The sequence below is a fragment of the Micromonospora sp. NPDC005173 genome (assembly GCF_040608515.1).
In the GTDB taxonomy this organism is placed as follows: domain Bacteria; phylum Actinomycetota; class Actinomycetes; order Mycobacteriales; family Micromonosporaceae; genus Micromonospora.
Window position 1 is genome coordinate 1 of sequence record NZ_JBEXIK010000046.1, and the last position, 51,551, is coordinate 51,551.

Below are 51,551 nucleotides of genomic sequence, written 5' to 3' on the forward strand. Positions count from 1 at the left end.
CAATCCAAAAGGATCACCAGTCCGGGGTATAAATCATAATTGGCACTGGCTTTTCAAGCACCCTGTTGAGTTCTCAAAGAACAACCACACACCGACCAGAAGCCCCACTCAGTGGAGCACCCTCTCGGGGCTTTCCGTCCTTGTCCCCGCCGCTCACTGGCGCCGGGCACTTTTACTACGTTACCTCACCGTCTTCGCCGTGTCAAACCGTGTGTCCCGGTCTGTCGTGCTTCGTACGGGTTGGTCCCGGCGCACTCACGCAGCAGCGGACCGCTGCGTCAGGTCGTCGGATTTGGCAGGCCGGCCGCTGCGGTTTCCCGCAGACTTGCCCGGTTCCCTGCCGGTCGTGAACCTTACCCGGTCAGTTGCGCTGCACCAAATCCGCCTCCCGGCCAATTCGGCGAGCCCCGCCCGGACCGTGTCCCGCAGGAGCGAACCCCTGCCTGACCCGGCTGCCTGCCCGATTCGGTGCTCCAGGACTTTCGTCCCGTTTGCCCCGTTCCGCGCTGGCAGAGAGAAAGTTACGCGTCCGTGGGTTTGATCGTCAAATCCGGGGGTAGCGTCCCACGTCACACTCGCTGCCGGGGGCCGTATCCCCAGTTCAGAGGGTTTGGCGTTTTCGCAAAAGGCGCGTGGACACCGCCATAGAGGGCTCTCAGCTGACCGAGAGTGACCAGCCGAGCCGGATCTGGGGCCTTGGGCCGTCAGGCGGAAGGGCGGTTCAGACGCCGACGGGCGGCGAACCAGGCGCGGATGCCGAGGACGCCGACGGTGCTGCCGATGGCCAGCGACGCCCCGATCAGCAGGGCGTGCACCCACAGGAAGCTGGTGGCCGCGCCGTCCCCCACCGTGCCGGACGCCCAGGAGCGCGGGTCCTGCCAGATGGCGACGGCGAACCTCGGCCAGATCACCCAGGTCCAGACCCCGACTCCGACCAGGAAGACAGCCCACGCACGCGACAGCACCATGGCAGCCGAGTATGCCAGCGGAGCTGGTCACCGGCCCGGACGCCGGGATTGGCTCGGCACGAGGATCGCGTCCTCGCGGCTGGATCTGACTCAGAAGCAGGTCCCGATGCCGCCGATCGCCGGGTTGGCCCGATCGTGGTGGCTGATGGCACCGGTCGGGTCGGCCATCAGCCCACCCCAGATCGCGCAGCCGCCCCGGACGTACGCCCGGGCGGGGCCGGCGGCGTAGAGCCTGGCGGCATCGTCGACCTGGGTCGGCAGGTCCTGGGCGGAGAGGTAGGTCTGTGTGCGGGTGAGCATGCCGAGGTGAGCGGCCTTGATGGTGACTGTGCAGCCGAATCCGGTGATCGGGTCGTACAACAGGTGGACGGTGCCGAGTCGGTTGCCGGTCCGCGCGTCCCGGATCGGGTCCTGGTCGACCGAGGCGTAGCCGAGCCCGCAGAGCGCCCGCGGGGAGTACGGATTGAGCGTTCGCGCCTGCGCCGCGCTCCCGCTCGCCGCGACGAGGCTCAGCGCGAGCGCCAGCACGGCGCCGAACCGTCGAATTGTGCTGTACATCTGCGTCCCCCTTCTCCGGCAATGCTTGGATGCGGGACCAGAATGGTGGCGCCGGACCTGCCCTCGAATGTGCGGGAGGGACACAGCGCCCCGACGGTGGATGTGCGGATGAGCGGCCCGGACCGCGCTGAGCTGGGCGGTGGCCCTGCTCGTCATCGACGTTCGACAGCTATGACGTATTTCGCAGCGCGCATTTCGATGAACTCAGAACTGCCGAATTGTTTCCGGCGGGAGCGGGGTGGGCACAGCGGAACGGGACAGCCGAAGACCGTCACCGGAGGTGTCCCGTGCAACCCTCGATCTTCAATCCCTGGGACTGGCGCGACCCGTCGGCCCTCGCCGGCGGGTACGCGCAGACCACCCCCTCGGCCTCCCCTCCGGAAGGCCCGGACGGCGCGCACGACGGGCCGGACGCACCCGGCCCCGGCACGCCAATCGACCTGGTCGGCTACCGGGTGCAGGCGACCGACGGGCGGATCGGCACCATCGACGAGGCGAGCCACGACGCGGACGCGCGGTACCTGGTGGTGGACACCGGGCCATGGATCCTCGGCCACAAGGTGCTGCTGCCGGCCGGCACGGTGGCCCGGGTGGACCACCGGGACCGCAGCGTGCACGTCGACCGGACCCGACAGGAGATCAAGGACGCACCGCCCTTCGATCCGGAGTCGTCCGACCCGGAGTACCGGGAACGCGTCGGCAGCTACTACGCGGAGAGCTATCGGCCGCGCCAAGCCGGGAGCCCCGAGCCACAGCGCTGAGCGGCGGACCCGTGCCGGAGATACCGGGCCACTCCGGAGCGGGCGGTACGGGCGGGGCTTCACGGGTACCGTGATTCCGTGGTCCGGACGAGCAGTTGCGCGTCGGAGGCGGTCGAGATGGTCGACTGCCTCCCCCTCTGCGCGGTGCCCGGGTTCCCGATCAGCTCCGGCGATGGCCGTGAGCAACTCCTGGACGTACTCCGTGCTGGTGGTTTGCGGTACCGCGCCGGCGCGCGATGGCGGACGGCTCGCTGAGTCGAACCCGCTGACCGACGGGGCGAATTTCGCCCCGCTCGGCGCGCGCCCACGCGTTACCCACTTCCCGCACGAAAGGCACACCGCCATGTCCGTCGCACGAATGCTCACCGGCGACCGGCCCACCGGCCGCCTGCACCTTGGCCACTACGTCGGCAGCATCGCCAACCGGGTGCGGCTGCACCAGCGCTACGAGAGCTTCTTCATCATCGCCGACCTGCACATGCTGACCACCAGGAACCGCCGCGAGGACATCGACCAGGTCTCCGGCAACGCCCGCGAGATGGTGACCGACATCCTCGCCGCCGGCATCGACCCGACGCGGGCGACCTTCTACCTCCAGTCAGCAATCCCGGAGGTCGGCGACCTCAACACACTCCTGCAGAACCTGGTGAGCGTGCCCCGGCTGGAACGGGTGCCGTCGCTGAAGGACATGGCCCGGGACGCGGGCAAGGAGGAGATGCCGTACGGCCTGCTGGGCTACCCGGTGCTCCAGGCCGCGGACATCCTCTGCGTGAAGGGGCAGGTCGTCCCGGTCGGCCGGGACAACGCCGCGCACGTCGAGGTGACCCGGGAGATCGCCCGCCGGTTCAACCACCTGTACGGCCCGGTCTTCCCGGTGCCCGAGCTGATCCCGGCGGATACGCCGAGCCTGGTGGGCACCGACGGCGCGGCCAAGATGAGCAAGAGCCGGGGCAACACGATCGCCCTCTCCGACGACCCCGCCACGGTGCGTCGCAAGGTGCTCGGCATGTACACCGACCCGAACCGGGTCCGGGCCGACGTGCCGGGCACGGTGGAGGGCAATCCGGTCTTCGCGTACCACGAGGTGTTCAACCCGGACCGTGACGAGGTGGCCGAACTGGCCGCGCGCTACCGGGCCGGACGGGTCGGTGACGTGGAGGTCAAGGAGCGGCTGGTCGTCGCGCTGGAGCGGTTCCTGGCACCGATCAGGGAGCGGCGGGCCCGGATCGAAGCGGACCGGGGGCTGGTCGACCGGCTGATCGTCGAGGGCACCGAACGGACCCGCCAGGAGGTACGGCAGACGCTGGTCGAGGTCCGCCGGGCGATGGGGCTGACCGGCGCGTACCAGCAGGTGCGGCGGCGAGCGGAGCGGAGCCGTAGGCGGACGGACGCCCCGGCCTGAAGCCTCGGCGGCGCCGAACGGTGGACCGGCTGAGCTGCGGAAAGAAGAATTCTGGACGCCGTGTCGATATCCCCGGTCCCCGTTCGTCGTCATGCTGTACGGCGACCCGCCGCACCGAGAGGAGCGAAGCGTGAAGTACATGCTGCTGTTCATGAGCCCCGCGACCGACGGGGACGAGCCCGTCGACGGGTGCAGCTTCGAGGACTGGATCAGCTACGACCGGGAGATGAAGGACGCGGGGATCTGGGTCTCCGGGCACCCGTTGCAGGACCTGACCACGTGCACGACGGTGCAGGTCGGCCCGGAAGGCGAACGCACGATCACCGACGGGCCGTTCGCGGAGACCCGTGAGGTGCTCGGCGGGTACGACATCATCGACGTGCCGGATCTCGATGTCGCGCTGGAATGGGCGGCCCGCAGCCCTGGCGCACTCGGCGGTGGGTCGGTCCAGGTGCGCCCGGTCGCCGAGATCGAGGTCGGGGTCTGACGATGCCGAGCGAGGGGGCAGCGGGGGCGGAGCCGGTCGGGTCGTCCGTGGAGGCGGTGTTCCGGGAGGAACGCGGCCGGCTGCTCGCCTCGCTCGTGCATCGCTTCGGCGACCTCGACCTGGCCGAGGAGGTTGCCTCCGAGGCCATCGAGGCGGCGCTGGTGCATTGGCCCACCGACGGCGTCCCGAGTCGGCCGGGCGCCTGGCTGCTCACCACGGCCCGCCGCCGCGCGGTGGACCGGCTGCGCCGCGACCGGGTGCTGGCCACCCGACTCGCCGTGCTCCAGGCGGAGGCTGAGCGGGCCGACGCCGCCCCACCCGCCGACGCGGACCGCGACCTGCCCGACGATCGGCTGGCGCTCTTCTTCACCTGCGCGCACCCGGCCCTACCCGCCCAGGACCGCGGAGCGCTCACCCTGCGCTTCCTCGCCGGGCTCACCACGGTCGAGGTCGCGCGGGCCTTCCTGGTGCCGCCCGCGACCATGGCTCAGCGACTCGTCCGGGCCAAGCGGAAGATCCGCGACGCACGCATCCCATTCCGGGTACCCGGGGCCGACGAGCTGCCCGAACGCCTGCCCACGGTGCTGCAGGCGGTCTACTCGATCTTCACCGAGGGCTACGCCGCCAGCTCCGGCCCGGATCTCCAGCGGACCGACCTCGCCGAGGAGGCCATCCGGCTGGCCCGAATCCTGCGTCGGTTGCTGCCGGCCGAGCGGGAGGTCGCCGGGCTGCTCGGATTGATGCTGCTGGTCCACGCCCGGCGCGCCGCGCGGACCGGGTCGGACGGCCGGGTGGTCCTGCTCGACGACCAGGACCGTGGGCGCTGGGACCACCGCATGATCGACGAGGGGCGCGGCCTGGTGGTGGTCGCGCTGACCGGCCGACCACCCGGGCCGTACGGGGTGCAGGCCGCCATCGCCGCGCTGCACGACGAGGCCGCCGATGTGGCCAGCACCGACTGGCCCCAGGTGGTGGCGCTGTACGACGTGCTGCTCGGCCTGGTCCCCTCGCCGGTCGTCGCACTCAACCGGGCCGCCGCGGTGGCCATGCGGGACGGGCCGGAGGCCGGGCTCGCCCTGCTGGACGAGTTGGCCGACGATCCCCGGCTGCGCGGCTACCACCTCTATTCGGCGACCCGGGCCGACCTGCTGCGCCGGCTCAACCGGTACGACGAGGCCGCGGCGGCGTACCGGAGCGCGCTGACGCTGGTCGGCACCGAGCCGGAACGGGCGCACCTGCTCCGCCGGCTCGAATCCGTCACCAGCGACGAGCCGGCCGACTGACCGGGTGCCCCGGCCGCCGCGCACCGGGCCGGTCGGCGCACCCGCTGTAACCTGCACCGGTGAGTCTGACCGTGCCACCCGGCGAGTTCGAGGCGTACCTGTTCGACTGCGACGGCACCATCGTCGACTCGATGCCGCTGCACTATCTGGCCTGGCAGCGGGCACTGGACGAGTGGGGCTGCGAGTTCCCGGAGGAGCTGTTCTACGCCTGGGGTGGCCGGCCGGTGGCCGACATCATCGCCACCCTGAACGAGCGGCACGGTCTGGCCATGCCGGTGGCGACCGTCACCGAGCGCCGGGAGAGCTTCTACCAGGAGCTGCTGCCGCAGCTCGCCGCCGTGCCCGAGGTGCTGGCGCACATCCACGACGCGCACCAGCGGGTCCCGTTCGCCGTCGTCTCCGGCAGCACCCGGGCCTCGGTCACCGCATCCCTCGACGCGCTCGGCCTGCTCGACCGGTTTGACGTGCTGGTGTGCGCCGACGACTACACGCGGGCCAAGCCGGACCCGGAAGCCTTCCTGCTCGCGGCGTCACACCTCGGCGTACCCCCGGGGTCCTGCCTGGTCTTCGAGGACACCGACCTGGGCATTCAGGCCGCCACCGCGGCCGGCATGGCGTCGGTACGCGTGCCGCAACCCCGCGATCGCTGAGGCCCGACCAGGTGGTCGACGCCACGACCGGTGGCGCCGATCCGCTCAGTCCGGGCGGTGCTGCCGGTCCAGCGAGCGTTGGTGCCGCCGCAGCGCCCGGTGATGCGCGTGCGCGAGCAACCGGTCGACCTCGCTCAGGCTGCGCGGGCCCGGGTTGAGCACGCACGCCCACCCGTGGGTGCCGTAGGCGGGATGGGGAACGACCTGGTCGAGGGCGGTGAAGTCGACCGCGGAACGGTGCTCGGCGACCTGCGCCGGTGGGTAGCCGAACCGGCGCTCGAACTCCTCGCGGCCGAGGTCCAGGTTGAGCCGGAAGACGCCCGGCCGGTCGAGCTTCGAGTCCTCGTCGAAGCCGGCGGTGTCCTGCCCGACCAGGGTGGCGAACGGCCGGCGGTGGTCCGGGCCGACGAAGAAGAACCGGTCGCCCCAACTGGACTGCGGGGCACCGGACGCCTCGTCGGCCCGTACGACGGTCACCTCGGGCAGGGCGAGGATGAGGTCGGCGATGTCGTCGGCACCGAGGTCGAACGACCAGGCGGCGGGCATTGATGAAGAAGCCATGACCTTCACCGTATCGTTGAACCACCCGTTGAGACTTTCTCCATCGACGACCTCCTGGAGACGGCCCTGAACCCTCAAACCGCAGGACACGCCCACCGGCCGGTGGACCTGGCCCGGGAGCACGGCATCTCCAGCCAGGCGGTCCGCAACTACGAGCGCGACGGCGTCATCCCCGCCGCCCGGCGCACGCCGAGCGGCTACCGCACGTACACCGAGGTGCACGCCGCGGCGTTGCGCGCCTACCTGGCGCTCGTCGCGGGGCACGGGTACGCGACCGCCGGCGAGATCATGCGGGCGGCGGTCCGCGGTGACCTGGACGCCGCCCTGCGCGCCGTCGACAGCAGTCACGCGCAACTGCTACGGGACCGCGAGACGCTCGACGCCGTCGAGGCGACGATCGGGGTGCTCACCGCGGCACCGACCCCCAGCCCGCCCGGCCGGCCGCTGACCGTCGGCGACCTCGCCCACCGGCTCGGCGTGACACCCGCGACCCTGCGGAAGTGGGAGAGGGCCGGCATCCTGTGCCCGGCGCGCGACCGCGCCGCCGGGCAGCGGCTGTACGGCCCCGACGACGTCCGCGACGCCGAACTGACCCACCTTCTGCGCCGGGGCGGTTACCTGCTGGAGCACATCGCGACCGTGATGCGGCAGGTACGCGCCGCCGACGGTCCCGGCCCACTGGCGGCCTCCCTGCACACCTGGCGGCAGCGGCTGGCCACCCGCGGCCACGCGATGCTGGTGGCCGCCGGCCACCTTGCCGGCTACCTGGCGGCGACCGGACCGTGATCGCCCCGGCCGCTGGGCCTAGCTGACCTTCAGCAGCAGCTTGCCCTGGTAGGAGGTCTGCAGCCGGCGGTGTGCCTCCACCACCTTGCCCAGCGGAAACGTCTCGGCGACGTGCACCTCGAACGGTGCCGCCTCGATGAGCTCGTTGAGGCGCTGCAACTGCCGGAGGTTGGCCGCACCGTCGTACGCCCGGACGGGCACGCCGGGCCGTTCGCTCGGCTCGGGCTGCACACCATGGGGGTACGCGACCACACCGCCGTCGGACAGCGCCTCGGTGAGCCGGTCCAGCGTCTTGCCGCCAGCCATCGCCAGGATGCCGTCCGCTCCACCCGGGGCCGCTTCCCGGATCCGCGCCAGCACCTGGGTCAGGTCCCCATGGCCGTCGAGAGACACGTCGGCGCCGAGCCGGGTCACCAACGCCACCCCGTCCGACCCGGAGGCCACCGCGATCACGTTGAGCCCCTGCCGCTTGGCCAACTGCACGGCCAGGTGGCCCTGCCCGCCGCTCGCGCCGAAGATCAGCAGCCAGGCACCGGCCGACAGACTCAGGGCGTCCAGCCCCGCCAGCGCGGTCAACGCGTCGGTGGGCATGGCGCCGGCGTGCTCCACCGACACACCTTCGGGCAGCTTCGCGACGTACTGCGCCTTCGCCACCGCGTACTCGGCGTAGAAGCCGCCCTTCGGCCGGCTGTTGGCGGACACGTAGACCAGGTCACCCACCGCGACGTTGGTCACCTGGCTGCCGGCGGCGGCCACCGTTCCGGCACCGTCCGGACCGGGCACGATCGGGAACGCGGCGCCCTCGGGCACCAGCGTGCCCTGGCGCTCGTAGGCGTCCCACACCCCCACGCCGGCGCTCCACACCTTGATCAGCACCTCGTCATCGGCGATCTCCGGCACCGGCAGGATCCGGAGGGTGATCACCTCCGGCCCGCCGAACTCGTCGAAGGCCGCGGCCTGCATCCGCTCGGGCACATCCCCGTCAACCATGTGGATTCCCTCTCCGCGCCAGCGTCACCGTCGCAGCATGCCGGCTCCGGGACGGGCCCGGTCCGGGGCTGTGCACCGTTCACCCACAAGGGCGACCGCCCGTGCTCGATCGCCTCGGGGCACCGGTGCGCCCCGAGGCGGTGGCGTAGTCGGAGCCAACGCGGGAATGGCTGCCTCGTGCACGCTCCGTCGAGGCAGACCACGGCCGGGCTCCTGGTGGTGCTGGCCGCGGCCTCCGGTTGCCTCGACGTGATCTGCCTGACCCGGCTCAACGGGTACTTCGCCAGCGTGATCACCGGCAATCTGGTGCAGTTCGGCCACGCGATCGCCACGGCGAATGCCCGCTCGCTCGCCGGTGCCGTGGCGGCGGTGGGCGGTTACGCGCTCGGCGTGGCCGGCGCCACGCTGCCGTTACGCCACGGCGGACCGGGGTGGAACCGCCGTACCGCAGTGGTCGCGGCGGCCGAGGCGGTGCTGCTGCTCGGATTCACGGCGGGCTGGCTGGGCTGCGCGGCGCGTCCCGGATACGCCGCCGGGCTCGTGCTGCTCGGGGTGGCGTCCGTGGCGAGTGGCATGCAGAGCGTGATCACCATCGGCGCCGGCATCCGGGGTGCCTCGACCACCTATCTGACCGGCTCGCTGACCAACATGGTCCGGCGTCGCGTCCTCGACCCACACCGGTTCGCGGACGTGGGTGGCCTCGGCCGGTTGGCGGGACTGGTCGGCGGCGCCGTACTCGGCACGGTGGTGCTGCGCCTGGCACCGACCTGGGCACCCGCGCTGGCGGCGGCCCTGGCGGTCGCGGTCGTCGCGGTCGCCGTCGGCCTGACCCGCCGGGCGGTGGCCGCCGTCCCGCAATCGCCGGACCGGGACCGCCCCTCGTCCAGGCCGTGACCCCACCTCGATCATGCGGTCAGGACGTCTGCGCCTCCTGACCCCGGAGCGCCTGCTCGACGGCGTCGCGCACCCGAGCGTCCTCGCGCTCCGTGCGCCGGACGCGGTTGCGACGCCGGTACAGGAGTGCCCCGACGAGAACGGCGATCAGTACGACGAGCACCAGCACCAGCATCCACGGCAGCGCCCAGCCGTGCGCCGTGACCTGGACCGGCTTGAGCGAGGTGGTGGAGCCTGACGCGTCGGTGAGCAGCGGTGTGAGGGTTGCGGTCGCCGCCAGCCGGACCGCGGGAGCCATGCCGTGCACGGGCACGCTCACGTTCCAGCTCTCACCCGGAAGCAACTCCGGCGGGGCTGCGACCCCGCCCGCCTTGACCCGCAGCGACCCGAACGGGCCCGAGATCGATACTGCCTGCTGGCCGGACAGGGCGGCGTTGCCGGTGTTGTGGATCTTGTAGGTGACGGTGGCGTCGCCCTTGCTGAACGGGTTGACCGTGCCGGCGTACTTCACGTGCAGGTCCTCGATGGCGAGGCTCGGCTTCAGCTCACCGCCGACCCGCAGCTTGATCCGGATACCGAGGCGCCGGTCCACGTTGATGCCCTCAGCCTGGTCGGCCTGCGTCAGCGAGGTGAGGATGCCGCCGACGTAGTCACCGGGCGTGGCGTTGTCCGGAACGCTGATCTTGAAGGGGACCTGGGCGGTCTTCCCGGGCTGGATCGCGACACTGCCGGTGCCGGCGTGCGACCACGCCCCGATCGCGACGGACTTCTTGTCCCGGGTGAGCAGGTCGAGCTGACCGGCGCCGGTCGTGAAGCCGTCGGCGGCGTACACGGAAAGGTTCAGCGGCACCGGGCCGCGGTTGGCGACGACCATCGCATCCTCAACCACTCCACCGGGGTTGACGTTGTAGCTGTAGCTGGACCGGGCGGCGCCGTAGCTGTTGGAGGCCGTCCGGACCGTCCAGGCGACGTCACCTTCCGCTGCCAGGGCGGGGCCTGCGGCCAGGCCGGCGACGGCGGAGGTGGCGAGCAGGGCGAGAGCGGTCGTACGAAGGAGTGTTGCGGTCCTGGTCTTCCAGCGCGTTACGGACGCGTGCATTTCGGGTCCTTGAGGTGATCTTGGAAGGTTTGCAACGGGTGGCGGGGTAGGCCCCCGAAGGTGCCTACCCCGCCCGATGGAGCAGGTTCGATCAGCTGCTCAGCGCAGTGATCGTGAGGGTGGCGCGGTAGCTACCCTTCGCGATGCTGTCCGGGATCTTCAGGTCCAGGTCAGCGCCGAGCTTGGCGCCGCCCCGGGGGTGGCCCTGCACGGCCGCACCGAGGCCGCTCGAAACCGAGAGGCCCTTGCCCTGGTCGTCGAAGCCCGACAGGACCGGAGCACCGGCCTCGGCACCAGCGCCAGCGTCGAGGACGTACGGGGTCCAGCCCAGGTAGGAGCCGGAGAACGTCTTGTCGGCGTCCTGGAAGTCACCCACGTTGGCCGAGATCGACCACGGGGCGAGCGATCGGCGGCTGTCCGACACGAGGATCGGGTTGATCTTGCCGTTCGCCTCGAAGTAGGTGCCGTCGCGCTCCTGCGCGGTACCGAGATCGACCAGGCCGTTGTAGCCGTCGATCGTCCAGCCGAACTCACCCGGAGCCGGGTTCGGCACGTTCACCTGGATGGCCTGGCCGTCACCGTTGAACGGGTGCACCGTCACCTTGTCGACGATCGAGCCGACCGGCTGACCCTCGGCGGTGTTGTTGCACGGGGCGTTGCCGTTCTCGACCGCCGCATTCGGCGCCGCGCACGTGCCGCTGCGGAGGTTCTGCAGAACCAGCTTGTCGCCGCGCACCTGCACCTTGACGTAGCTGCGGACGTGCTCCTGGTTCTGCACCGAGTTGTACCAGTACTTGCCCGGGTCCAGCGGGTCGGGACCGTTACCACGGATGCCCGTGCCGGTGCTGTCCGGCTTCTTGATGTCGTAGTACTTCGAGCCGGAGGCCGAGTTCGCCGTCACGTAGATGACGCCACCCGGGCCGGGGAACACGTCGGCAGCGCCGGGCTGCTCGGCCGGGTTCTCCTTCTGGCCGTTCTTGATCGAGTAGCTGCGGGAGTAGCTGTGGTCGTGACCCTGCAGCACCATGTCGATGCCGAGGTTCGAGAACGCGGTCGTGAAGTGCTCACGACGGTCCTTGTTGTCCGTGTCGGTGGCGTGGCTGGCCGGCGAGTAGATCGAGTGGTGGTAGACCAGCACCTTCCACTTGGCCTCGGAGCCGTGCTTGTTGATCACGTCGGTGATGTACGAGACGTGCGCCGCGTCGCCGACGTTGCCGCCCTCGGCGGGCACCTTGTAGCTGTTGCTGTTGATGTCGATGAACAGCACGTCCTTGTAGACGAACCAGTAGTCACCACCGGACTTGGTGCCCGCCGGGTTCCCGTTGTCGTAGTACGGGGCCGTGCGGTCGGTGTTCGGGGTGAAGTGGTGCTGCTCGTAGGACTTGCCGCCGACGTCGTGGTTACCGATGGTGGCGACGAGCGGGTACTGACGCAGCTGGTCGGGCGCCAGGAACGAGGTCCACTGACCCTCGTCGTTGGCGCTCTCGACGTGGTCGCCGCCCGACACCAGCAGCTCGGCGTTCGGGTTCGCCGCGGTGGCGACCTTCAGGGTCTCCTCCCAGCCGGCCTGGTCCTTCAGCCGGTCACCGGAGGAACCGATCTGGGGGTCGCCGAAGAACAGGAAGTCGTAGTCGCCCTCGAAGTCCTGCGTCTTGAAGGCGTACGCCGCGGACCAGCTGCCCTCGGCGCCGACCCGGTACGAGTACGCCGTGTTCTCGCGCAGGTTGCTGATCGTGGCGTACCGGTTGAAGCCGGTGGTGGAGGTGTTCGCGGCACCGACGGCGTCGAAGCTGACGGCACTGGCCGGGAACTCACCGTTCACGATCTCGGCGGTCGGGGCGAGCTGGATCTTCTGCGCGGTGTCGGCGGAGGAGTACCAGGTCACGACGCGCTGCGTCTCGTTGGCGCCGACGCCGAGGATGACGCCGGTGATCGTGGTGGACTCGGCCGCGCTGGCGGTGGCCGTCAGGCCGCTACCGAGGGCTGCGGCCATTCCGAGGACGCCCGCGGCGACCCCGGCGACGACGCGCCGCCGCACGAGCCCGGGGGCCCCTGTCGAGGTGCTCAATGTCATCGACATTGTTCCCTTTTCAAATAGAGAAATGGATGATCTTCGCCCGACGGTGGGGAAGCAAACCAAAGCTTTCGCCACGTGATGAACCAACCGTGAACGTGATCTTGCGGATGGCTGCACTTCCCGAACTACTTAGCCTTACTCATGATCCAGATACGCGCTGTACGAACCAGACCAGCCCCATAATGGACACGGCTCCAGAAACAGCGCCGGTCGCCCAGAGGCCGATTTTCGGCGTACGGCGCTGCAACACGATCAGCAGCGGGAAGACAACGGCGATAATCGCCAACTGGACGACCTCGATGCCGACGTTGAACACCAGCAGGGACCACAGCAGGGTCCACGACCACGCCTCGTCGATCCCGAGCGCGCCCGCGAAACCCAGGCCGTGCACGAGGCCGAAGCAGAACACCACACCCAGACGGATCCAGCCGGAGCGGTCCAGACTGAAGTGGCCGCGGCCCGCCGGATCGAGGTCGGTGGCGTGATCGCCGCGCCGCCAGATTCCCCACAGGTGCCAGCCGGCGACCACGGCGATCGACAGCGCGATGACCGGCTCCACGACCCTCGCCGGCACGTCGACCAGGCCGAGGGCGGCGAGCATGAACGTCACCGAGTGCGCCAGGGTGAAACTCGTGGCCGCGAGCACGATCTCCCGCAGGCGCCGCGACCCGGCGATGAGCGCCAGTAGGAACAGGATGTGGTCGATGCCCGACAGCAGATGCTCGGCGCCCAGCAGGAAGAACTCCCGGAACCGCTCGTAGGCGGCCTGACCGGTGGAGAAGGAGGGGTTGGCCGCGTCGAGGGCCGCGCTGCCCGAACGGCCGTCGATCTCGTACGTGACGATCGTCTTGGTGCCCTTGACGTAGCCTTCGCCGTCGGCGAAGAGCCCGCTGCGCACCTCGTGCTCGTCGGCCTGCTCCGGGCAGGTCCAGTCGAGCAGCAGATCGGCGTACGGCACGCCTTCGCGCTCGCCGATCGTCGCGTCGCCCACCTGCCCCGGCCGACAGGCCGCACCCTTCGAGGTCACCGAGAAGCGGTCGGTGACGTACCTGATGGTCGAGTCGGCATGGGTTTTGAGCGCGGCGGCCTGCCCTGCGGTGTCCTCCGCCTCGAACGCGGCGGTTCCCGCCTGAAAGAGCGGATCATCGTCGCCGGAATCAGCGGCGGACACGACGAGGAGGTCGTATTCGAGCTCCAATGTCGTGCGTATGTGACCCTCGTCTCCCGCTGCAATTTTGGCGTACACAGTCGACGAAAACCCGTGCGCTGACGCCGGCCCGGCGCTCAGAAAAGAGAGGACCGCCGCGGCGATCCCGACAACAGCGACGATAACGGTACGGCGGACGTGCCCTGACATGCGGCTCCCTCGGTTGGCCAGTGCACGTTGCATGGCACGGGTGAACACGAGCCCGCCCGCCGAAGAACCGCTGGAGAACAAAGCCCCGGAACGACCGCCTGCGGATTCTTGGCGACCGGAACTGGGATAGGAATACGAAGCAACACTTTCCGCCACCACTCGGAGGACGATCACTTTGCGCCCCCCGCTTCGGGCCGTTGCCATGCTGGCCGCGACCGCCGCGCTGATCACCGGATGCAGCTCCGGTGACGACTGGTCACAGCCGCACCCCAGGCCCGCCGCCATCGGCTCGCTCGGTCCGGGATTCATCGACCCCTCCACCAAGCCCGCTCCGGAGGGGACCGTCCGGCCGCAGCCCGGCTCATGGGCCGGCGTCCACCCGTCGAAGGACTACCGGGTCGTGCTGCTCACCGCCGGTGACGACCGCCCGACCAAGGCCCTCGTGACGGCAATTGAGGACTGGGCCGACGACGAACACGTCGACCTCAGAAAGATCGTCGTCGGCGACGCCCACGACTCCGTTTCCAGCATCGCCAAGGCCATGGAGATGGGCCCGGATCTCATCGTCAGCGCGGGGAACGACCTCATCGACCCCCTGGCGCTGGTCACCCCCAACCACCTGGACCAGCGGTTCCTCGTGGTGGGCGCGGAGCTGGCCGAGCCCACCCACAACGTCACGGCGGTCGACTGGTCCGGCGCGTCGTTCCGTGGTGAGGGGCTCGGCATGTCCTCGACGTACGACCCCGACTCGTTCACGACCGAGCGCTGCGCGGCCGCCATCCGGGCGGGGGTGGCGGCCGTGCTGAACGACCTGACCGGGATCGTGATCTGGGTCGACTAGCCCGTGTGATCGGGCTTGATCTCGTCGAGGCAGCTAGGCCGCCGAGCAGGTGGGGGTCATCCCTCCACCGTGGCACGACAGATGAGTCGGGCTGACCGGCTGGGCGCGCCTTGTCCGATCGGCGCTGCTCATCTCCGTCAACGTCGCGCTACGCTCCCCGCGCCAAATGATCGACTTCCACGGGGGACGCATGGACATTCGCGCATGGGCACGTCTCGGGGTCGTACCGTTGATCGGTGCCATGGGCCTGGTGGCCCCGGCGACGACCGCGGCCGTCGCCGCGCCCGCGCCCGCGGGGATCCGCGACCTGTACGTCAACAGCAAGAACTGCACGCCAGGCGGGTACGGCACCGTCGACGCACCGTTCTGCACCATCTCCGATGCGGCAGCGCTGGCAGAGCCCGGGCAAACGGTGTTGGTGCAGCCCGGCGACTACCCGGAGGCCGTGACCATCACCCGGTCGGGCGAGGTCGGCGCGCCGATCACCTTTCGGGCCGTCAACGGGCCCGGCGGGATTGTCGCGGTGGGAAACACCACCGTGGGTGCGGTCACCGGCGTGGTCTTCACCCTCGACAACGTGCACGACGTCGGGGTCGAGGGATTCCGTCTGCTGAGCACAGCCGACCAGTCGGCCCTCGTGGTGAACGGGTCGCAGCGAGTAACTCTCGACGGCGTCGTCGTCCAGGGCGTCCGCGCCACCTTCGGCGCGGTCCGGGTGACGGGCCAGTCGGGCGGTGTCACCGTCAGCCGGAGCTACCTGTCGAGCGCACCTGCGGGCTATCCGGGTCTGGCGATCGACGCCGGAGTCGTCGGCGCGGTGGTGACCGGCAATGAGTTCTCCCTCTCGGGCCTGCGAGTCACCGACGCGCCCGGCACCGTCGTCACCAACAACACCCTGCTCACGAACTGCGCCGTGGGGATCGAGGTGACTGCGGCCTCGACGGGTGTGTCGGTCCGGAACAACATCGTCCGCACCAACCCGTTCCGGCAGGCCTGCGCCACCCCGGCGAATGCGACGGCGATCTCCGTCTCGGCTGGTTCGGTGCCGGGGACGTTCGCGGATTACAACCTGATCGACCCGATCACCGGCGGCGCTCTGTACGCCTGGGGCGACGGCAGATATCAGGACCTGCCGGCGTTCCGCCAGGCCACTGGGCAGGGCGGACACGATCTCGCGGTGGACCCGATGATCGGTTCCTACAAGGGGTCACTCCGGCCCTGGCACACAATCGACCCGTCCTCGCCTGCGGTGGACTCCGGGGACGCCTCCGCTCGTGGCGTCACGGGCACCGACATGTTGGGCAACCCGCGCACCGACAACCCGGCGATCGCCAACACCGGCACCGGGGGCGGCTACCACGATCGGGGCGCGGTCGAGGCGCAGGGCGGTTCGGAAGGCCGGTCCACGATCCGGCGCAAGCCGGGCGGAAATCCCTTCGCGGTCACTGCTTCCGCGACTCCGCAGTATGCGTGGCCCGTCGGCGGCGAGGGCGGCTCGATCGCGTACCAGTTCGAGGGTGAGCAGCTCTGGCGGGTGACCTCCGCTCGTACGTTCGACCACACCTTCCGCCGGGCGGGTCAGGCCTGCGCCCACATCCGGATCAGCTTCACCGGCTTTCGACTCGCACCCGAGTTCTCTTCCTACCGCTGCACTCAGGTCGGTGCGCTCTACGAGACGGTTCACCCGACCCGGCTACTCGACACCCGCGAGGCGGTGGGCACGCCCACCACCACCCCGGTCCCGGCGAAGTCCGAGGTGGTGCTCGACATTCCCAGCATCAACGGGGTAGCGGCCGCGGACATCAGTGCGGTGGTGCTCAACGTGACAGTCACCCAACCCCGCACCGCCGGCTTCCTCACGGTCTACCCGGACGGCGCCCCGCTGTCCAGCTCGTCGAACCTCAACTTCGTGCCGAACGAGACGGTCCCTAACCTGGCCACCGTGCCGATGACCAACGGGAAGCTCCGCTTCGGCAACAGCAGCGGCGGCACGGTTCACGTGATCGCCGACCTCCAGGGCTTCTACGGCTCCTATGGCGCCGCCATGCAGCCGCTCACACCGACCCGGGCCCTGGACACCCGCGCCGGGGTCGGTACGCCGATGGCAGCCAACGGATACCTGCGCCTGGACCTCACCGGCAAGGTGCCGGCGGAGGCAAAGGCGGCGATCGTCAATGTGACCGTGACCGCGCCGACGACCAGCGGCGTGCTGACGCTCTACCCGGACACCTGGCCGACACCCATGGCATCCAACCTGAACTTCGTGGCCGGGCAGACCATCCCGAACCTGGTCATCGTGCCGCTGGTGGCCGGCAAGGCGATGATCCGCAATGCCAGCTCCGGCACCGTCCACGTGGTGGCTGACCTCGCCGGCTACTTTGCCGCGCCGTCGTACGGCGTCGCCGACCAGACGTACGTTCCGTACGGGCCAGACCGGATCGCGGACAGCCGCAGCTTCAGCGGCTGGGACCGTTCCTTCTACAACGAACCCTTCCACGCAGGGGAGAAGGCGACGGCCCGCGTCCGTTACTACGGGGCGTACTGCGAGGACGACTGCCCGACACCGAGCGCGGCGGTGGTGAACGTCACCGTCACCGATCCGACCACCGCCGGCGTTCTGGCCGTCTACCCGCCGGGAGGCACACCCACGACATCAAGCGTCAACTTTGTCGCGAGGGAGACGGCGTCCAACCTGGCCGTGGTCAAACTCGGTGCCGAGGGGCGGATGGCCGCGTACAACAACAGCAGCGGCTCCACCCATGTCATCGTCGACCAGTCGGGATATTTCATCGCGGCCCCCTGACGGTCGCTCAGGTGCACGGCGGCCGCGTCCCACTTCGGGGCGCGGCCGCCTCCTACCCCACCGACGGGCCCCGCGAGATGAAGACCGGCCGTGACCAGCCCTTTCGCTGGTCACGGCCGAGGTCGAGCACCCGAACGAGGACGTCCAGGTCGGCCCCCCACAGGGCCGACCTGGACGTCAGGATCAGACGAGGTCGTACCGGTCGAGGTTCATCACCTTCACCCACGCCGCGGCGAAGTCGCGAACGAACTTCTCCCGCGCGTCGTCGCTCGCGTAGACCTCGGCGAGCGCGCGCAGCTCGGAGTTCGAGCCGAAGACGAGGTCGGCGCGAGTGCCGGTCCACTTGACCTCGCCCGTGCCAAGGTCACGGCCCTCGAAGAGGTTCGCGTCCTCGGACGTCGCCTTCCACGTCGTGCCCAGGTCGAGCAGGTTGACGAAGAAGTCGTTGGTCAGCGACCCGGTGTTCTCCGTCAGGACGCCGAGCGGTGACTGCTTGACGGTGGCGCCCAGGACGCGGAGACCGCCGACGAGGACCGTCATCTCGGGCGCGCTCAGGGTCAGCAGGTTCGCCCGGTCGATCAGGAGGAACTCGGCCGGCAGCCGGTTGCCCTTGCCCAGGTAGTTGCGGAACCCGTCCGCGGTCGGCTCGAGCGCGGCGAAGGACTCGACGTCGGTCTGCTCCTGCGACGCGTCCGTACGTCCCGGCGTGAAGGGGACCTCGACAGTGTGGCCGGCGTTGCTGGCGGCCAGTTCGACGGCTGCGGACCCGCCGAGCACGATCAGATCGGCGAGCGAGACCAGCTTCCCTCCGGTCTGAGCAGCGTTGAACGCCTCCTGGATTCCCTCCAGGGTGCGCAGCACCGTCGCCAGCTCCTCGGGGTTGTTGACCTCCCAGCCGTTCTGCGGCTCGAGCCGGATACGGGCCCCGTTCGCGCCGCCACGCTTGTCGCCGCCACGGAACGTGGACGCCGATGCCCATGCGGCGGAGACCAGCTGGGGCACCGACAGCCCCGAGGCGAGGATCTGAGCCTTGAGGGTGGCGACATCCTCGGCGTCGACGAGCTCGTGCGTCACGGCGGGGATCGGGTCCTGCCACAGCAGCGTCTCGGTCGGGACCTCCGGGCCGAGGTAGCGCTCGATCGGCCCCATGTCGCGGTGCGTCAGCTTGAACCACGCCCGCGCGAAGGCGTCCGCGAACTCCTCCGGGTGCTCCAGGAAGCGCCGCGAGATCGGCTCGTAGATCGGGTCCACCCGGAGCGCGAGATCCGTCGTCAGCATCGTCGGGGCGTGGCTGCGCGACGGGTCGTGGGCGTCGGGGACGGTACCCGCGCCGGCACCACCCTTCGGCTTCCACTGGATCGCTCCGGCGGGGCTGGTCGTCTGCTCCCACTCGTAGCCGAACAGGATCTCGAAGAAGCTGTTGTCCCACGTCACGGGGGTGTTCGTCCACGCACCCTCGAGACCGCTGGTGATCGTGTCGCCGCCCCGGCCGGTGCCGAAGGTGTTCTTCCAGCCCAGCCCCTGCTCCTCCAGCGAGGCACCCTCGGGCTCGGCACCGACGTACTTGTTCGGGTCGGCCGCGCCGTGGGTCTTGCCGAACGTGTGCCCACCAGCGATCAGCGCGACGGTCTCCTCGTCGTTCATCGCCATGCGGTGGAACGTCTCGCGGATGTCCCTCGCGGAGGCGAGCGGGTCCCCGCTGCCGTGCGGGCCTTCCGGGTTCACGTAGATGAGGCCCATCTGGACCGCGGCCAGCGGGTTCTCAAGGTCCCGCTCACCGGTGTGGCGCTCGTCCCCGAGCCAGGTGGACTCGGGACCCCAGTAGACGTCCTCGTCCGGCTCCCAGACGTCCTCCCGACCGCCGGCGTAGCCGAAGGTCTGGAAGCCCATCGTCTCCAGGGCGACGTTTCCGGCGAGGACCATGAGGTCGGCCCACGAGAGGTTCTGGCCGTACTTCTTCTTGACCGGCCACAGCAGACGGCGGGCCTTGTCCAGGTTCGCGTTGTCCGGCCAGCTGTTGAGCGGCGCGAAGCGCTGCATGCCGGCGCCGGCGCCGCCGCGGCCGTCGCTGATCCGGTACGTGCCCGCGCTGTGCCACGCCATCCGGATGATGAACGGGCCGTAGTGGCCGTAGTCGGCCGGCCACCAGTCCTGCGAGGTCGTCAGGACCTCCGCGATGTCCTGCTTCACGGCGGCCAGGTCGAGGGTCTTGAACGCCGCGGCGTAGTTGAACTGCTCACCGAGAGGGTTCGCCACGGCCGGGTTCTTGGCGAGGATCCGCAGGTTCAGCCGGTTCGGCCACCACTCCCGGTTTCCCCCGCCCTGGGTCGGATGCGGGGCACGTGCGGCCGCCGAGACTGGACAGCCACCCTCGCTCTCCTCCGAGTTCATGTCTCCTACGACTGCATCATGGTGGTGCTCAGCCACGTGATTCCTTCCGGGATTGGGGTTCAGGGGTTCAGGAACTGTGTGCGGTGGAACAGCCGGGGCACAGGCCCCGGTAGACGACCTCGGCCTCGTCGATCAAGAAGCCCTGGTCGTCGGACGCGGTCAGGCACGGCGCCTGACCGACGGCGCAGTCGACGTCGGCGATGACGCCGCACGAGCGGCACACCACGTGGTGGTGGTTGTCCCCGACCCGCGACTCGTATCGCGCCACGAAACCGGCCGGCTGGATGCGTCGCACCAGCCCCGAGGCCGTCAGCACACGCAGTACGTCGTACACGGCCTGGTGGGACACCTCAGGGAGATCGCGGCGCACGACACCGATGATCGAGTCGGTGTCGGCGTGTGAATGGGCGTACACCGCGTTCAGCACCGCCACCCGAGGGCGGGTCACGCGCAGCGCTGCCTCGCGCAGCATCTGTTTGAAGTCCAAGGCCGTGGCCACGCTCGGCAGTCTGGCCCCCTTTCTGGAATCAGTCAAGATCGGCCACATAGCGCACTGGCGAAGCGCGGGTGACGAGCTCGGTCGGCAGGTGCGGCACGGGCACTGCCGGCGGTTCCGATTGCGGGAGCACCATGCCTAGAACTACTATGCATTGCAGATCTAGGTATAGGCGGTCCAACGTGCGTATCACCAAAGACCTCGTCGCGGCCTCGGCGACGCCGCTCGTGCTAGGAATCCTCGCCGAGGGCGAGAGCTACGGCTACGCGATCCTCAAGCAGGTCAACGACCTGTCGGGCGGGCAACTGGAGTGGACCGACGGCCTGCTCTACCCACTGCTGCACCGCCTGGAGCGGCTCGGGCACGTCGAGTCGGCCTGGGAGTCCCCGCCGGGGGGACGACGCCGCAAGTACTACCGCATCACCGACCAGGGCCGGGCCGAGCTGGCCGAGCAGCACCGCCAGTGGGCCGCGGTCGTCGACGCCCTGCGGGGCGTCTGGAGCACGACACAGTCCATCAAGCCGATCACGGCGCCGGCATGGGGGTCGGGACTATGACCATCGACAACGATCTGGAGGGCCAGATCGCCGAGTGGCGGGCCTACATCGACCGCCGCGGGGAGCTGCACCACACCGACGCCGACGAGCTGGAGGACCACCTTCGCAGCCGGATCACCGAGCTGACCGAGGCGGGCCTGCGACCCGACGAGTCGTTCCTCATCGCCGTCAAACGCATGGGCAGCCTCGATGAACTGTCGCGGGAGTTCGCTCGCGAGCACTCCGAGCGGCTATGGAAACAGCTCGTACTGCCCGGGGAGCCGGATGCGCCCACCGCCGCCCGTACCCGTCGCGAGCTGCCCGTCATGGTGCTCTGTGCGGCCGTCGCGGCGCTCGCGATCAAGGTGCCATCGCTGTTCGGGCTTGACCTGTCCGGGGACGATGGCAGCTTCTACGCGCGAAACATCAGCCTCTTCGCGCTGCCGGCGCTCGCGGCGTACTTCGCCTGGCAACGCCGGGTCGGTCTTCGCGTCATCGGGACACTGGCGTTGCTGTTCATTCTCGGCGCGGTCGCCGCGAACGCGTATCCGCTGGCCGATGACTCGCAGACCATGGTGCTCACGGCGATCCACCTGCCGATAGCCCTGTGGCTGGTGGTCGGCGTCGCCTACGTGGGCGGCGACTGGCGCTCCGACCGGCGACGGATGGACTTCATCCGGTTCACCGGGGAGTGGCTGATCTACTTCGTCCTCATTGGACTGGGGGGCGGCGTGCTCACCGCCTTCACGGTGGGCACCTTCCACGCCATCGGCCTGGACGCCGAGGGATTCATCCAGTCGTGGCTGCTGCCGTGCGGCGCCATGGCCGCCGTCATCGTGTCGGCGTGGCTGGTGGAGGCCAAGCAGAGCGTCATCGAGAACATGGCGCCGGTGCTGACCCGCGTCTTCACGCCGCTCTTCGCGGCCATCCTGCTGGCCTTCCTGGTCGCCATCATCTGGACCAACAACGGCATCGACGTCGAGCGCGACGCGCTCATCCTCTTCGACCTGCTGCTGGTCATCGTGCTGGGCATGCTGTTGTACGCCATCTCCGCCCGTGACCTCACGGCCCGACCCGGCCTCTTCGACCGCCTGCAGCTCGCGCTCATCGTCAGCGCGCTGGTCATTGACTTCCTGGTGCTTGTGGCGATCACGGGCCGGATCAGCGAATGGGGCTTCAGCCCGAACAAGACCGCCGCGCTGGGCGAAAACCTCATCCTGCTCACCAACCTCGCCTGGTCGGCATGGCTGTACCTCGGCTTCGTGCGTGGCCGGATGCCCTTCGCCCACCTGGAACGCTGGCAGACCCGTTACGTGATCGTGTACGCAGCGTGGGCCTGGGCAGTCGTCCTCGCCTTCCCACCCCTGTTCGGCTTCGCCTGAGCCCTCCCCCGACCGCCGGCTGGATCCGGCAGAAAAGACGGGCCTCCTCTGTCGCATCGACGTGGGAAACTTTTCTCGCGGGTAATCACGGCGCCTGTTCCACAGTGGGGGGACCACATGCGTACACCTTCGCGGGCTTATCGCCGGGTTGCGGCGATGGTCGTGGCAACGGCGCTCGGCTGCGGATTGACGGTGGGGCTGCCGGCCACTCCGGCCGCCGCAGCGGTGACCGCGCCGACCGATCTCAAGACTGCCAACCAGCCCTGTGCCACTGCCGTGCCGGGGCCATATCTGAGCCCGATCAGGCTCAACGACGCCAATGCCGTGGTGCTGAAGGGCACTTTCAGCCGGACGGGCGACAGCACCGGGTTGCAGGCCGACTTCCAGGTATGGGACGTCGCCGACCCGGAGCACCCGCAGCAGTGGCTCAGTGGCATCGGCGAGCAGAGCGACGAGGTCTACGTCCAGCTCGAAGACGAGTCGAAGCAGCTCGACGGCGTGACGTACGCCTGGCGGGTGCGCGTGCTCGACGGTGCGGACGCCTCGCCGTGGAGCAGCACCTGCCACTTCACCGTCGACCGCCGCGGCGGCCCGGCACCGACCGTCACCTCCACCGAATATCCCCCCGGCAGTTGGGACGACGCCCACGGCGCGATCGGGGTCCCCGGTGACTTCACGTTGACCTCGGCCAGCGACGACACCGTCAGCTACCGCTACCGGTTCTACTCCGCCGAGTTGAGCGACGATTCCACCGAGTCCACGGTCGACGCCGAAGGGCTCGGCGGTCCGGCGACCATCCGTTGGACGCCCCGGGCAGCCGGCCACCACTCGGTCACCGCCTACGCCGTCGACCGGGCCGGAAACAGTTCCGAGGCCCTCTACCAGGAGTTCTACGTCAAGGAGACGCGCCCGTCGATCTTCTCGGCCGCGTACCCGGACTGGGGCACCAACCTGGACTACAACGTCGGCGTGTCCGGCGCGTTCGAGCTGAGCGCGACGGTCCCGGACGCGGCGACGTTCGTCTGGCGGATCGACGAGAACGGGCCCTCGGGTACGGTTCCGGCGGATGCCGCCGGGAGAGCGACGGCGATGATCGCCCCGACACGCGCCGGCCGGCAGACCCTCTACGTGCACAGCGTCACCGGTGATGGCACCGCGCACGCCCCCCGCGCCTACGAGTTCCTCGTCGACAACGGCCCGAGGGTCACCGGCGACACGAACCGGGGTGTGACGATCGGTTCCTCGCTCACGTTCCATCTCGCGCCCCGGGTACCGCAGGTCGAGGCGTACCTCTACTGGCCGGAGTACTCCGGCCTGGAGGAGTGGCCGATCGAGAAGATCACCGTGCCGGCTCGCGCCGACGGCACCGCCGACCTCACCTGGACGGCCACCGAGACCAGCGTCACCGGCCTGCACATCCAGAGCCGAAGTGCGGACGGCACCCTGTCCGAGCCGCGCTGGAACTATGTCTCGGTCGACGGCGCGTCGCCGACGGTGACGCGCACCGGCGGCACCGACCTGGGGACGCCGGCCACCTTCACGGCCCGCACCCGCATGGAGAACGTCGTCGAGTACGTGGCGACGCTGAACCGCGACGACGCCACGAAGCAGGTCGTCAGGCCGGCCGCCGACGGCAGCGTCACCTTCGGGTACACGCCGACGAAGAGCGGCTACAACTACGTTGTCGTCGTCGCTCGCAACGCCGCTGGCGTGCAGACCGAGGAGGGCGGCACGTACTGGACGGTGTCGGACGCGCCGCGGGTCACCTCGACCGACTTTCCGGCAACCGGCAGCGGCCGGCTCGCGACGGGCACCTTCATCTTCACGCCGCGCCTTCCCGGCACGACCACGTACGAGTACTCGATCAATTTCGGGCAGTACGTCACCGTGGCCGCCAAGCCCGACGGCACCGCGACGCTGACCTGGACGCCACCGGAGGCCGGCACGTACTACCTGACCGTTCGCAGCCTCACGGCCGGCGGCACCCGCTCCATGAACACGCAGTACAGCTTCACCGTCGAGCCCGGCGTGGCCACGGTCAGCTCGGTGGCTCCAACCACCGTGCCCCCGGGCGGCCTCCGGACGATCACCCTCCACGGCACCGGGCTGCATCCGCGTGACGAGGTCCAGGTGACCCCCGCCACGGGACAACCGCTGACCGCGACGGTCAAGACGGTCTCGGCGGACGGCACGACGATGACCGCCGAGGTGAACCTCGCCTCCGCGCCGGCCGGCAATGCCAGCCTGACCCTGCGCCCGTATGGAGCGGGCCAGCCGGTGGTCCTGGCCAACGCCTTCACGATCAACCCGCCCCTGGCGATGCGCACGGTCAACCCGCCGACGATCACCGGAACCCTGGAGGTCGGGGGCACCGTCACCGCGAACCCGGGCCAATGGACCCCCACGGCGACCGCCTACGTGTACCAGTGGTCGGCGAACGGCATCGCGATCACCGGCGCGACCGGCGCAACGATCAAGATCCCCGTGGCGCTGTACGGAAAGCGGCTTACCGTTGCGGTGACCGCCAGCCGAGACGGATACGCTCCCGCCACGGCCACCTCGGCCGCCACGGCGGCGGTCACCAGGGGCCAGCGACCCCCTCGCCGGCCGATAGTGCCGCCGGACACGCAATGGCCAGACACGCGCCGACCGACACCATGATCATCACCGGTTGACGCTCCCACCAGTGTCGTCCGAGGTGCTCGATGTCGCCGATGTCGCGGTGTCCCAGCGCGGGGATGCCCCGATATCGGTGATCTGGAGTTGACCATCACCAGCGGTGCCGCGTCGCTGCCGCGACCGGGCCGTACGTCGAGCGCCTAGCGCAGCCGCAAGCCCGCGATGACGAGCCCGACCATGAGGCGCGCGTCGTAATCAGGGCTGTCGGCGCCGATGCAGAGATTGCCGATGCCGTGCATCAGGACGAGGGCGTCCAGGTCGGGGATGATCTCGCCCGCCGTGGCAGCGGCGTCGAGCAGCTCGGCGCAGACGGGGACGAGACGGTCGAGAAAGTAGGCGTGCAGCGTCTGGAAGGCGGCATCGTCGGACCGCATCGCCTCAGCCAGGCCGTGCTTGGTGACCAGGAAATCGACGAAGAGGTGGATCCAGCTCGCCAGGGCGGCGTGCGGGGTGGCGCTCTCCGCCAGCAGCACCGGCCCGGCCTCGGCGCACGCCTCGACCTGGTGCCGGTACACCGCGACGATGAGATCGGCCCGCGTCGGGAAGTGGCGGTAGATCGTGCCGACCCCGACGCCGGCCCTGGCGGCGATGTCCCGCACGGGCGCATCGACTCCGGAGCTGACGAACGCCGCGGCGGCCGCCTCCAGTAGCGCCGCCTCGTTGCGCCGCGAATCAGCCCGCTGCTTCCGCGCGCCACCCGATCCGCTGCCCGTACCGGCCACCGTTACCCCCGTCACATCCCTTGTTAAGCGGAACCATGTTCCGTATGTTTTAGCGGAACGTGGTTCCGCATTGGCAGCATGCCAGAACGGCAGGCCCAATGCCAAGTCAGAAGGAACGCTCATGCACGCAATGCCAGAGCCCACGCCGGTCGTCTCGGTCCACCCCATCACGCTGCCGACCCCGGATCGCGGCGACGATCAGTACGTACGGATCTCCGCACCCACCACCGGCCACGAACTGCCCGTCATCGTCTTCTCGCACGGCTTCGGCGGTTCGGCCGCCAACTACGGTCCGCTGGTCGACTTCTGGGCCTCCCACGGCTTCGTCGTCATCCAGTCCACCCACCTCGACTCACGGAGACTGAACCTTCCGCCCGACGACCCCCGCACGCCGCTGATCTGGCGAATCCGGGTGGACGACCTGAAGCGCACCCTCGACCAACTCGACCTGCTGGAGTCGTCCGTCCCCGGCCTTGTCGGACGCCTCGACCACACCCGCATCGCCGTGGCCGGCCACTCCTGGGGCGCCCAGACGGCGAGCACCCTGCTGGGGGCGCGCGTCCTCGACGCCGACGGCAACCCCGGAGAGGACATGTCCGACCCACGGATCAAGGCAGGCGTCCTGCTGGCCGTGACCGGCCGGGGCGGAGCCGATCTTGCCCCGTTCGCGGCCGAGCACTTTCCCTTCATGAGCCGGAGCTTCGTCGACATGACCACCCCGGCCCTCGTCGTCGCGGGCGACCGGGACGACTCCCCGTTGTCGGTCCGCGGGCCGGACTGGTTCAGCGACGCGTATCACCTGAGCCCGGGCAGCAAGAGCCTGCTCACCCTGTTCGGAGCGGAGCACTCACTCGGCGGCGTCTCCGACTACGAAGCCAGAGAGACGACGGACGAGAGCCCCGAAAGGGTTGCTCTGATCCAGCGGCTCACGTGGGCCTACCTTCGGGACGCCCTCGGCGTCAAGGACTCCACCTGGCCGGCACCGGTCGTGAGCACCCTGGGCCGTCTCGAATCCAGGTAGAGACGAGCGGGCTCGGGAGGGATACCGCCACGGTGCTCGCGCTCGGCGCAGTGCTGCTTGGGGAGGGAAAGGTGACCTCTTCGTCACCTGTCGGGCGAATCGGAAGCCTGGTTCTCTGACGGACAGCCAGTCACGTCCGCCAGAGAATGCGAGTCCCCATGTCGATCCTCCGCCGAACCACAGCCATCGCCGCCGCGGCCGTCGCCGCTGCCACCGTCTCGCTGGTCAACGCGTCGCCCGCCCTGGCCAGCACCCCGGCCAGCTGCTCCAGCGTCCGCCAGATCGGTACGACGCGGGTGCTGACGGTCGGCGGCATGGAGGCGGCCTCGGTCAAGCAGTACTACGGCTGCGGCTACAACTACGCCTACATCTACGTGTGGGAGCAGTACCGCAACACCCACACCAACTGGGACCTCTACGTCCACGTGATCGACCACTCGAACAGCGGCTCGGACTACGGGGTGGGCCAGCTCAACAACGCCACCCGCGCGGAGTTGTGGGGCGCGCCGGCCAACACGGCCGCGCACTGCACGCACGTCACCGGCTACCTCAACTCCACGGGCGGCTCGACCAGCAAGGTCTGCTGACGTCCCAACCCGCCAGCTCCGGCAGGCGGCGAGCGCGCCGTCCAGGGAGCTGACGCCCGCAGAAGAATGAGGGGCGGCCCCGGCTGGGCCTCGCCCGACCATCGCCGTGCAGTCCATGCCCAGATCAGGGCATGGGCCGCCGCCGTCGGGGACGCACGGCCTCGGGAGCCCGACGACCGCGTTGCCGGCCTCGGTACCATTCAACGACGATGGTCCACAGTAAGCAGCCGGTGACGCACCCGGAGTCCGCACTCGGGGTCGACGGTTGCACCGACGCCGTCGAGGTCGGTCGGGGCGGTTTCGGCCTCGTCTACCGGGCCTGGCAACCGGCCTTCTCGCGCTGGGTCGCGGTCAAGGTGCTCGCCGTCGACTGGCATGGCCCGTCCCGCGCCCGCTGCGAACGGGAACTGCGTGTGCTCGGCCGGCTCTCCGACCACCCGCACATCGTCACCCTGCACCAGGCGGGCCGTACCGCGTCGCGGGGCCACGACCTGGCGAACGTCAACGTGCTCCTCAACGAGCCGCATCGACTGTGGTCGGCCGTGGTGATCCACGCCGACGACGCCCAGTGGCGGCTCTCGATCGACAAGGCCGGCACCGTCGAGACGGCGCTGTTCCCCAAACTGGCCAGCCTGCGGATCTGAGGCCCTTCACCGAAGAAGGCCCGCCTCGGCGGGCCTTCTTCGGTCCACTGTTCCCGCCAGAGGTGATCGTGGTCGCGGTGCGCTGGTATCTGCGGTTCAGCCCGTCGTATCGGAATGTTGAGGAGTTGCTGGTCGAACGCGGCGTGGAGGTGGATCACGAACCGTGTTCCGCTGGTGCAGCGGCTCACCCCGCTGCTGGCCGGCACCGCCCGGTTCCACAGGCACTCCCGGGTGACAGGTGGTTCGTCGGTGAGACGTACGTCAAGGTCAACCGGGTGTAGCGGTACGTGTACCGGGCGGTCGACCAGTACGGGCAGGTCATTGACGTGCTGGTCGCGGCCTGCGGTGATGCTGACGCGGTCCGGCGGTTCTTCCGGCGGGCGCCGTCGATGGTGAAGGTGCCCTCCAGCGAGGTTGTCACCGACGCAGCGCTGGTCTTCCCCTGGGTGAGCTGGTCCCGCTGGCTCTTCTTTCATGATCAACGTTGCGTCGCGAACACCACGATGTTGTCCTTGTACGATTTCGCTGCTTTGTCGTAGTCGCCACCACAGGTAATCACGCGGAGCTGCGCCTTGCCGGTGTGACCGTAGACCAGGTTCAGCGGGAGCTTTTTCTTCGGGTAGCGGGCCACCCCGTCGACGGTAAAGCGGGCCTTCTTGCCGTCTTTGCGGAGCACCTCGATGGTGTCCCCCGGTTTCAGCGCGCCCAGGCGGAAGAAGACAGCCCGACCCGTGGCGCGTGAGTCGACGTGGCCCACCACCACCGCGGTCCCCACCTCGCCGGGACTTGGTCCCAGCTGGTACCACCCGGCCGCATTGGGCTGATTCAGCGGTGGGACCGCGATCTGCTGGTTCCGGTCCAGCCCGAGCGGAACCGTCGGCGCGTCAACGCCGATCCGCGGGATCTTGATACGGGTCGGCTGCGATCGCGGCATCCCGGCCAATGTCGGTGAGGGAGACGGGCGGGTCGCGGTCGACCCGAGAGCGCCTTCGATGCGGCCGGGAGCACTGCGCGCCTCGCCGTGGGTCGCCCCGGAGGCCGGCGACGCGTTGGCTCCGCTCGGCGTCGGCTGTGGTGTGGTGGGTTCGTCCGTCAACGGTGACGGCAGAGACTGCGGTGCGGCGGCGGGGTCGGGCTGCGGCGGTCCGACCGGATCAGGAGCCGTGGCCGCGAACGCGATCACTCCTGCTCCGCTAAGCGTGACAAGGGTGACCAGGACGAGGCCAGCGGCGCGCCACGGGAGACCGTGGCGGCCGCTGGCGCTCCTGGCCGCTCTAGGCGACAGTGCCATTGGTGGACCGCCGACGCAGCAGTGCGATGCCACCGAGCACGCCCACGCCCATCATGCCGGCACCGGTCGCCGTCAGAACACCGGTGTTGGTGTCGGAGAGCGCGCCGCCGTCACCGGCCGCGACGCCGGCCGTCTTCGGCAACACCCAGGCTCCGTCCGGACCCGCGTACGCGCCGCCAGCCGTGGTGGCAGGCTGGCCCACCGGCGAACCAGCCTCGCCAAGACCGGCCTCGACCATCCTGAGGAGGTCGCCGAGCAGATCGGTCTCCACGTCCACCTCCACGTCGATGTCGCGGATGCAGACGACGAGGGTGTGCTGAGTTTTGTTGTCGTTCGTCGCCGCCTGCGCTGCAGACATGGACACGTTGAAGGTGACGACGCTGTCCGTGATGGTGTTGTCCTTGATGATCTGGGAGATGTTCTGCTCGTTGATCTGCTTGTTGGTCGCGCAGGTAACCCCGTTACCGTTCTTGTCGCGCAGGTTGAACGTCTTGGGCTTGTCGTCTGACTTCTTCTTCGACTCCTCCCCCTGCTTCGAGGCCGCGGGCTCCTTGGGTTCTCCGTCGGTCGCGGCGAGCGCGGTGGCGGGTGCCGCGAGCAGCAGCGCGGCGCTGCCCAGCACCACCCCGCCGGCGAGCTTGGTCAAAAATTTCATCGACATACTCCTCAATCCCTTCTGGTTGGCTCGGGACGACGAGCCATGACGAACGTTAGGCCGATAAACGTGAAACGAGAGGAGTTTCCGGGTTTCGTAACATGTAGTACGTGAGAGGCCATAAGTAGTTAATTCATGTTCGCTGGGGCGTAAGGACCGTTCTGTCCGCCGACCTTTGGTAGCAGCCAGGTGCTGCCGGGTGGCGCTGCCACCCGTACCGGCTCGCGGTGGCACCTGTGCACCGCCGGCGGGGGAGCCGCCGGCCTGCTGATCGCGGCGGCCGAGGAACGCTTCCGCGCCCTGGGCGCTGCCCGGGTCGGCATCACTTTGGTGGCTACACCAGTCGTACCGTGGGGCGGTGGTCGTGGAAGCCCAGCAGCTCGCGCACGCGTGGCAGCGGCCAGGCGAGTTGCTCGGCGCGTGCTGGAAGGGTCAAGCCGTGGCAGCTGGCAAGGTCGAATGCCTGCTGTAGCAGGATCGGCTGTTCACCGGGAAATCCTGCGATGGGCTGCGGGGTGAGCACCCGGTCGCGTCGTAGGGCATGCAGCTGTTGACACGCCCGGGTCGCGGTCGAGTCGGAGAAGAGGCCAACCTCGCGGCAACGATAGAGCAGGCTGTCGGCCGATATCCCCCAGGCGTCCTGCAAGCCCGTCAGGATTTTGAAGTTGAGCCGGTGCGGCAGGTGCGGCAGCGCGGGGGGTCAGGAACTCAGCGGCGAACGTGTCCGCTTCGCGTTCTTGTGCCGTGTCACCGGGCAGCGTGTCACCGTGCAGCACGAGATGACCCAGCTCGTGGGCGGCGGTGAACGATGACGGTACACATCGTCGGCGGGGTCTCTGCTGATCACCACAATCGGGCGTGGTAGACGTGAGGTGGAGAGGGCGTCGACGGTGGCAACCTCGCCGTCGGCTAGTGGGGCGAGGGCGACGACGATGCCGTGTGCCTCCATGGTGCGCACCAGGTGCGGATGGGGCCGGTTCCAAGCCCCAATGGGACCGCAGAGCGCGGGCTGCCGCGCCGGGGTCGCCCGCCGAGGAGCTCGGCGACGAGCGGAGCCAGCTCGGGTCGAGACCGGGAGCCGGCCTCGTACTGCCCGACAGTGGCCGGCGTGACACCGACGGCCTCCGCGATTTCCTTCTTGTCTTGCCTGCAAGATGACGCGCCTGGGTCAGCCGAGCCCGATCGATCGCTCGCGCCACTGCCCCCGGCATTTACCGACGAGGCCACCCGTGCTGCGTCATCGCGGACGAGGGCGAGACGGATCTGCTCAGACCTGGTCATCGTGGGTCAGCGGAGTGGCCGACGGCTGTTCGCTAGACGGGCGTCCCTGCTGACCTTCTCAGCCGGCGAGAGGGCTGAGGATGGGATGTCGCAGCGGCGCCTCGTCGAAGCAACGCGCCCCGACGCGGCCGGACTCGTTGGCCCGGGGCAGACCGGTGACCGGGAGCGACCGACCGTGCGTCGCGTCGCGTCGCGCGCTGCAGGCAGGGACAACAGTTCGACGTGCTTCCACTGCAGGCTGCCGTCCGCGGGCAGGGACGCTGTTGCCGCAATCGGGTAACAACGACTGCGTCGTTCACCGCTAGCCGGATCGATCCTGCACGGTGAGCATGAGAAGTATGACCAGGACGAGGCCAGCGGCACGCCACGGGAAACCGTGCCGGCCGCTGGCGCTTCTGACCGCCTCAGGTGACGGTGCCGTTGGCGGACCGCCGACGACGCAGCGGTGCGATGCCACCGGGCACGCCCACACCGATCATGTCGGCACCGGTCGCCGTCAGAGCATCGGTGTTGGTGTCGGAGAGCGCGCCACCGTTACCCACCGCGACGTCGCCCGTCCTCGGGAACCCAGGCTCCGTCCGGACCCGCGTATGCGTCGCCAATCGCGGGGTCGTTGCCGGAATGCTGGCCTACTGGGCGAGCCGGCCCCGCCGATACCGGCACGCTGGAGCGACTCGGGCAACTCCTACTCCTCCACGTCCACGTCCACGTCGATGTCCCCGATGCAGACGACGATGTTGTGCTGAGTTTCGTTCTCGTTTGTCGCCTCGACCGTGGCGGACTGCTCGACGTCGACGTCGACGTCGCTGTCCTTGATGGTGTTGTCGCTGATGATCTGGGCGATGTCCACCTTGTTGGTCTGCTCGCTGTTCGCGCAGACAACCTCGTTGCGGTCCGAGGCCTGTCCGTAGGCCTGTCCGTAGGGCGCGGCGAGCGCGGCGACAGGCGTACCGAGCAGCAGGGCGGCACTGCCCAGCGCCACTCCGCCGGCGAGCTTGATCAGAAACTTCTTCGACATGTCCCTCACTCCTTCTGGTCGTCCCAGGCGGACGAGCCACGATGAACATAAGAAGGATTCATGTCCGGTCGGAGCGCTTTCCAGGTTTCTGAGGCAAACATGCCTCCGGCTGCTATACGTAACTGTTTCACGTTTCCGGGCGATAAGCCTGGTTCAGGTCTTGCCTGCGGCGACTCACGCGGCTCGTACGGTACGGCTGCACCCGCGTCCTCGCCTTCGCCTCGCTGTCCAGCACCGCCTTCGCGGTCGGACTTGCCTGGGCGCCGAACGCCCACGCCATCGCCGCTCTGTGGATACTGACCGGTCTGGCGTGGGCGGCCGTTATGCCAATCCAGCAGGCCGCCATCGCCGAAGCCTCCGGCGCCAACATCGGCCGCGGCATGGGCATCTACGAGTCGGCCAGCCTGATCGGTGCGCTCCTGGGCACGGCGGTCGCCGGAGCCGTCTACGACCGAGCCAACTGGGTCGGAGTGACCGGTGGGATGATCAACTTGGGCGGGCATGGAGTTTCACCTGCCCTGTGCTGGTCAGTTGTCGATGCTGCCGCTGCGGCCCTTTCGGCGGTTGACGCCGACGGCCCGCCCACTTCTCAGCGCAGAGTGTGTCAGCTAAGAACCTGAGTCCCGATGGTGTTCAGCAAAGCGAACTGGTCGGCTGTGGCGGTCCCTGCTGGTGGAGAGCAGATGGCGATGCGCAGGTCGTTGCCGGGGATGGTGAGGGTGTCGCAGTCGACGGTGACGGGGCCGATGTCGGGGTGGTGGACGGTTTTGCTGTCGGTGGTGTGGAAGCCGACCGTGTGGGAGCCCCAGAGGTCGTCGAAGCGGTCGCTGGCGCCGCGCAGACTGCTGATCAGTGCCGTGAGCTGGGTGTCCTTGGGGTAGCGGGCAGCGGAGGAGCGCAGGTCGGAGACGAGGGCGGTCTCGAAGCATGACTCTCTCGCCCTGTCGGCCCGGATTATCGCGTTGTACGGCAAGCTGGCCGATGGTGACGTGATGGGTCTGCTGGAGTCCCTCGATCGCGACATCGAGTGGGTCGTGCCGGACGGGCTGCACTTCGGTGGTACCTACCGCGGGCGGGAAGCGGTGCTGGCGAACGTGTTCGCCCGCTTCAACAGCGAGTGGGACGGCTTCACCATCGAACCCGACGAGGTCTTCGAGGCCGGCGACGTGGTGATCGCCCTGGGCCACTATCGGGCTGCCAACAAGGCAGCCGGCCGTCCGATGACGGCGCGATTCGCTCATGTCTGGCGGCTCCGCGACGGGCAGCCGGTGCGCTTCGAGACCATCCCGGACACCCACGCCATGGTGCGGACCATGGGCGTCGAGCAATCGTGACGTCCTGCAGTGCAGAGGTGACGTCAGTAGTTCGCGGCGTAGCCGAGCGCCCGAACGCCTCGTCGATGGTGCGACTTGCACCGCGTCTTGCAGTAACCAGTCAATAACCGAGGTAGTGGGGGGCGACTGTCCCTGGAGGCAGTCGACCCGCCCGCTTCGGTAGGCCGAACGATCGTTCCACCGTCGTTCGCGCCCCTATCGATCCGGCGCAGGCGACTGCTCACAGTGTCGCGTCAGCGGTGGTGAGTGAGACGCCCGGCAGGCGCATGACGAAGGTCAGCTCGACCCAAATTCTTCTTCGACGTCGCGGCCTGTTCGTCTCAGCAGCGGTCGGCGGGATCGGTATGGCCTGCCAGACGTGGGTCGGCGGCAGGTCCATCCGGGAGTCCACTCGGTCGCCGCTCGGCCCGCTACCGCCCTACGGGCAGCGCGTCGTTCTCGACCTGCTCACCATCTTTGCCTCGACGACCAAGGTGTTGTGAGCTACGGACGGCTTGAGAACGCGAGGGGCGAAGCGCCGTCGCCTCGGAGCGTGCTCGCACGTCCCGTTGGGGGCTGCCAGAGACGATGGGCGAGCGCCGAGAACGCGGCGGGGGCCTTTGGAGGCTCCTCGTAGCATCGTCCGAAGGGCGGCAGGGCACCGGTGCGGCGTAGAGCGCAGTGGGCGGTGGTCCGAGCCGTACGTCACCTACGAGGACTGGACTGTTCACGAGTGCCTTGAGCTTCACGCTGATGAACGGGCTTCTGTCCAGGGTGACCCTCGATGTGCACGTGCCGCGATCCCTGACGCGGGTCGATCACCGTGCGTCGGGTAGGCGCCGGTCAGCCGGCGTGGCAACCGCCGTCGACGGTGACGTTCAGCGGGTCTTCTTCGTCGCCCGTTTGCGGGGCGGCGTCAACAGCTCAGCGATCGCGGCGATCGCGGACGGCACCAGCCGGTAGTACGCCCAGACGCCGCGCTTGTCGCGCTCGAGCAGGCCGGCCTCGGTGAGGATCCGAAGGTGATGACTCACGGTCGGCTGGGAGAGCCCGAGCGGCGCGGTGAGGTCACTCACGGACGCCTCGCCCTCGGGAGACGACTGGATCAGGCTGAGCAGTCGTAGCCGGGCCGGGTCGGCGAATGCCTTTAGCACTCCCGCGAGCCGCTCGGCGTCGGCACGCTTGATCGGTTCGCCAGCAAGAGGCGAGATGGCAGGCATCGTCGTTTCCGCAGTTCCCACGTCATGCATCGTTGCAGCAACACCCCCGCTAGGCCGGTGTAACGAGGCCTTGATCACGGTGAGGTGTGAGGGACCGGTGGCTCCCACGGCCGCTCGAAGCCTGATTTTGGCGGGCACGAAATAGCCCCCGACCTTGCCGTTTTGGCTGGTCGGGGGCTTCCCCTTGCTCTGTGCGCCCGAAGGGACTCGAACCCCTAACCTTCTGATCCGTAGTCAGATGATCTTGCAGAGACTAATGGAGTCCAGTGCTGTCCGGTTACGTCCGAGCCAATCCGGCCGCGTCCCCGCAGGTCCGGCTACACATTAACTGACCGCAGGTAGAACGTCACCGCCCCGACCGGCAGCGCCGACTCAGTGCGCCGACTGGAGCGAGTACGAGGACATCCTCGTGACCTTGTTCAACGAGGTGTCTGTCCCGTGTCCCGGCGCGGTCCAGACGCCGGGTGACAACGGCGTGGATCTTCACCTCGCCGGCCCTGGTGCAACGCCTGGTCAGGTAGTGCATCTGCTGCCTGCCGGATTGGGCAAGACATCCATATTTGCGCAGCTTGTGGCCCAAGCACAGGGCTTTTCCGCCTCGGCCCGGACGCTGACGGGCGCCGGCGTGAAAGCCGATGCCAGGAAAACGCGCGATCGGGGCCCACCAGCGCGCGAATCATCCCCTACTGACGGTTTGTCGTGTTGATGTAGCTGACTCCGTTCTTGTAGAAGCCGTCCACGGCGCGTTGCACCTGCGCCGCGCTTACTGCCTTGCCGTCCACCGCGTAGATCCAGTTGACCTGCATGTTCCAGGTTCGTTGGCCGGCGAAGGGCAGGTCGATCAGCCAGGTGTTGAGGTGGATGCGCATGGGTTCGCGGGGGAAGGTCTTGCCGCCGCTGCTGAAGACCGGTTTGCCGTCGACGGAGTACGTGACCGTACCGTCGACCGCGGTGATCATCAGGGTGTGCCACCCGGCGAGGCTTCGATTCAGGGCGCGTGTGGTGCGGTCCCCCTGTGCGGCGCTACGCCAGCTGGTGGTGTCGAGCTTGGGACCGGGGGCGCCCCAGCCGCCGTTGGGCTGGTACTCAAAGTCGAGTTCGTTGTAGCGCTCTGAGGTCGACTCCGGCGAGATCGTGCAGAAGGATTCGATGACGTGGTCGCCGTTGCGACCGTCGGCGGGTTTGTCGGTGAAGTGGATCCGTGCGGCGATGGTGCCGGTGAGGAAGGTGTTGTCGACGCCGATCAGCTCGGCTTGCCGGGTGCCTTGCCGGGTGCCGTCGGTGGTGACCTGCAACTGAAGTACTTGCCCGCCTTGCGCTTTTCGGTTGGCGGGGAAGCTGATGGCGTCCGCTGACCAGGTGCTGTCGATACCGGGCCCGCCGCCGTCGGTGCGGGCCTGCCAACCGTTGGCGGTCACCGCCGGATCGGCGACGTCGGTGTAGTGGAAGTTGTCGAAGAGAGTTCCGGTCGGCGCGTTCGAGGGCCGTGGAGAGGCTGCCGGTGGAGCACCATCGGGTTCCTCTCCCCAGAGGAGAACACCGTCGACATAGCCGGTCACGCGGGTCGAGGGCGCGTAGCTGGAGAGCGCCGGATCGAACGAGCGGTCGTCGGCCTGATCCAGGTTCTTGCGGTCGAGGCGGTACAGCTGCAGCCCGATGCCCTGGCTGGTCTGGCCAGGTGCCAGGGTGCCGGCCGCGGAGGTGAAGCCGACCCGCAGGTAGTGGGTGGCGGTGGTGGCCGGTTGCGGCATCGCGCTGACGACCTGGGTGACGCTCGAGCAGCGGAGGGCCGTCTGCAGGCAATTGGCCGCGTATCCGGCACCGCCGTCGTCGCTGAAGTAGTACCGGAGCGTCACTTTGTGCAGTTCCACCGGCTGGTCTGATGTGTTGACCACTTCCAGCCACGGCCGCCCGACCGGAGTAGTGGCCGGGGTGTCCGTCCGGTACCGCACGGTCAGCGGTGAACTTCCGTCAGCGGTCCGGGCAGCGTTCGTCGTCCGCCACACGCCGTAGAGCGCAACCCCGGCGCCGAGGACCACCACCATGACCGTGAGCAGGCCGCGCCAACGGTGGGAGGAACGGGAACGCGACCGGCTCATACGTGCTCCTTGACGACTCGACGCCCGGCCGGGAAGTGCCGGCAGGGGGCGTCTAGGCAAACGCGCGTCATCCTACCGACGCCGGCCTGTGTCGTGATCCCGCAAGACGGAAGACATGCCCGGCCGGCGTCGTGGGCGGTCCCTCCGCTGCGGATCAGCCAAACGGGCAGCTGAACTGGCCCGGAAGGAGGCTCATCGAGTTGATCACGTCGGCTATGTTTCTCCTGCTCCACGTCGCGACAGCTGGCGTGGGCAATGATCATCGAGCGGGGAACTCGTGTCACACAACATGATGGGCGAAGCGGGGCTTGAGAAGACCGCATTCCTGCAAGGTCTCCGCTGGAGACACCACGGCACTCCGAAGCCCAGCGGGCCGACGCTGCACGACATCGTCGCCATCGTCCCGGCGCGCAACGAGGAAGTCGGGATCCTCACCTCCCTGAACTCCCTGGCCCGGCAGACCTGGCGCCCCGACCGGATCGTCGTGGTCGTCAACAACTCCACCGACCAGACGGAACACTTCGCCCGGCAGTTCGCCGCCGATCCGCGCACGCCGCGCACCGACGTCCTGCTGATGCGCGAGAACGAGTACAAGAAGGCCGGTGCCCTCAACTACGGCATCGCCTGGTTGAGCCAGCGGGTCGGCGGGCGGCTGGACCCGGTCCAGCACGTCCTGGTGATGGACGCCGACACGGAACTGCACCACAAGTTCATCGAACGGGCCCGTAAGGTGATCACCGCGGACCCCGAGATCGGCGGCGTCAGCGCCGTCTGTCTGGGCCGCACCGGGCTGTGGCGCAACCCCTGGCAGAGGTTCCTGCTGGGCATGCAGATCATCGAGTACGGCCGCGCCGCCAACGCCCGTTTCCAGACCGACGTGCACACCATGTCGGGCGCCGGATCCTTCTACCGGGGCGTGGCCCTGCAGTCGGTCATCGACAAGCGCGGCGCGGTGTTCTGGGAGGACCACCGCAACCTCGTCGAGGACTACGAGACGACGCTGACGCTCAAGGAATGCGGCTGGAAGGTGACCGCGAACCAGCTGTGCATCGCCTACACCGACCTCATGCCCACGCTGCGTGAGCTGCTGCAACAGCGCCAGCGGTGGGTTCGTGGCACGGTGGACGCCCTGCGCGCCCGTGGCTGGACCAAGTTCACCTGGCACTCGATCGCGTCGATGATCCTCGGGCTTCTCGGCGTCGTGTACCTCATCGGCTGGGGGGCCACCCAACTGGCCACCGCCGTCGCGAACGGCTTCGCGCAACAGCCCATCTTCTGGGTGCTGTTCGCGTTCTGGGTCATCTACCCCGCGGTGTTGGTACGCAACCTCGGCTGGAAGGCGATGCTGGTCGAGGCCCTGCTCATTCCCGAACTGGTCTACACGGTCGTACGCATGTACTGGCTGCTGTCATCCCTCCTCAAGTCCTATTTCACGCCCGTGTCGACATGGAAGTAAGGCAGCGCCACACGTGAACTCCCTCAAAGGCTTCGGAATCTGTTTCCTCCTGGCGGCGACCCTGGTCGCCATGCGCGAACTCGCACAGGTCGAATACGCCCTCCTCGTCCTGACGGTCATCCTCATCTCCGGCTCCGTCGGCATCTACGTGGCGTCGCGTCAGCGGTACCGTAGGGACCGCCGCATCGCCGGCGACTGAGCCGTCGCTGAGCACGCGCCGCCTCAACCGAGCGCTCCAGCTCCGGTGACGACACTCGGTCTGCTGACCCTCGTGTCCGTCGAGTCCGGCGGCCCGTCCTGCCCCCACTCGCAGAACGAGACCACGTCGCGGGTCGACGACATCGCCGACTGGATCAACCAGACCACCGGCACCAGCAATGCGGTGACCAAGCCACGCGGCAACAGCCGCTGAGACGTCCCAACAGAAGCGGTCACAGGTACGTCACGCGGTGTCCGGGCTTCCGAATGCCCGGACACCGCCACTGCGTGCTCCGCTCCCCGGCGTCGGCCGCCAGATACGGACTCACTCGCGGCCTGACCCTGCAGGTCATGGTGGTCGCTGAGGTTGTCCGCGGTCCGCGGGAAGTGGCCCATTGGCATCCGCCACCCTTTGGTGCCCGTAGACCTTGCGGCGTACATGCTCGTCGTTTCCAAATCTTGTCCACCACGCGTCAACTACGACATGAGTCGCTAGCCTCCCGGCCCTTCCCCGCAGCGGGGGGCGGTCTTACTTTTGGTATGTGACGGTGCGTCGGCGGGCGCTGCCCCTGTGGCTGATCGCCGTGTTGATGTTTGCAGTTGCCGGTTGCGGGACCGGCACGTCACCCAAACCCGAGCCGGTTGAGGAGCGCCTCAGCGAGATCGCCGCCGAGACCGAACGGCCGGTCTACTACCTCGGCCCGCGGTTCCGTGATTGGCCGCTGACCGAGGTGGGCGCGGACGACACCGGCCGGGTCGACGCGATCTACGGGACATGTCTCGCGGTCGTTGACGGGTGTTCGCCCCCGCTCGACGTCATCAATCAGCCACTCGATTCCTCAGCGTGGAGTATGGCTGTCGGTTGCAGGCGCCTGCCGCCGGTCCGTGGCGTCCCAGCCGCACATTTCGGCGGTGCGCTCGTCCTGCTCACCGGTGACTCGCTGGTCACCGTCGCCGTCACCGGTGATGACACGGCGACCGCCGTCGCCGTGGCGGAGCAGTTGCGTGAGGTAGGTGCGGAGCTTTCCCGTGCGGCGCTTCCGCCGCCGGACACCGTTGCCCTGCAGGTCATCGAAGCTGCCTGCGGGAAGAACCCGGGTGACACCGGTCGCATGGAACCCGACGAGGGACCGGAACCGGTCGGGGAAATGCAGGTGCCTGACTTCACCGTGGGCCGGCTCGGTGGCGGTGACCTCCGTTGGGCGGCGTACCTCGGCAAGCCCGCGGTGGTCGTGGTCGGTGACGTGCCGCACGTGCTCACAGGGATTCAGCGCGTCCTTGCGCTGACCACCAGTCCCCGGCCGGCCGTCATTGGCCTGGTATGGAAGCCGTTCGGGTCCAAAGACGCCCCGGCACCAATCGCGGAGATCGAGCAGGAGGCCGGCCAGGTTACCGTTCCAGTCGGTTATGCCGCGATCCCTCGGCCGGCAGTCTGGTTCTTCGACATGGCAGAGGTCGACGCGGCGCAGTCAGGCGTGATCGCGTTCGTCAACGTCGACGGCGCCGTCATCCGCCAGGTCCGAACGGACGCGCCCGACGACGCCCTCGCCGTCGCTCTAGACAGGCTCGCACGCTGACCGGCATGCCTCTGCCCATCGCGCGAGGGTTGCAAGCCTGCCTTGCTGTAGAGGCCCTGCGAAACACCGTTTAGGAATGAGCTGGCGCTCGTCGGCCCGCTGCGGACGGTGGCTGGGCAAAGACGGGCATTGACGAAAGCCCACGCTAAGGTCATTCCGCAAATGTTCCGGATCTTGGGTGGGGTCGCTAGTCGGCTGAGGTGCCGGTCCACCCCCGCGGCAAACCCTCGACTAGCGTGTCCCGTGCCAAAACTCGTCGCGCACGGTGTGAGCTGCTGATTCGTTGCCAGGGCGCAGAATGGCGTGCGTGCTTGTCCGGCTGTTGTACCTGAGTGCGGTGCGGGTGTTCGGCTGGTTGCCGAAGGCCACGCGGAGCGAGTCCGCGATGGTCGCCGAGCTGCTGGTGCTGCGCCACGAGGTGGCGATGTTGCGGCGCCAGGTCGGTCGGCCGCGGCTGTCGTGGCCGGAACGAGCGGTGCTGTCCGCGCTGGTCCGCGCTCTACCGCGGGAACTATGGAAGCACCGGATCGTCACCCCGGCCACCCTGCTGGCCTGGCACCGCCGGCTGGTCCGGCGACACTGGACCTACCCGAACCGGCCCGGACGACCACCGATCAGCGACGACATCCGTGACCTGATCCTGCGCCTGGCCAGGGAGAACCCCGGCTGGGGACACCGACGCATCCAAGGCGAACTCATCGGGCTCGGCCACCGCGTCGGCGCCGGCACCATCCGCCGCATCCTCGCCCGATCGAGGACCGGCCCTGCCCCACGCGAGATCGACACCAGTTGGCGAACGTTCCTGCGCGCGCAGGCGTCCGGGCTGCTGGCCACCGACTTCTTCCACATCGACACCATCACGCTGCGACGCCTGTACGTGCTGTTCGTCATGGAGATCACGACCCGGCGGGTCCACATCCTCGGTGTCACCGCCCACCCGACCGCCGCCTGGACAACCCAGCAAGCCCGCAACCTGGTAATGGACCTCGGCGAACGCACGACACGGTTCCGGTTTCTGATCCGCGACCGCGACGCCAAGTTCACCGCGCCGTTCGACGCCGTGTTCGCCGCCGAAGGCATCGACGTGGTGAAGACTGCGCCACGCACCCCCAGGGCGAACGCGTTCGCGGAACGCTTCGTGGGCAGCGTCAGAGCGGAGTGCACCGACCGGGTCCTGATCTACAACGAACAGCACGCCCGCACGGTGGTACGCGACTACGAGGACCACTTCGACCGGCACCGGCCGCACCAGAGCCTGGATCAGCATCCACCCGACTACGACCCCGGCGTGGTCGTCGCGATCGACAAGCCGATCCGGCGGCGCCGCGTCCTGGGCGGCGTGATCAACGAGTATCACCGAGCCGCTTGATCCACCCGACAAATACCCAGCTCACAGCCTGAACACAGTTTTGGCACGGTACACGTCCTTCTACTACGTGACGAACTGGCGAACATGGCTTGGGCGGTGGACAAGACTGTCCAGAGCCCCAGCGGCCGCCCGCTGGACCTGCACGAGGAGGACGCGACCAAGCGGGCAGGACAACAAACCCCGGGTGCCGACAGCCTTCGGCGATACCTGCTGCAGACGCTGGTACCCCGCAACTGGATTCCCCTGCTGCCCAGGTTTGACCGCGACGGCGCCGGCAGCGTAACAGCGCGCTGGCTGGCGCGGGGCGCAATGCGTGAACCAGCCAGCGGCGCCGCAATCGCACCGCGAGGGAGGTTCCTCGAACCTGGTACGCCTTTGGATATCTACGACGAGGAGGTCCCCCGGGCCGGGGTGGGGCTGACCCGGGGGTGGACACTGGGCCGGTCCGCGGACGGCCAAACGCACCTTTGGCGGGCCCGCCGCAAGGGCCCGGGTCGCGGCGAAGGCTCCAGCGGCATACGGTTTGACACCACCACCAGCGCGTAGGCGCTCGCCGTCCCGGTCCCCGCTCGGCGCGAGGGGTGTGGGGCGACGGCTGCGCGGCCGGGCGACGGCAACGTGGTTGAGTTGCCCCATGCCGATCCCGCCGTACGTAAAGCCGATCCTGCGATCGGGGAGGGATCCCAACCCATTCGACCGGGCGGCTGAGCCGCGCCCGCTGCGTGTGCTGCTTGACCGGCCGCTATGGCCGGCGACGCGGACGGCGAAGGAAGGTTCGCCGGCTACCCGTTTTTGCCCGGTGGTTCCACCAGGTTCCCGGACGCCGAGGCTGTTTTACGTTCGTACGCGCATCACGAGGTGGTCGCGTTGCTGTTCGTCACCGACGGCCCGGACGCGGTCGAGGGTGTGGTGCTGGAGGAGCCCGACCCGGAGCGCGACGAGATGTGCTTCACGGTGCATAACACGACGTGGACAGGGATCGACGGCTACCGCCAGTGCGTCGACGAAGCGCAGATGCTGGCCGCCCAACATGGGCGTCCGGTCTCGGTGTAACGGCCCTTAGCGAGCGTGTGCGCCAGGCCGGGCGCAACGTTCGGGTTGGCGGCGAAGTCGAAGCCGTCGGGCGGTAGTCAGCTGCAACGGCCGTTTCCGCGACGAGTTCCTCACCTGCGAGCAGTTCGACACTCTCCTCGAGGTCCAGGTACTCGCCGAGGTCTGGCGCATCGAGTACATCAGTCCGATCCGGGCGCCGTCATTGGCAGCTCGTGTGGGCGTAGGCGGGGACCGTGGCGCATCGCGTCGCGGCGAGCGGGCTCTCCGGCTGCCGAACCGGGGGCCGGGAGCCGGACCTGGCCCGACCCCCGGCCGAGAGGGTCCGTGCCCCTTGGTGCCAACCCGGGTTCACAAGACCACCGCTCGCCGCCTACCCGAACGTGCACCTAGTTCACTGGGTCAGCCGGAGGTTGAGTGGAGCTAGTGCCCGTGATCTCATCGGGGCGCCAACTCAGGAGTGACATGCCCCGACGAATGACCTACCGCCAAATCGCGGACGACATCGCCGCCCGCATCGCCACCGGCGAGTACCCACCCGAGTCCAAGATTCCTTCCTATAGCGAGCTGTCACAGCTCTACAGCGTTTCCGTTGCAACCGTGCAGCGTGCACTTCTGGTGCTGCACGCCAAAGGCGTCGTATATGGAGAGCCTGGTCGGGGCGTCTACGTCAAGGGGCATGACGACTCGTGAAGTAGGGCGAAACAGGAGACGTGGACGTTACGCCGACTGCGTGGAGCTGAACCTGTTGGACGCTCGTGGGAGCGCACCAAGTCCGGTAGTACCAGCGTTCGTCTATGGAGTCGTGCAGGTAGGGGGGTTATGCGAACCGTCTTCATGTTGCGCCATTTGCACGAACCGGCACCCGGCTTGTCCGGGTGCTTAAGACGCCGCTAAGCCCGGCGTCATCGTGGCACGTTCCTCACCCGCGCACTGAAAGCCCCTCTCCGGCCGCTGCCTGGCGGACGGGCGGGCCGCCAGGACGACGCCCCCAGCGGCATTAGCCCAGGATCGGCGCTCGACGCGTCCACGATCGAGCCCTTCGCGGTCGCCGAGACGGACGCCGCCCCCTTCGAGGCGGTTATCGCCGCCTTTCACCGGGTCGCGGAGGAGATCTTCGCCGACCGCCTCGACCTGGTTCGCCTGCGTCAGTCCATCATCGAGGGCAGCCCAGAACTGCAGGAGCGCGAGCTGCGCAAGACGGGCTCGCTGGCGGCGGCGGTCGCCGCCGCCCTGCGTACCAAGGGCGTCGGCGAGACCACGGCCACCCTGGCCACCGAGTCGGGCGTCATGGTTTGCCGGGTGGCGTTCGCCCGCTGGGTCGCGCCCGGCAGCGACGCCTCCCTCACCGACCTGATCGCCGAGGTGGCCGCCGAGCTGCGCGCGGTCACGTCAGCCCCAGAACTACACCCGGATCTCGGTCAGTACTGAGCGGTGCAGTACCGGTGGGCCGCTGGTGGGCCGTAGAACCTCACCCTCCCCGACGGGCAGACCGTGAAGTCGGCAGGCGTCCCATCCGGCGAACTTTTGGCCAGGCAGCGGGCGAGCGGTGCGCCGTCCGTCACCGTCACCTCCGCGCTGGCCCCGACCACGCCGGCCGTGTCATTGCCATCACCGAGTGGCTATGCCGCGATAGCGAATATCCGGACTGGCGCGGCGCGCCGGAAGAGGACGCTTCGTCCCTCGAAGCGACTGGCTGCCCGCCCTTGACGGAAGCCAGCGCCCGGACCCGCGCGGACCGCCATGGACCCGGAAGGCGCATCACTCCCAGATCTGGTTTCGGCTCTCTCGCGCTTCTTCGGCGTTCGTTGACAGCACCGCGCCGGGGTCGACAAGACGCAGGCCGACGCCGCGCACCGCCTGGATCCGCAGCGGGCAGTCCAATTCGTCGAGCTTGCGGCGGAGTCGCTTCACCACCGACCACACGTCGCCCCGGCCGCCGAGGTGGTCGTTGCCCCAGACCGCGCGGTGCAGCGACTCGAAGGTGCAGGTGCAGCCGAGTTGTGCCAGCAGAAGGTACCGAAGCAGGTCGTGCTCGAGGGGCGACAGGGGTACGGTGCGCCCGGACCAGGTTGCCACCCGCCTGTCCGAGTCGACATCCGGGACGACATCAGCCGTTCCTATGAGGGCTCGCGGGAGCGGCTCGACGACGCGTGGATGGACTGACGAGGCTTCGGCGGGCGGGGCGCTGTCGACAAGTAGCGACAGGAGCTCCTCCGGCGACGAGACCAGCAGCACCGGAGCATGGCCGGTCAACAGCGACGCCAGGCGCACTCTCTCCGCCGTCGAGGAGGCGATCGCGATGATCACGGCCGCGCCGTCGGCTCCCGGTGGACGTTCCATCCGGACGTCCTCGATGGACTTCTCTCCCCGAGCGAGAGTCATCTTTCTCCTGACCTGTGGCCTACTGCGTTCCGCCTGCGTCGCCGGCCCGATATGGAACAGGAGCAGACGCTGGTAGGACCGGAACGACCCCCCAAAGCCCTCTGGGCGCCGTGCGGGTCACGCCGGCTACCCGAAAGAACACTATGAACTATGTGAATGGACGATCAAGTACAGCACGCGAGCAACTTGTCACTAACAGTCGACGAGATTGACGGTTATCGTCAGGGCCATGACGAAGTTGGGCAGAAATTGCCCATCGGTTCCGGGTGGGGTGTAGGGGCTCATTACGCTGGTGTGGCGTTGACCAGCAGCGACACGGCAGGCCGTCGGAACAGTGACCTCGCCGATCTGATCAGGCGACTCGCCGACGAGGAACCCCTCCTGGCGCTACACCGTCGGGTCTTAGAGGCCGATGCCCGTGACCCAGCCGGAGTCGGTGATGCCCATGGCGTGACAGGATCCATCCTGAGTCGGTCGGGAGCAGCGACGTGAGAGCCACGAGGTGGTCGTCTGCCGTCCACAGCACCGCCCGGTGGCTGGGGTCGAGAACACTCTCCTTGATCGGCGGTCAGCCGAGCGGCGAACCGTCGAAGGAGTAACTGAAGTCGTAGAGCTTCCTGCCGCCGCCGACTCGGCTGAGGGCGGCGGCGTGCCGGGCCTCCTGGTGGTCGACGTACGACACGACCCGGCCGACCGCGGGTCGACCTTGCGCCCGGGGGGCGGGCTTGGGCGCGGCAAGGCCGGCAACTCCGCCCTCGTAGGCCACGACCGGGTCGAGTGCCATCTGCACCACGTAGGTCTCGGTTGGCTGTGGGCTGGCACTCGCGGTGCTGGTCCCCGGCACGATGGTGAGTCCCATGGGCGCTACGCCCAGCGCAACCGGCGCGGTTGTCCGCTGCTGCCAGGTACTAGCGGTTTGGTCGTTCGGGCCACGTGGTCCTTCCCTGCCGGCGGGCCGCTTCCGAGCATCCAACGGCCGGAGTCGATATGTGCTGTGCGTGCAGCCTCGTGATTTACTCATCGGTCGCCCCTGTCGGAGTCATGCCATGTCGGAGAACCCGCCATCTCATGGGTTTGGGACGAGGACCCGGAAACGCCGCACGGTTATGACGCGCTGGCCATCAGTTAGCCACGAGTTGACCGGAGTGCTCCCGAGTTGCCCATGCCGCCGGGTAGACCCACCTGTGCCGCATCATCCATGTTGGTCTATAGCCCACGACCGTGGGGTGTCGTGCGCGTCCTGTCTCTGCGGCGCGCTAGTACATGGAGGTTCCGTGCACACACGAACCAGACATGCGAGACGCGCGTCAGTCGTGACAGCGGCTTTCGCGGTTCTCGCGACAGCGATGGCGAGCGCAGTACCCGCGTTCGCCGCGCCGTCGACCACAGCACTGTCAGCCAACCCGGCCGACAAGCTCACCTCGGCCGTCGAGAAGACGCTCACCACGCACGACTCGGCGGACTTCTGGGTGAAGCTGTCGGCGAAGGCCAACCTGGACGCGGCGCCGAACATCGCCGACTGGGGCAAGCGCGGCCAGTACGTCTACGACGCGCTCACCAGCACGGCCAAGACGTCCCAGGCGGACGTGATCCAGCAGCTCGAGGCGAACGGCGTCGACCACGAGAGCTTCTGGATCAGCAACCGCATCCTCGTCGAGGACGGCACGCTGGAGCTCGCCAAGGAGCTCGCCGCGCAGTCCGAGGTCAGCCAGATCACCGAGACCACGAAGTTCGACCTCGTCGAACCGGTCAAGCGCGAGAAGGCGCCGGCGAACGCCCCGGCCACGGTCGAGTGGGGCCTCGACTTCATCAACGCCCCTGAGGTCTGGGCCCAGGGCTTCACGGGCGAGGGCATCGTCGTGTCGAGCGTCGACACCGGCGTCCAGTTCGACCACCCGGCGCTCGCCGACGGTTACCGCGGTCGGCAGCCCGACGGGACGATCGTCAACGACTACAACGCGTTCGACTCCTCCGGGCGGTGCGGCGCCGGCAATCCGTGCGACGTGAACGGGCACGGCACCCACACCATGGGCACCATGATGGGCGACGACGGCGCGGGCAACCAGATCGGTGTCGCGCCCGACGCGCAGTGGATCGAGGCCAACGGCTGCGACACCTGCTCGGACGCCGACCTGCTCGAGTCCGGTGAGTGGATCACCGCGCCGACCCGCACGGACGGCACCGACCCCGACCCGGCGAAGCGGCCGCAGGTCGTCAACAACTCGTGGGGCGCGGTCGCCGCCGGGGCCATCGACGACTGGTACCAGGACATCACCGACGCGTGGGCTGCCGCCGGCATCTTCGGCGCCTGGTCGGCGGGCAACAGCGGTCCCGGTTGCCAGACGACCTCCTCGCCGGGCGCGAACACTACGAACTACTCGGCGGGCGCGGTCGACTCCTCGGGCCGCATCGCGTCCTTCTCCTCGCGCGGTCCCGGTGAGGGCGGCGGGATCAAGCCGAACATCTCGGCCCCGGGCGTGGCCGTTCGCTCCTCGGTCCCCGGTGATGGGTACGCGCTCTTCAACGGCACCTCGATGGCCGCCCCGCACCTCGCGGGCGCCGTCGCCGTACTGTGGAGCGCCGCACCGGCACTGATCGGCGACATTCCGGGCACCTGGGAATTGCTGAACCAGACCGCCCACAACGTCGACGACACCTCGTGCGGCGGCACCGCCGAGAACAACAACGTCTACGGCGAGGGCACGCTCGACCTGGCCGCGCTGATCGACGCTGCGCCGATCGGTGACATGGGCACCGTTGCCGGCACCGTCACCGAGACCGACGGCGACCCGATCAGCGGGGCGCGCGTGACGGTCGACGGCGAGCACGACCGTACCGTCACCACCGGCACGGACGGCACGTACTCCGCCCGCGTCGCCGTGGGCGACTACCAGGTCTCGGCCTCGGCGTTCGGCTACCTGCCGTCTGCCCCGACCGGCGCCACGGTCACCGTCGACGCGACCACCACGGTGGACATCGACCTCGAGGCCGCGCCACGCCACACCGTGTCCGGCACCGTCACGGACGTCGCCACGGGCAACCCGTTCGTCGGCACCACGGTGAGCATCTCCGCACCGATCGACCCGGTCACCACCGACGCCAACGGCGCGTTCGCGTTCGCCGACGTGCCCGAGGGCACCTACACCATCTCGATCGAGGGCGGCACCTGCACGAGCGCGTTCTCGGAGGAGGTCGTCGTCGACGGTGACGAGACGGTCACCGCCGAGATCGCCCGTCGGTACGACGACTTCGGGTACTTCTGCACGGTCGGCAGCGACGGGGCCGCCACGGGTGACACCCGGGTGAACCTGACCGGTGACGACGCGGCGACCACGGTCCCGCTGCCGTTCTCGTTCCCGTACTACGAGGGCGACTACACGACGGCGTACGTGACCACCAACGGCCACGTGAACTTCGCCGGGCTCTCGACCTCGCTCGGCAACGTCCAGATCCCGAACAGTTCCGTACCCAACGCGGCGATCTACGGGCTGTGGGACGACCTGTTCTTCGACGCCTCGTCGGGTCTGTACTCCGCGACCACCCAGGTCGATGGGGTCGACGCGTTCGTCCTCGAGTACCGGAACGTCACGTTCTTCTCCAACCGCGCCGAGCGGACGAACTTCTCCGTGACCCTCCTGGAGAACGGTGAGATCGAGCTCGGCTACGGGGCGAACTCGGGCGGAGCGCTCTCAGCAGGCAGCTCGGCCACGGTGGGAATCGAGAACGAGAACGGCACCATCGCCCATCAGTTCTCCTACAACACCCAGGCGATCAACGCTGGAATGTCGATCCACTACGACTCCGCGCCGCGGGGCACGGTGACCGGCACGGTGACCGACCGGAACACGGGTGCGCCGATCTCTGGCGCGACCGTGGCGGTCTCCTCCGAGGCCCAGAGCAAGACCGCGACCACTGGAGCGGACGGCACGTACTCGACGTCGGTCCTCACCGGTGACTACTCGGTCGAGGTCACGGCGCGGAACTACCAGGGTGCCACCGGCTCGGTCACGGTCACCGAGGACGGCACCGTGAGGTTCGATGCCGCGCTGGCGGCGGGCAAGGTGACCATCGCTTCGGACGGCGACACCCATGCCGAGCTGCCGATGGGCGGTTCGCACACCGAGGAGCTCACGATCACCAACGAGGGCACCGCCCCGGCGTCGGTCGAGCTGGAAGCCGGCGGCGGCGAGTTCGAGCCGGTCGCCGCGGGTGCTCTCACGGCGGTGAAGGGTGAAGCGACCGTCCCGGCGTCGGTGGCCCCGAAGGGGAAGCTGTCGGCGGGCGGCCCGTCGATGTCGCCTTCGAGCGTCAAGGGCGGGACGATGACGCCGCTGGCGGCGCCGATCCCGGCCGACGAGATCACCATCACGCACTCCGCGTCGCAGGCGATCATGACCGGCAACTCGGCGTCGTGCAACAACGGCGCCACCACCCGGAACAACTCCTACCTGCGGACGTTCACGCTGGGCGACTTCGGGCTCAACGGCCTGGACGTGTCGAGCGTGTCGTTCGGGGTGGAGGTGAACCAGGGGAGCCAGCCGCTCACGGTCAACCTCTACACGCTCGAGGGCGACCTGCGGTACGCCAACATGACGCGCATCGGCTCGGCCGACGCCACGGTTCCGGCCGGTAACGGCACTCTGGTGACGGTCCCGGTCGAGGGCGCGGTTCCGTCCGGTGGCACCCTGGTGGTCGAGGTGAGCGTCCCTGCGGATGGCTACTTCTTCATCGGCTCGAACGACGCCGGCCAGACGGCGCCGTCGTACATCGCCTCGGTGGACTGCGGCATCTCCGAACCGGCCGACACCTCGTCGATCGGCTTCCCGGGCATGCACATCGTGATGAACGTGACGGGTAGCTCGGGCGCTCCGGCGGACTGGGTGTCCTTCGACAACCCGTCCGTCTCGCTCGAGCCGGGCGAGTCGGTCACGGTGGAGGCGACCATGTCGGCCGACGTCGACCAGCCGGGCGCGTACGCCGCCGCGATCGGTGCCAGCACCAACACGCCGTACCGCGTGGCTGAGGTGCCGGTGTCGATGAACGTCACCGCCCCGAAGTCGTGGGGCAAGGTCGCCGGCACCGTCACCTCCTCGGCCACCGGCGAGCCGTTGGGTGGCGCCATCGTCCAGGTGACCGGCGGCAAGGGATACCGCCAGACGCTGGTCACCGAGGACGACGGTACGTACGCGTACTGGATCAACGCGACGGTGAACCCGCTCACGCTGGTCGTTGCGGTCCAGGGCTACGCGCCTGAAACGGCGAAGGTCACGCTCAAGGCGGGCAAGACGGTCACGGCGGACTTCTCGCTCGACCCGCTCCGGTAGCGCGTACACGGGGCGCGCCGTAGCGCGCGTCCCGTAGCGCGCGTCCTGTACGACGGCGGCCCGGTCACCATCCAGGTGGCCGGGTCGCCGTCGGGCATCGAACGGACCTGCCTACGCCGAGCGGGTCATGGCCCGCGCGGGCGCGGCCGGGTGCCGGCCCACCACCTCACCGGTCCCGGTTCCAAAGCGAGGCGCTAGCGAGGGCCGTGAGGGCTTGGCGTTCCAGAGCGGGGTGGATCTCGGCGTAGGCGAGGCGGCTGTGGTCGTCCACGGCGCAGTGGACGTAGTCGAAGCCGACGCAGTCGTGGTCCCAGCCGAGGGCCTGGTGCGGGTAGTTCCGACTCGGGCAGCACGCCGCTGGCGTAGCTGGCGTGCCACGCAGTCACCGCTGCTGCGAGCGGGAGCCGTGTTCCTGTTGGTTAAGGGATTGTGATGGCGATTTCGTTGGGGAGCGCGTCGAGGAAGATCAGTACACCGGCGATGCCGACGATCCAGCTCATTGCGGTGCGCGAGCCGCCCGCGATCTTTCGTTGCCAGCGTTCGAGGCGTTCCTGCATTCGCTCGCGCAGTAGCAACCATGCCAAGTACAAAGCGATGCCGGGCAGGATCATGATGATCACGTAGACCCCCAGCAGCAGGAGCCACTGTGCTGGTTCCAGTCCGGCGGAGGTCATGATTCCGATCGCGCCGAAGTACGGGACCGCGGTGTAGAACTCGAAGAGCCAGGTCCCCAGCCCCACCAGGACCATCGAGCGCGGGGTGGGGGTCTTGACCGGAGCCGGCTCTACGTCGGGTCGTTTCTTCGCGGGGATGAACCAGCTACCAGCGAAGAGTGCGATACCGATCCCGCCCTGGATCCACGCCCATACTGACGGGTCGATCGCAGGCAGTATCGCTCCCAGCCCCAACATCAGTAGGACGCCAAGAGCGAGGTATGCGACGGCGATCGTTCCCAGGTACAGGCCCAGTAGGAGCCCGAGGCGTCGGGGGCGTGCCAGGAGCAGGTAGACGGTCACTCCGATGAGGGCGGGGCTGAGCATGTCGAGCAGGGCCAGCCCGAACACTGCCCCCACGGTCACGATTGACACAGCCCCGGCACCTTCCTCATCGACGGTCACATTGACGTCCCATCGTGCCGGATCGCCGACTCAACCACCCCAACCTGGCGAGACATCCGAAGATCACAGCACCCATAAACATCTGAATCAGACGCCTCTTAGAGGGCGTCTGATTCACGTATTTTGTGAGTGATGTGATCTTCAGATGTCTCGCCAGGTTGGGGTGGTTTCGTCGGTGACCCGTTTGGTGAGGTTGTCGATCATCGCGATCTGGATCATGCT

General features: G+C 68.6%; 49 protein-coding genes and 2 pseudogenes. 28 read left to right on the forward strand and 23 right to left on the reverse strand.

Annotated features, from left to right (window positions below; genetic code table 11):
• Positions 1–704: 704 nt before the first annotated feature.
• The gene (locus ABZV00_RS31140; protein WP_355612819.1) at positions 705–968 is read right to left on the reverse strand and encodes a hypothetical protein; all 264 of its coding nucleotides are present in this window, start codon (positions 966–968) and stop codon (positions 705–707) included.
• Positions 969–1,058: 90 nt separating this feature from the next.
• Positions 1,059–1,526, reverse strand: a complete 468-nt coding sequence (locus ABZV00_RS31145; protein WP_355612822.1) for a hypothetical protein — start codon at positions 1,524–1,526, stop codon at positions 1,059–1,061.
• Between the two features lie 287 nt (positions 1,527–1,813).
• Here ABZV00_RS31145 and ABZV00_RS31150 point away from each other — a divergent pair, with 287 nt between their 5' ends.
• From ABZV00_RS31150 to ABZV00_RS31170, 5 genes are all read left to right on the forward strand, one after another.
• Positions 1,814–2,287: a PRC-barrel domain-containing protein gene (locus ABZV00_RS31150; protein WP_355612825.1), complete on the forward strand. Its 474-nt coding sequence runs from the start codon at positions 1,814–1,816 to the stop codon at positions 2,285–2,287.
• A gap of 343 nt (positions 2,288–2,630) precedes the next feature.
• Positions 2,631–3,689, forward strand: coding sequence for a tryptophan--tRNA ligase (gene trpS / locus ABZV00_RS31155; protein WP_355612828.1), 1,059 nt, complete (start codon positions 2,631–2,633; stop codon positions 3,687–3,689).
• A gap of 139 nt (positions 3,690–3,828) precedes the next feature.
• Positions 3,829–4,176, forward strand: coding sequence for a YciI family protein (locus tag ABZV00_RS31160; protein ID WP_355612941.1), 348 nt, complete (start codon positions 3,829–3,831; stop codon positions 4,174–4,176).
• A 2-nt stretch (positions 4,177–4,178) separates the two neighbouring features.
• The gene (locus ABZV00_RS31165) at positions 4,179–5,459 is read left to right on the forward strand and encodes a sigma-70 family RNA polymerase sigma factor (protein ID WP_355612831.1); all 1,281 of its coding nucleotides are present in this window, start codon (positions 4,179–4,181) and stop codon (positions 5,457–5,459) included.
• Positions 5,460–5,518: 59 nt separating this feature from the next.
• Complete coding sequence (locus tag ABZV00_RS31170) at positions 5,519–6,109, forward strand: HAD family phosphatase (protein ID WP_355612834.1); 591 nt, start codon at positions 5,519–5,521, stop codon at positions 6,107–6,109.
• Between the two features lie 45 nt (positions 6,110–6,154).
• Here ABZV00_RS31170 and ABZV00_RS31175 read toward each other — a convergent pair whose 3' ends face one another.
• Positions 6,155–6,670, reverse strand: a complete 516-nt coding sequence (locus ABZV00_RS31175) for a DUF6194 family protein (RefSeq protein ID WP_355612836.1) — start codon at positions 6,668–6,670, stop codon at positions 6,155–6,157.
• 102 nt (positions 6,671–6,772) lie between these two features.
• On the opposite strand from ABZV00_RS31175, the gene ABZV00_RS31180 reads away from it, so the two are divergent.
• Positions 6,773–7,456, forward strand: coding sequence for a TioE family transcriptional regulator (locus ABZV00_RS31180; RefSeq protein ID WP_355612839.1), 684 nt, complete (start codon positions 6,773–6,775; stop codon positions 7,454–7,456).
• 18 nt (positions 7,457–7,474) lie between these two features.
• On the opposite strand, the gene ABZV00_RS31185 is transcribed toward ABZV00_RS31180, so the two are convergent.
• On the reverse strand, positions 7,475–8,446 hold the full coding sequence (locus tag ABZV00_RS31185) for an NADP-dependent oxidoreductase (RefSeq protein WP_355612842.1): 972 nt from the start codon (positions 8,444–8,446) through the stop codon (positions 7,475–7,477).
• 177 nt (positions 8,447–8,623) lie between these two features.
• Here ABZV00_RS31185 and ABZV00_RS31190 point away from each other — a divergent pair, with 177 nt between their 5' ends.
• On the forward strand, positions 8,624–9,340 hold the full coding sequence (locus ABZV00_RS31190; RefSeq protein ID WP_355612845.1) for a YoaK family protein: 717 nt from the start codon (positions 8,624–8,626) through the stop codon (positions 9,338–9,340).
• Between the two features lie 19 nt (positions 9,341–9,359).
• Here the strand turns inward: ABZV00_RS31190 and ABZV00_RS31195 are convergent, their stop codons facing one another.
• The 3 genes from ABZV00_RS31195 to ABZV00_RS31205 all read right to left on the reverse strand — a co-directional run bounded on the left by ABZV00_RS31195 (position 9,360) and on the right by ABZV00_RS31205 (position 13,873).
• A complete protein-coding gene (locus tag ABZV00_RS31195) occupies positions 9,360–10,439 on the reverse strand; it encodes a DUF916 domain-containing protein (RefSeq protein ID WP_355612848.1) in 1,080 nt (359 codons plus the stop codon).
• Positions 10,440–10,530: 91 nt separating this feature from the next.
• Entirely contained in the window at positions 10,531–12,513 is a 1,983-nt protein-coding gene (locus ABZV00_RS31200; protein ID WP_355612851.1) for an FN3 domain-containing metallophosphoesterase family protein, read from the reverse strand.
• 142 nt (positions 12,514–12,655) lie between these two features.
• Positions 12,656–13,873: a HupE/UreJ family protein gene (locus ABZV00_RS31205; protein WP_355612854.1), complete on the reverse strand. Its 1,218-nt coding sequence runs from the start codon at positions 13,871–13,873 to the stop codon at positions 12,656–12,658.
• Positions 13,874–14,048: 175 nt separating this feature from the next.
• Between ABZV00_RS31205 and ABZV00_RS31210 the strand changes: the two genes are divergently transcribed.
• Together ABZV00_RS31210 and ABZV00_RS31215 are read left to right on the forward strand one after the other, a co-directional pair.
• Positions 14,049–14,714, forward strand: a complete 666-nt coding sequence (locus ABZV00_RS31210) for a hypothetical protein (protein WP_355612857.1) — start codon at positions 14,049–14,051, stop codon at positions 14,712–14,714.
• 190 nt (positions 14,715–14,904) lie between these two features.
• Entirely contained in the window at positions 14,905–17,517 is a 2,613-nt protein-coding gene (locus ABZV00_RS31215) for a right-handed parallel beta-helix repeat-containing protein (protein ID WP_355612859.1), read from the forward strand.
• Positions 17,518–17,700: 183 nt separating this feature from the next.
• Here the strand turns inward: ABZV00_RS31215 and katG are convergent, their stop codons facing one another.
• Together katG and ABZV00_RS31225 are read right to left on the reverse strand one after the other, a co-directional pair.
• A complete protein-coding gene (katG, locus tag ABZV00_RS31220; RefSeq protein ID WP_355612862.1) occupies positions 17,701–19,908 on the reverse strand; it encodes a catalase/peroxidase HPI in 2,208 nt (735 codons plus the stop codon).
• Between the two features lie 67 nt (positions 19,909–19,975).
• The gene (locus tag ABZV00_RS31225; RefSeq protein ID WP_328426152.1) at positions 19,976–20,380 is read right to left on the reverse strand and encodes a Fur family transcriptional regulator; all 405 of its coding nucleotides are present in this window, start codon (positions 20,378–20,380) and stop codon (positions 19,976–19,978) included.
• Positions 20,381–20,586: 206 nt separating this feature from the next.
• Between ABZV00_RS31225 and ABZV00_RS31230 the strand changes: the two genes are divergently transcribed.
• From ABZV00_RS31230 to ABZV00_RS31240, 3 genes are all read left to right on the forward strand, one after another.
• On the forward strand, positions 20,587–20,961 hold the full coding sequence (locus ABZV00_RS31230; protein ID WP_328421480.1) for a PadR family transcriptional regulator: 375 nt from the start codon (positions 20,587–20,589) through the stop codon (positions 20,959–20,961).
• Complete coding sequence (locus ABZV00_RS31235) at positions 20,958–22,322, forward strand: permease prefix domain 1-containing protein (protein ID WP_355612866.1); 1,365 nt, start codon at positions 20,958–20,960, stop codon at positions 22,320–22,322. Before ABZV00_RS31230 ends, ABZV00_RS31235 begins: the two co-directional genes overlap by 4 nt.
• A gap of 156 nt (positions 22,323–22,478) precedes the next feature.
• Entirely contained in the window at positions 22,479–24,983 is a 2,505-nt protein-coding gene (locus ABZV00_RS31240; RefSeq protein ID WP_355612869.1) for a hypothetical protein, read from the forward strand.
• 158 nt (positions 24,984–25,141) lie between these two features.
• Here the strand turns inward: ABZV00_RS31240 and ABZV00_RS31245 are convergent, their stop codons facing one another.
• Positions 25,142–25,846 carry a TetR/AcrR family transcriptional regulator gene (locus ABZV00_RS31245; protein WP_355612872.1) on the reverse strand — a complete coding sequence of 235 codons (705 nt, stop codon included), beginning with the start codon at positions 25,844–25,846 and terminating at the stop codon, positions 25,142–25,144.
• Here ABZV00_RS31245 and ABZV00_RS31250 point away from each other — a divergent pair.
• From ABZV00_RS31250 to ABZV00_RS31265, 4 genes and pseudogenes are all read left to right on the forward strand, one after another.
• Entirely contained in the window at positions 25,845–26,744 is a 900-nt protein-coding gene (locus ABZV00_RS31250) for a chlorophyllase (RefSeq protein ID WP_355612875.1), read from the forward strand. The genes ABZV00_RS31245 and ABZV00_RS31250 overlap by 2 nt on opposite strands.
• A 158-nt stretch (positions 26,745–26,902) precedes the next feature.
• Positions 26,903–27,331 carry a hypothetical protein gene (locus tag ABZV00_RS31255; RefSeq protein ID WP_355612878.1) on the forward strand — a complete coding sequence of 143 codons (429 nt, stop codon included), beginning with the start codon at positions 26,903–26,905 and terminating at the stop codon, positions 27,329–27,331.
• A 209-nt stretch (positions 27,332–27,540) separates the two neighbouring features.
• The gene (locus ABZV00_RS31260; protein WP_355612881.1) at positions 27,541–27,975 is read left to right on the forward strand and encodes a hypothetical protein; all 435 of its coding nucleotides are present in this window, start codon (positions 27,541–27,543) and stop codon (positions 27,973–27,975) included.
• Between the two features lie 47 nt (positions 27,976–28,022).
• Positions 28,023–28,424, forward strand: a pseudogene (locus tag ABZV00_RS31265) (DDE-type integrase/transposase/recombinase); the annotation flags it as partial.
• Between the two features lie 29 nt (positions 28,425–28,453).
• Here the strand turns inward: ABZV00_RS31265 and ABZV00_RS31270 are convergent.
• From ABZV00_RS31270 to ABZV00_RS31300, 7 genes and pseudogenes are all read right to left on the reverse strand, one after another.
• Positions 28,454–29,266, reverse strand: a complete 813-nt coding sequence (locus ABZV00_RS31270; protein WP_355612884.1) for a class F sortase — start codon at positions 29,264–29,266, stop codon at positions 28,454–28,456.
• Positions 29,250–29,921 (reverse strand): hypothetical protein, encoded by a 672-nt coding sequence (locus tag ABZV00_RS31275; protein WP_355612887.1) that lies wholly within the window; start codon positions 29,919–29,921, stop codon positions 29,250–29,252. Before ABZV00_RS31275 ends, ABZV00_RS31270 begins: the two co-directional genes overlap by 17 nt.
• Before the next feature lie 334 nt (positions 29,922–30,255).
• A complete protein-coding gene (locus ABZV00_RS31280) occupies positions 30,256–30,567 on the reverse strand; it encodes a hypothetical protein (protein ID WP_355612949.1) in 312 nt (103 codons plus the stop codon).
• 61 nt (positions 30,568–30,628) lie between these two features.
• Positions 30,629–30,697: pseudogene (locus ABZV00_RS31285) on the reverse strand (hypothetical protein); the annotation flags it as partial.
• Positions 30,698–30,830: 133 nt separating this feature from the next.
• On the reverse strand, positions 30,831–31,202 hold the full coding sequence (locus ABZV00_RS31290; RefSeq protein WP_355612890.1) for a helix-turn-helix transcriptional regulator: 372 nt from the start codon (positions 31,200–31,202) through the stop codon (positions 30,831–30,833).
• A 404-nt stretch (positions 31,203–31,606) separates the two neighbouring features.
• A complete protein-coding gene (locus ABZV00_RS31295) occupies positions 31,607–31,744 on the reverse strand; it encodes a hypothetical protein (RefSeq protein ID WP_328421500.1) in 138 nt (45 codons plus the stop codon).
• A 143-nt stretch (positions 31,745–31,887) separates the two neighbouring features.
• A complete protein-coding gene (locus ABZV00_RS31300) occupies positions 31,888–32,220 on the reverse strand; it encodes a hypothetical protein (protein ID WP_355612893.1) in 333 nt (110 codons plus the stop codon).
• Between the two features lie 164 nt (positions 32,221–32,384).
• Here ABZV00_RS31300 and ABZV00_RS31305 point away from each other — a divergent pair, with 164 nt between their 5' ends.
• On the forward strand, positions 32,385–32,840 hold the full coding sequence (locus ABZV00_RS31305) for an MFS transporter (RefSeq protein ID WP_355612944.1): 456 nt from the start codon (positions 32,385–32,387) through the stop codon (positions 32,838–32,840).
• Here the strand turns inward: ABZV00_RS31305 and ABZV00_RS31310 are convergent.
• Positions 32,825–33,193, reverse strand: coding sequence for a hypothetical protein (locus ABZV00_RS31310; protein WP_355612896.1), 369 nt, complete (start codon positions 33,191–33,193; stop codon positions 32,825–32,827). The genes ABZV00_RS31305 and ABZV00_RS31310 overlap by 16 nt on opposite strands.
• On the opposite strand from ABZV00_RS31310, the gene ABZV00_RS31315 reads away from it, so the two are divergent.
• Together ABZV00_RS31315 and ABZV00_RS31320 are read left to right on the forward strand one after the other, a co-directional pair.
• Positions 33,183–33,554: a nuclear transport factor 2 family protein gene (locus ABZV00_RS31315; RefSeq protein ID WP_355612899.1), complete on the forward strand. Its 372-nt coding sequence runs from the start codon at positions 33,183–33,185 to the stop codon at positions 33,552–33,554. The genes ABZV00_RS31310 and ABZV00_RS31315 overlap by 11 nt on opposite strands.
• 242 nt (positions 33,555–33,796) lie before the next feature.
• Positions 33,797–34,036, forward strand: coding sequence for a hypothetical protein (locus ABZV00_RS31320; protein ID WP_355612902.1), 240 nt, complete (start codon positions 33,797–33,799; stop codon positions 34,034–34,036).
• A 375-nt stretch (positions 34,037–34,411) separates the two neighbouring features.
• On the opposite strand, the gene ABZV00_RS31325 is transcribed toward ABZV00_RS31320, so the two are convergent.
• Together ABZV00_RS31325 and ABZV00_RS31330 are read right to left on the reverse strand one after the other, a co-directional pair.
• A complete protein-coding gene (locus tag ABZV00_RS31325; protein ID WP_355612905.1) occupies positions 34,412–34,783 on the reverse strand; it encodes a metalloregulator ArsR/SmtB family transcription factor in 372 nt (123 codons plus the stop codon).
• Positions 34,784–35,436: 653 nt separating this feature from the next.
• Positions 35,437–36,852 (reverse strand): cellulose binding domain-containing protein, encoded by a 1,416-nt coding sequence (locus ABZV00_RS31330; RefSeq protein WP_355612908.1) that lies wholly within the window; start codon positions 36,850–36,852, stop codon positions 35,437–35,439.
• A gap of 277 nt (positions 36,853–37,129) precedes the next feature.
• Between ABZV00_RS31330 and ABZV00_RS31335 the strand changes: the two genes are divergently transcribed.
• The 8 genes from ABZV00_RS31335 to ABZV00_RS31370 all read left to right on the forward strand — a co-directional run bounded on the left by ABZV00_RS31335 (position 37,130) and on the right by ABZV00_RS31370 (position 43,933).
• On the forward strand, positions 37,130–38,308 hold the full coding sequence (locus ABZV00_RS31335) for a glycosyltransferase family 2 protein (RefSeq protein WP_355612911.1): 1,179 nt from the start codon (positions 37,130–37,132) through the stop codon (positions 38,306–38,308).
• A 13-nt stretch (positions 38,309–38,321) separates the two neighbouring features.
• Positions 38,322–38,507, forward strand: a complete 186-nt coding sequence (locus tag ABZV00_RS31340; protein WP_355612914.1) for a hypothetical protein — start codon at positions 38,322–38,324, stop codon at positions 38,505–38,507.
• Positions 38,508–38,579: 72 nt separating this feature from the next.
• A complete protein-coding gene (locus ABZV00_RS31345) occupies positions 38,580–38,720 on the forward strand; it encodes a hypothetical protein (protein ID WP_355612917.1) in 141 nt (46 codons plus the stop codon).
• A gap of 328 nt (positions 38,721–39,048) precedes the next feature.
• A complete protein-coding gene (locus ABZV00_RS31350; protein ID WP_355612920.1) occupies positions 39,049–40,083 on the forward strand; it encodes a hypothetical protein in 1,035 nt (344 codons plus the stop codon).
• 298 nt (positions 40,084–40,381) lie between these two features.
• Positions 40,382–41,452, forward strand: coding sequence for an integrase core domain-containing protein (locus ABZV00_RS31355; RefSeq protein ID WP_355612923.1), 1,071 nt, complete (start codon positions 40,382–40,384; stop codon positions 41,450–41,452).
• Between the two features lie 744 nt (positions 41,453–42,196).
• Positions 42,197–42,505, forward strand: coding sequence for a hypothetical protein (locus tag ABZV00_RS31360; RefSeq protein WP_355612926.1), 309 nt, complete (start codon positions 42,197–42,199; stop codon positions 42,503–42,505).
• Between the two features lie 462 nt (positions 42,506–42,967).
• Positions 42,968–43,195: a winged helix-turn-helix domain-containing protein gene (locus tag ABZV00_RS31365; RefSeq protein WP_355612929.1), complete on the forward strand. Its 228-nt coding sequence runs from the start codon at positions 42,968–42,970 to the stop codon at positions 43,193–43,195.
• A gap of 339 nt (positions 43,196–43,534) precedes the next feature.
• Positions 43,535–43,933: a hypothetical protein gene (locus ABZV00_RS31370; protein ID WP_355612947.1), complete on the forward strand. Its 399-nt coding sequence runs from the start codon at positions 43,535–43,537 to the stop codon at positions 43,931–43,933.
• Positions 43,934–44,263: 330 nt separating this feature from the next.
• Here the strand turns inward: ABZV00_RS31370 and ABZV00_RS31375 are convergent, their stop codons facing one another.
• Both ABZV00_RS31375 and ABZV00_RS31380 read right to left on the reverse strand, forming a co-directional pair.
• Positions 44,264–44,812: a winged helix-turn-helix domain-containing protein gene (locus ABZV00_RS31375; RefSeq protein ID WP_355612932.1), complete on the reverse strand. Its 549-nt coding sequence runs from the start codon at positions 44,810–44,812 to the stop codon at positions 44,264–44,266.
• Positions 44,813–45,455: 643 nt separating this feature from the next.
• Positions 45,456–45,746 carry a hypothetical protein gene (locus ABZV00_RS31380; protein ID WP_328421514.1) on the reverse strand — a complete coding sequence of 97 codons (291 nt, stop codon included), beginning with the start codon at positions 45,744–45,746 and terminating at the stop codon, positions 45,456–45,458.
• 325 nt (positions 45,747–46,071) lie between these two features.
• Here ABZV00_RS31380 and ABZV00_RS31385 point away from each other — a divergent pair, with 325 nt between their 5' ends.
• Complete coding sequence (locus ABZV00_RS31385) at positions 46,072–50,211, forward strand: carboxypeptidase regulatory-like domain-containing protein (RefSeq protein ID WP_355612935.1); 4,140 nt, start codon at positions 46,072–46,074, stop codon at positions 50,209–50,211.
• A gap of 419 nt (positions 50,212–50,630) precedes the next feature.
• On the opposite strand, the gene ABZV00_RS31390 is transcribed toward ABZV00_RS31385, so the two are convergent.
• Complete coding sequence (locus ABZV00_RS31390; protein WP_355612938.1) at positions 50,631–51,329, reverse strand: GAP family protein; 699 nt, start codon at positions 51,327–51,329, stop codon at positions 50,631–50,633.
• Positions 51,330–51,551: the final 222 nt, after the last annotated feature.

What these genes read in the sequence shown, in the direction of transcription:
- ABZV00_RS31140 (WP_355612819.1), bottom strand. Translation starts at nt 968, where the DNA reads ATGGTGCTGTCGCGTGCGTGGGCTGTCTTCCTGGTCGGAGTCGGGGTC.
- ABZV00_RS31145 (WP_355612822.1), bottom strand. Translation starts at nt 1,526, where the DNA reads ATGTACAGCACAATTCGACGGTTCGGCGCCGTGCTGGCGCTCGCGCTG.
- trpS (WP_355612828.1), top strand. Translation starts at nt 2,631, where the DNA reads ATGTCCGTCGCACGAATGCTCACCGGCGACCGGCCCACCGGCCGCCTG.
- ABZV00_RS31160 (WP_355612941.1), top strand. Translation starts at nt 3,829, where the DNA reads ATGCTGCTGTTCATGAGCCCCGCGACCGACGGGGACGAGCCCGTCGAC.
- ABZV00_RS31165 (WP_355612831.1), top strand. Translation starts at nt 4,179, where the DNA reads ATGCCGAGCGAGGGGGCAGCGGGGGCGGAGCCGGTCGGGTCGTCCGTG.
- ABZV00_RS31175 (WP_355612836.1), bottom strand. Translation starts at nt 6,670, where the DNA reads ATGGCTTCTTCATCAATGCCCGCCGCCTGGTCGTTCGACCTCGGTGCC.
- ABZV00_RS31185 (WP_355612842.1), bottom strand. Translation starts at nt 8,446, where the DNA reads ATGGTTGACGGGGATGTGCCCGAGCGGATGCAGGCCGCGGCCTTCGAC.
- ABZV00_RS31195 (WP_355612848.1), bottom strand. Translation starts at nt 10,439, where the DNA reads ATGCACGCGTCCGTAACGCGCTGGAAGACCAGGACCGCAACACTCCTT.
- ABZV00_RS31200 (WP_355612851.1), bottom strand. Translation starts at nt 12,513, where the DNA reads ATGACATTGAGCACCTCGACAGGGGCCCCCGGGCTCGTGCGGCGGCGC.
- ABZV00_RS31205 (WP_355612854.1), bottom strand. Translation starts at nt 13,873, where the DNA reads ATGTCAGGGCACGTCCGCCGTACCGTTATCGTCGCTGTTGTCGGGATC.
- ABZV00_RS31215 (WP_355612859.1), top strand. Translation starts at nt 14,905, where the DNA reads ATGGACATTCGCGCATGGGCACGTCTCGGGGTCGTACCGTTGATCGGT.
- katG (WP_355612862.1), bottom strand. Translation starts at nt 19,908, where the DNA reads ATGAACTCGGAGGAGAGCGAGGGTGGCTGTCCAGTCTCGGCGGCCGCA.
- ABZV00_RS31225 (WP_328426152.1), bottom strand. Translation starts at nt 20,380, where the DNA reads ATGCTGCGCGAGGCAGCGCTGCGCGTGACCCGCCCTCGGGTGGCGGTG.
- ABZV00_RS31235 (WP_355612866.1), top strand. Translation starts at nt 20,958, where the DNA reads ATGACCATCGACAACGATCTGGAGGGCCAGATCGCCGAGTGGCGGGCC.
- ABZV00_RS31240 (WP_355612869.1), top strand. Translation starts at nt 22,479, where the DNA reads ATGGTCGTGGCAACGGCGCTCGGCTGCGGATTGACGGTGGGGCTGCCG.
- ABZV00_RS31250 (WP_355612875.1), top strand. Translation starts at nt 25,845, where the DNA reads ATGCACGCAATGCCAGAGCCCACGCCGGTCGTCTCGGTCCACCCCATC.
- ABZV00_RS31245 (WP_355612872.1), bottom strand. Translation starts at nt 25,846, where the DNA reads ATGAGCGTTCCTTCTGACTTGGCATTGGGCCTGCCGTTCTGGCATGCT.
- ABZV00_RS31255 (WP_355612878.1), top strand. Translation starts at nt 26,903, where the DNA reads ATGTCGATCCTCCGCCGAACCACAGCCATCGCCGCCGCGGCCGTCGCC.
- ABZV00_RS31260 (WP_355612881.1), top strand. Translation starts at nt 27,541, where the DNA reads ATGGTCCACAGTAAGCAGCCGGTGACGCACCCGGAGTCCGCACTCGGG.
- ABZV00_RS31270 (WP_355612884.1), bottom strand. Translation starts at nt 29,266, where the DNA reads ATGGCACTGTCGCCTAGAGCGGCCAGGAGCGCCAGCGGCCGCCACGGT.
- ABZV00_RS31275 (WP_355612887.1), bottom strand. Translation starts at nt 29,921, where the DNA reads ATGAAATTTTTGACCAAGCTCGCCGGCGGGGTGGTGCTGGGCAGCGCC.
- ABZV00_RS31290 (WP_355612890.1), bottom strand. Translation starts at nt 31,202, where the DNA reads ATGACCAGGTCTGAGCAGATCCGTCTCGCCCTCGTCCGCGATGACGCA.
- ABZV00_RS31300 (WP_355612893.1), bottom strand. Translation starts at nt 32,220, where the DNA reads ATGTCGAAGAAGTTTCTGATCAAGCTCGCCGGCGGAGTGGCGCTGGGC.
- ABZV00_RS31325 (WP_355612905.1), bottom strand. Translation starts at nt 34,783, where the DNA reads ATGCATGACGTGGGAACTGCGGAAACGACGATGCCTGCCATCTCGCCT.
- ABZV00_RS31330 (WP_355612908.1), bottom strand. Translation starts at nt 36,852, where the DNA reads ATGAGCCGGTCGCGTTCCCGTTCCTCCCACCGTTGGCGCGGCCTGCTC.
- ABZV00_RS31355 (WP_355612923.1), top strand. Translation starts at nt 40,382, where the DNA reads ATGGCGTGCGTGCTTGTCCGGCTGTTGTACCTGAGTGCGGTGCGGGTG.
- ABZV00_RS31360 (WP_355612926.1), top strand. Translation starts at nt 42,197, where the DNA reads ATGGCCGGCGACGCGGACGGCGAAGGAAGGTTCGCCGGCTACCCGTTT.
- ABZV00_RS31365 (WP_355612929.1), top strand. Translation starts at nt 42,968, where the DNA reads ATGCCCCGACGAATGACCTACCGCCAAATCGCGGACGACATCGCCGCC.
- ABZV00_RS31380 (WP_328421514.1), bottom strand. Translation starts at nt 45,746, where the DNA reads ATGGGACTCACCATCGTGCCGGGGACCAGCACCGCGAGTGCCAGCCCA.